General features: G+C 25.8%; 55 protein-coding genes (1 of these 55 running past the window's edge). 1 reads left to right on the forward strand and 54 read right to left on the reverse strand.

Annotation, left to right across the window (positions count from 1 at the left end):
- The 6 genes from Q0617_RS00045 to Q0617_RS00070 form a co-directional block, all read right to left on the reverse strand.
- A partial coding sequence (locus tag Q0617_RS00045; RefSeq protein ID WP_298749168.1) for a hypothetical protein occupies nt 1-710 on the reverse strand: 710 nt, incomplete at its 3' end.
- A 122-nt stretch (nt 711-832) separates the two neighbouring features.
- Entirely contained in the window at nt 833-1642 is an 810-nt protein-coding gene (locus tag Q0617_RS00050) for a HAMP domain-containing sensor histidine kinase (protein WP_298749170.1), read from the reverse strand.
- A 2-nt stretch (nt 1643-1644) separates the two neighbouring features.
- A complete protein-coding gene (locus Q0617_RS00055) occupies nt 1645-2406 on the reverse strand; it encodes a WG repeat-containing protein (RefSeq protein ID WP_298749171.1) in 762 nt (253 codons plus the stop codon).
- A 12-nt stretch (nt 2407-2418) separates the two neighbouring features.
- Nucleotides 2419-3855 (reverse strand): HlyD family type I secretion periplasmic adaptor subunit, encoded by a 1437-nt coding sequence (locus tag Q0617_RS00060; protein ID WP_298749172.1) that lies wholly within the window; start codon nt 3853-3855, stop codon nt 2419-2421.
- Entirely contained in the window at nt 3848-6010 is a 2163-nt protein-coding gene (locus Q0617_RS00065) for a type I secretion system permease/ATPase (RefSeq protein ID WP_298749173.1), read from the reverse strand. The genes Q0617_RS00060 and Q0617_RS00065 overlap by 8 nt, the downstream gene beginning before the upstream one ends.
- A 23-nt stretch (nt 6011-6033) precedes the next feature.
- On the reverse strand, nt 6034-8373 hold the full coding sequence (locus Q0617_RS00070; protein WP_298749174.1) for a TolC family protein: 2340 nt from the start codon (nt 8371-8373) through the stop codon (nt 6034-6036).
- A gap of 91 nt (nt 8374-8464) precedes the next feature.
- Here Q0617_RS00070 and Q0617_RS00075 point away from each other — a divergent pair, with 91 nt between their 5' ends.
- The gene (locus Q0617_RS00075; protein ID WP_298749175.1) at nt 8465-9196 is read left to right on the forward strand and encodes a response regulator transcription factor; all 732 of its coding nucleotides are present in this window, start codon (nt 8465-8467) and stop codon (nt 9194-9196) included.
- Nucleotides 9197-9208: 12 nt separating this feature from the next.
- On the opposite strand, the gene Q0617_RS00080 is transcribed toward Q0617_RS00075, so the two are convergent.
- The 48 genes from Q0617_RS00080 to Q0617_RS00315 form a co-directional block, all read right to left on the reverse strand.
- A complete protein-coding gene (locus tag Q0617_RS00080; protein WP_298749176.1) occupies nt 9209-10702 on the reverse strand; it encodes a TolC family protein in 1494 nt (497 codons plus the stop codon).
- 247 nt (nt 10703-10949) lie between these two features.
- Nucleotides 10950-13409, reverse strand: a complete 2460-nt coding sequence (locus tag Q0617_RS00085) for an MMPL family transporter (RefSeq protein ID WP_298749177.1) — start codon at nt 13407-13409, stop codon at nt 10950-10952.
- 3 nt (nt 13410-13412) lie between these two features.
- The gene (locus tag Q0617_RS00090; RefSeq protein WP_298749179.1) at nt 13413-14000 is read right to left on the reverse strand and encodes an ABC transporter substrate-binding protein; all 588 of its coding nucleotides are present in this window, start codon (nt 13998-14000) and stop codon (nt 13413-13415) included.
- A 4-nt stretch (nt 14001-14004) separates the two neighbouring features.
- Nucleotides 14005-14742, reverse strand: a complete 738-nt coding sequence (locus tag Q0617_RS00095) for a VacJ family lipoprotein (protein ID WP_298749181.1) — start codon at nt 14740-14742, stop codon at nt 14005-14007.
- Nucleotides 14743-14877: 135 nt separating this feature from the next.
- Nucleotides 14878-16608, reverse strand: coding sequence for a nucleoside-diphosphate sugar epimerase/dehydratase (locus tag Q0617_RS00100; protein ID WP_298749183.1), 1731 nt, complete (start codon nt 16606-16608; stop codon nt 14878-14880).
- Nucleotides 16608-17570, reverse strand: coding sequence for a glycosyltransferase family 4 protein (locus Q0617_RS00105; RefSeq protein ID WP_298749185.1), 963 nt, complete (start codon nt 17568-17570; stop codon nt 16608-16610). The genes Q0617_RS00100 and Q0617_RS00105 overlap by 1 nt, the downstream gene beginning before the upstream one ends.
- Entirely contained in the window at nt 17570-18700 is a 1131-nt protein-coding gene (locus Q0617_RS00110) for a glycosyltransferase family 4 protein (RefSeq protein ID WP_298749187.1), read from the reverse strand. The genes Q0617_RS00105 and Q0617_RS00110 overlap by 1 nt, the downstream gene beginning before the upstream one ends.
- Nucleotides 18682-20490: an asparagine synthase (glutamine-hydrolyzing) gene (gene asnB / locus Q0617_RS00115; RefSeq protein WP_298749189.1), complete on the reverse strand. Its 1809-nt coding sequence runs from the start codon at nt 20488-20490 to the stop codon at nt 18682-18684. Before asnB ends, Q0617_RS00110 begins: the two co-directional genes overlap by 19 nt.
- A 1-nt stretch (nt 20491) precedes the next feature.
- Complete coding sequence (locus Q0617_RS00120) at nt 20492-21652, reverse strand: glycosyltransferase (RefSeq protein WP_298749191.1); 1161 nt, start codon at nt 21650-21652, stop codon at nt 20492-20494.
- A complete protein-coding gene (locus Q0617_RS00125) occupies nt 21649-22497 on the reverse strand; it encodes an NAD-dependent epimerase/dehydratase family protein (protein WP_298749193.1) in 849 nt (282 codons plus the stop codon). The genes Q0617_RS00120 and Q0617_RS00125 overlap by 4 nt, the downstream gene beginning before the upstream one ends.
- Nucleotides 22487-23533 (reverse strand): hypothetical protein, encoded by a 1047-nt coding sequence (locus tag Q0617_RS00130; RefSeq protein WP_298749195.1) that lies wholly within the window; start codon nt 23531-23533, stop codon nt 22487-22489. Before Q0617_RS00130 ends, Q0617_RS00125 begins: the two co-directional genes overlap by 11 nt.
- Nucleotides 23534-23802: 269 nt before the next feature.
- Nucleotides 23803-24897: a glycosyltransferase gene (locus Q0617_RS00135; protein WP_298749197.1), complete on the reverse strand. Its 1095-nt coding sequence runs from the start codon at nt 24895-24897 to the stop codon at nt 23803-23805.
- Nucleotides 24897-26018 (reverse strand): N-acetyl sugar amidotransferase, encoded by a 1122-nt coding sequence (locus tag Q0617_RS00140; RefSeq protein WP_298749199.1) that lies wholly within the window; start codon nt 26016-26018, stop codon nt 24897-24899. Before Q0617_RS00140 ends, Q0617_RS00135 begins: the two co-directional genes overlap by 1 nt.
- A complete protein-coding gene (locus Q0617_RS00145; protein WP_298749201.1) occupies nt 26019-26783 on the reverse strand; it encodes an AglZ/HisF2 family acetamidino modification protein in 765 nt (254 codons plus the stop codon).
- Nucleotides 26783-27391, reverse strand: coding sequence for an imidazole glycerol phosphate synthase subunit HisH (gene hisH, locus Q0617_RS00150; protein WP_298749203.1), 609 nt, complete (start codon nt 27389-27391; stop codon nt 26783-26785). Before hisH ends, Q0617_RS00145 begins: the two co-directional genes overlap by 1 nt.
- Before the next feature lie 12 nt (nt 27392-27403).
- Entirely contained in the window at nt 27404-28024 is a 621-nt protein-coding gene (locus Q0617_RS00155; RefSeq protein WP_298749206.1) for an acyltransferase, read from the reverse strand.
- A gap of 38 nt (nt 28025-28062) precedes the next feature.
- The gene (locus tag Q0617_RS00160) at nt 28063-29607 is read right to left on the reverse strand and encodes an asparagine synthase-related protein (RefSeq protein WP_298749208.1); all 1545 of its coding nucleotides are present in this window, start codon (nt 29605-29607) and stop codon (nt 28063-28065) included.
- Nucleotides 29604-30950 (reverse strand): oligosaccharide flippase family protein, encoded by a 1347-nt coding sequence (locus Q0617_RS00165; protein ID WP_298749211.1) that lies wholly within the window; start codon nt 30948-30950, stop codon nt 29604-29606. The genes Q0617_RS00160 and Q0617_RS00165 overlap by 4 nt, the downstream gene beginning before the upstream one ends.
- Nucleotides 30940-31524, reverse strand: coding sequence for a hypothetical protein (locus Q0617_RS00170; protein ID WP_298749212.1), 585 nt, complete (start codon nt 31522-31524; stop codon nt 30940-30942). The genes Q0617_RS00165 and Q0617_RS00170 overlap by 11 nt, the downstream gene beginning before the upstream one ends.
- Before the next feature lie 28 nt (nt 31525-31552).
- Complete coding sequence (locus Q0617_RS00175; protein ID WP_298749214.1) at nt 31553-32125, reverse strand: acyltransferase; 573 nt, start codon at nt 32123-32125, stop codon at nt 31553-31555.
- A gap of 1 nt (nt 32126) precedes the next feature.
- The gene (locus tag Q0617_RS00180) at nt 32127-33089 is read right to left on the reverse strand and encodes a Gfo/Idh/MocA family oxidoreductase (protein WP_298749216.1); all 963 of its coding nucleotides are present in this window, start codon (nt 33087-33089) and stop codon (nt 32127-32129) included.
- 7 nt (nt 33090-33096) lie between these two features.
- Nucleotides 33097-33885, reverse strand: a complete 789-nt coding sequence (locus Q0617_RS00185) for a glycosyltransferase family 2 protein (protein WP_298749218.1) — start codon at nt 33883-33885, stop codon at nt 33097-33099.
- Nucleotides 33882-35408: a hypothetical protein gene (locus tag Q0617_RS00190; protein WP_298749221.1), complete on the reverse strand. Its 1527-nt coding sequence runs from the start codon at nt 35406-35408 to the stop codon at nt 33882-33884. The genes Q0617_RS00185 and Q0617_RS00190 overlap by 4 nt, the downstream gene beginning before the upstream one ends.
- Nucleotides 35401-36300, reverse strand: a complete 900-nt coding sequence (locus tag Q0617_RS00195) for a lysylphosphatidylglycerol synthase transmembrane domain-containing protein (RefSeq protein WP_298749223.1) — start codon at nt 36298-36300, stop codon at nt 35401-35403. Before Q0617_RS00195 ends, Q0617_RS00190 begins: the two co-directional genes overlap by 8 nt.
- On the reverse strand, nt 36293-37237 hold the full coding sequence (locus tag Q0617_RS00200) for a glycosyltransferase (RefSeq protein ID WP_298749225.1): 945 nt from the start codon (nt 37235-37237) through the stop codon (nt 36293-36295). Before Q0617_RS00200 ends, Q0617_RS00195 begins: the two co-directional genes overlap by 8 nt.
- 12 nt (nt 37238-37249) lie before the next feature.
- Nucleotides 37250-37741: an acyltransferase gene (locus Q0617_RS00205; protein ID WP_298749227.1), complete on the reverse strand. Its 492-nt coding sequence runs from the start codon at nt 37739-37741 to the stop codon at nt 37250-37252.
- On the reverse strand, nt 37731-38822 hold the full coding sequence (locus tag Q0617_RS00210; protein ID WP_298749229.1) for a DegT/DnrJ/EryC1/StrS family aminotransferase: 1092 nt from the start codon (nt 38820-38822) through the stop codon (nt 37731-37733). Before Q0617_RS00210 ends, Q0617_RS00205 begins: the two co-directional genes overlap by 11 nt.
- Nucleotides 38819-39781, reverse strand: coding sequence for an NAD-dependent epimerase/dehydratase family protein (locus Q0617_RS00215; protein WP_298749231.1), 963 nt, complete (start codon nt 39779-39781; stop codon nt 38819-38821). The genes Q0617_RS00210 and Q0617_RS00215 overlap by 4 nt, the downstream gene beginning before the upstream one ends.
- Nucleotides 39778-40731, reverse strand: coding sequence for a Gfo/Idh/MocA family oxidoreductase (locus tag Q0617_RS00220; protein ID WP_298749233.1), 954 nt, complete (start codon nt 40729-40731; stop codon nt 39778-39780). Before Q0617_RS00220 ends, Q0617_RS00215 begins: the two co-directional genes overlap by 4 nt.
- On the reverse strand, nt 40724-41230 hold the full coding sequence (locus Q0617_RS00225; RefSeq protein ID WP_298749235.1) for an acyltransferase: 507 nt from the start codon (nt 41228-41230) through the stop codon (nt 40724-40726). Before Q0617_RS00225 ends, Q0617_RS00220 begins: the two co-directional genes overlap by 8 nt.
- Entirely contained in the window at nt 41223-42308 is a 1086-nt protein-coding gene (locus tag Q0617_RS00230) for a DegT/DnrJ/EryC1/StrS family aminotransferase (RefSeq protein WP_298749238.1), read from the reverse strand. The genes Q0617_RS00225 and Q0617_RS00230 overlap by 8 nt, the downstream gene beginning before the upstream one ends.
- 11 nt (nt 42309-42319) lie before the next feature.
- The gene (locus Q0617_RS00235) at nt 42320-43066 is read right to left on the reverse strand and encodes a polysaccharide deacetylase family protein (protein WP_298749240.1); all 747 of its coding nucleotides are present in this window, start codon (nt 43064-43066) and stop codon (nt 42320-42322) included.
- Nucleotides 43067-43774 carry a methyltransferase domain-containing protein gene (locus Q0617_RS00240; RefSeq protein ID WP_298749242.1) on the reverse strand — a complete coding sequence of 236 codons (708 nt, stop codon included), beginning with the start codon at nt 43772-43774 and terminating at the stop codon, nt 43067-43069. It lies immediately after the preceding gene.
- A gap of 17 nt (nt 43775-43791) precedes the next feature.
- A complete protein-coding gene (locus tag Q0617_RS00245) occupies nt 43792-44766 on the reverse strand; it encodes a peptidoglycan bridge formation glycyltransferase FemA/FemB family protein (RefSeq protein ID WP_298749244.1) in 975 nt (324 codons plus the stop codon).
- Nucleotides 44760-45776, reverse strand: coding sequence for a DegT/DnrJ/EryC1/StrS family aminotransferase (locus Q0617_RS00250; RefSeq protein WP_298749246.1), 1017 nt, complete (start codon nt 45774-45776; stop codon nt 44760-44762). The genes Q0617_RS00245 and Q0617_RS00250 overlap by 7 nt, the downstream gene beginning before the upstream one ends.
- Nucleotides 45773-46693 (reverse strand): glycosyltransferase family 2 protein, encoded by a 921-nt coding sequence (locus Q0617_RS00255; RefSeq protein WP_298749248.1) that lies wholly within the window; start codon nt 46691-46693, stop codon nt 45773-45775. The genes Q0617_RS00250 and Q0617_RS00255 overlap by 4 nt, the downstream gene beginning before the upstream one ends.
- The gene (locus Q0617_RS00260) at nt 46690-47556 is read right to left on the reverse strand and encodes an NAD(P)-dependent oxidoreductase (protein ID WP_298749250.1); all 867 of its coding nucleotides are present in this window, start codon (nt 47554-47556) and stop codon (nt 46690-46692) included. The genes Q0617_RS00255 and Q0617_RS00260 overlap by 4 nt, the downstream gene beginning before the upstream one ends.
- Nucleotides 47546-47953 (reverse strand): dTDP-4-dehydrorhamnose 3,5-epimerase, encoded by a 408-nt coding sequence (locus tag Q0617_RS00265; RefSeq protein WP_298749252.1) that lies wholly within the window; start codon nt 47951-47953, stop codon nt 47546-47548. The genes Q0617_RS00260 and Q0617_RS00265 overlap by 11 nt, the downstream gene beginning before the upstream one ends.
- Nucleotides 47941-49041: a CDP-glucose 4,6-dehydratase gene (gene rfbG / locus Q0617_RS00270; protein ID WP_298749254.1), complete on the reverse strand. Its 1101-nt coding sequence runs from the start codon at nt 49039-49041 to the stop codon at nt 47941-47943. Before rfbG ends, Q0617_RS00265 begins: the two co-directional genes overlap by 13 nt.
- Complete coding sequence (gene rfbF / locus Q0617_RS00275) at nt 49041-49814, reverse strand: glucose-1-phosphate cytidylyltransferase (protein WP_298749256.1); 774 nt, start codon at nt 49812-49814, stop codon at nt 49041-49043. Before rfbF ends, rfbG begins: the two co-directional genes overlap by 1 nt.
- A gap of 3 nt (nt 49815-49817) precedes the next feature.
- Nucleotides 49818-50999 (reverse strand): glycosyltransferase family 4 protein, encoded by a 1182-nt coding sequence (locus tag Q0617_RS00280; protein WP_298749258.1) that lies wholly within the window; start codon nt 50997-50999, stop codon nt 49818-49820.
- Nucleotides 50992-51531, reverse strand: a complete 540-nt coding sequence (locus Q0617_RS00285; RefSeq protein ID WP_298749260.1) for an acyltransferase — start codon at nt 51529-51531, stop codon at nt 50992-50994. Before Q0617_RS00285 ends, Q0617_RS00280 begins: the two co-directional genes overlap by 8 nt.
- A complete protein-coding gene (locus tag Q0617_RS00290) occupies nt 51512-52339 on the reverse strand; it encodes a methyltransferase domain-containing protein (RefSeq protein WP_298749263.1) in 828 nt (275 codons plus the stop codon). Before Q0617_RS00290 ends, Q0617_RS00285 begins: the two co-directional genes overlap by 20 nt.
- A 2-nt stretch (nt 52340-52341) precedes the next feature.
- On the reverse strand, nt 52342-53118 hold the full coding sequence (locus Q0617_RS00295; RefSeq protein WP_298749264.1) for a class I SAM-dependent methyltransferase: 777 nt from the start codon (nt 53116-53118) through the stop codon (nt 52342-52344).
- Nucleotides 53119-53144: 26 nt separating this feature from the next.
- The gene (locus Q0617_RS00300; RefSeq protein ID WP_298749265.1) at nt 53145-54161 is read right to left on the reverse strand and encodes a sulfotransferase domain-containing protein; all 1017 of its coding nucleotides are present in this window, start codon (nt 54159-54161) and stop codon (nt 53145-53147) included.
- A gap of 10 nt (nt 54162-54171) precedes the next feature.
- Entirely contained in the window at nt 54172-55731 is a 1560-nt protein-coding gene (locus tag Q0617_RS00305; protein ID WP_298749267.1) for a hypothetical protein, read from the reverse strand.
- A 26-nt stretch (nt 55732-55757) separates the two neighbouring features.
- Nucleotides 55758-57545 (reverse strand): hypothetical protein, encoded by a 1788-nt coding sequence (locus Q0617_RS00310; protein ID WP_298749269.1) that lies wholly within the window; start codon nt 57543-57545, stop codon nt 55758-55760.
- Nucleotides 57542-57671, reverse strand: partial view of an acyltransferase gene (locus tag Q0617_RS00315; RefSeq protein WP_298749271.1) — the end only. The gene runs 956 nt beyond the window's last position; 130 of the gene's 1086 nt are visible here — the last part of the coding sequence; the start codon falls outside the window, past its right edge; its stop codon occupies nt 57542-57544. The genes Q0617_RS00310 and Q0617_RS00315 overlap by 4 nt, the downstream gene beginning before the upstream one ends.

Consider the following 57671-nt stretch of genomic DNA (forward strand, 5'->3'; position numbering starts at 1 on the left):
TATGTAACAGTTGCTCCATCTTCATTTCCTGTAATTGCTGATGTTAATGTTGCAACAACAACTCCAGTTGAAGCTGTAGGAGATGTAGGAGGTGTAGGATTTACAGGATCGGGTGTATTTTGGTCATCTGTACTATTAAATGAAGCTCTTGAACTTCTACTTCCCGTAGGTCTATCTGCTCTTCCTCCAAAAATTAAACCGCTATCTTCATTTCTAGCAAATGGAGTAGTAGATGAATCAGATACCACTTGTCCTGCAGCAGATGCACTTAATGCTTCAGTTAAAACACCAAAATCATCAATTAATACACCATTTGATTTATCTGCAGAAGCTAAATTTTGATCTAAAAGTTCACGTAAAGAAGCATAAACGTCATCACCTTTAAATTCAGGATTTAAAACAGTTTGTTGTAAATCATAAATCCCCTCAGCATCATTAATGATAGATAATACTGTTTTGGGTGCATCTGGATTTGAACTGTTTGCTTTAATTAGGTCAGCCATACCATTGAATACTAATTTAATAGGAGGTTCAGTTCCTAAAACAAGTTCTATTGAACTACCACCATTAATTAAATTTACTACATAATCAGAACCTGAAAAGTTATCAAAATAAAAGCCTTCCCCCTCTTTTGGGTCAAAAACCATATCTTTATCAACTTTTATTACCTCATAACTTCCATTTGGTTGTTTTAAAATAAGATTCATCATAACTAGATCCTTTTTTCGTGACTATTTTTCTTAATTATATGAAAAAAAAGTCTCTAAAAAGTCTCTATATTATAAAAAAGCAAGCTATTTTATAATTCTTTTTATTATTTTTATTTTGTGGATTATTTTTGATCTTTTTTGTAGGTAATTATTTTGAATTCTGCACCATTATTTGTATTGTTAACTAGAAGTTTTCCATGCATATTATTTTCTATAATCAGTTTTGACATAAAAAGTCCAATACCAGTACCGTTTTTCTTTCCATGGGTAAAAAAAGGTTTAAATATCTCTTCAAGTGGACTTACATCTATTCCACCAGCATTATCTTCAATATTTAATATAATCTCTTTTTCATACTCTTTTACTCTTATTATTATTTTTGGATTTTCTATTTTTCGTTGTATTAAGGCATCTTTTGCATTATTAAGTAGATTTATTAAAACCTGTGTATACTCATTTTTATAACCAAGTACTTTAGGGTTTTTACTTACAAATATTTCAAGTGAAATATTATTTGCTTTAAAGCTTCCACTCATTAGTTTATATGCTATGTTTATTTGTTCTAAGAGTTTAAATTCACTTATTTCTTTATTTGTAGCAAAGAAATTTCTAAAGTCATCTATTGTATTTGACATATATTTAGTTATGTCATTTAACTTTTCAATTGACTCTTTTATTTCATCTTGTTCGACTTTAACACCTAAATTTATTTTACCCTCAAGTGGGATGAATAAAGAAGACAATTCCATAAGTGGCTGCCTCCACTGATGAGAAATATTATTTAACATCTCTCCCAATGCAGCCATTTTATTTTGAGAAAACATTATTTTATCTTTTTCTCTATTTTTTTCTATCTCTTTGTTAATAATATTTTGTAACTCTTTATTCTTTTTTAAAAGTTCGTAGAACTTTGCTTCTTTTTCTTTATTCATAGTTACTCATTAAAATTTTGACCACTTGTAAAAGTTGGGTTTATAATCTCTTTTCCATCTTTACCTATATATCCAACTTTTTTGTCCAAAATAACTTTTGTAAAATCTGAATAAAAATTATTTACAAAATCATACTTTGGTTCAACTACAATTTCACATTTTTGATTTATAAAACCCCATTTATCGTCATTTATAACTCTTGCATATGAATTTATAAAAGGAAAAATTTCATCAAACTTCCCTTCAATCAGAACTTTCATTTTATTGGAAATACATCCCCATTTTTCATTTGAAAACTTTACAAAAGCAACATTATTTGAAAACTCTTTTGCATCTAAATATAATGGCTCTTGTATTATTTCAAACTTCTCATTTAAGTATCCATATTTATTATCTTTTTTGATAATAAAAAATCCATTATAAATAGTGGAAATAGATTCATAATCTGGATTTACCAAAAACTCATTTTTCTCATTTATAATTCCATACTTACCATCTTTTTTAACTATTGAAAAAAGTTTCCCATAGCTATTGTGAAGCCAATGAAAATTAAGAAGATGTAAATGTTCAGTATTGACATTTTTATCATCTGCACTATCTAAAACAGATATCTCTTCATAACTATTTTTTTGTATATCTGAATTTGAATTTTCATAAAACATATAATTGCCATCTTGGCTGACAACAATTGACTCATCTTTTGAGATACAACCATTAAATACAATAAGTAATAGAAGTAAGAAAATGGAAAAAAGTTTTTTCATAAAATCTCCTTTTTATCTTTCATGCATAGAGTTTTGTTTAGCTTTTAGAATTGGTTTTAATATAAAATCAAGTATTGTTTTCTTACCTGTAATAATATCAACAGAAGCCACCATACCTGGGATAATTGGAAGTTTCACACCATTTCTTTCTAAATAATTTTTTTCTGCTTTAACTAAAACTCTATAATAACTTTTACCCTCTTTTGATTCTTTATCAATAATACTATCTGCTGATATCTCTATGATTTGACCATCAAGCCCGCCATAAATAGAAAAGTCATATGCAGTTATTTTTATTATTGCTTTTTGACTTGGATTTATAAATGCAATATCTCTTGGATCAATTTTAGCTTCTACAACTAAAAGATTACTCTCTGGAACAATTTCTATTAAATCAACACCTGGTTGGACAACTCCCCCAATAGTATTATAATACAACTGTTTTACAATTCCATCAACAGGAGAGGTTATAGTTGTTTTTGCAACTTTATCTTTATCACCAACTAATCTTGCTTCAAACTTATTTATTTCACTTGCAGTTTTTTGAAGTGTATTAGAGGCTTCTGCTTTAAAAGAGTTTATTTTTTCTGCCATTCTGTTTTTTGCTTCAGAAATAGCAAGTTTTGACCTTTTTACAGATAATAAAGCAGCTTCTAAATCACCTGCAACTTTATTGAACTCTTTTTCAATATCAAGTAATTCATATTTTGACTTTACGCCTCTATTTACTAGTTGTTGTATAGTAACTCTTTGCTCTTTGATTAACTTATAACTCTTACTTAAGTTTTTGATAGTATTTTCTATCTCTTTTAACTCTTGTTCTTTTTGTCCAACTTGTGTCTCTAAAACTCTAACTGAAGACTTTAATTCATTGAATCTATTTATTAATAAAGTTTTTTCTAAAATATCATATCTTGATTTATCTTGGATAACTTCTTCGGGAAATGTTAGCTCTGGTAAATCTTTATTTAAATCAAGATTCGCTTCAATCATTAATCTCTCTTTAATAGCTAATAAACTTAAATACTCTTGCTTACTCTCTTCTAAAGTTGCTTGAAACCTTGTTGTATCAATTTTCATAATAGGGGCACCTTTTTTTACTATTTGCCCTTCTTTAACTAAGATTTCAGAGATTATCCCACCATCTAAGGATTGTACTTTTTGTATTTTATCAGTTGGTATTACTTTCCCATTACCTCTTGCTAACTCATCTAATTCTGCTACAGCTGCCCAAACTATTGCTATACTAACAAAAGATATAATAAATAAAAACAAAACATTTGATCTCTTACTTGGACTCTCATTTGCATTTGAATAACTTGTATAAATAAATTCTAAATCTTCGTTTTCATCACCTCTTAGACCATAAAGTTTTTTAAACCAGCCAAAAAAACCACTATTTTTCTCATTTGATTTTACTTCTTGTGGCGATTGCTTATTCTTATTCATTGTTGCCACCTTTATTTAATTTGTATAAATCTTCTTTGGGACCATCAAAAACTATTTTTCCATTATCTAATATAATTGCCCTATCAACAAGTTCTAATATTGATGTTTTGTGGGTAACTACAATAACAGTTTTATCTAAGATTATATTTTTTAACTTATCTATAAAAGCCTTTTCAGTTTGACTATCCATTGAGTTAGTAGGTTCATCAAGTATTAAATAATTTGGGTCAGAGATAAGTGCTCTTGCAAGTGTTACACTCTGTTTTTCACCACCACTTAATCCATCACCTCTTTCACCTACCATTAAATCAAAACCAGCTTCATGTTTTCCTAAAAACTCATCTAATCCAGCCACTTTTGATACTTGCAATAACTCTTCATCAGAGACATATTGTTCACCAATTGTGATATTGTCTTTTATTGTTCCCATAAACAGAAATGGCTCTTGAGGCACAACTCCAATGGAGCTTCTTAAATCAATAGGATCTATTTGTCGAACATCAACTCCATCAACTAAAACTGAACCATTTTTGGGCTCATATAAATTCATAATAAGTTTTAAAAGAGTAGATTTTCCAGTTCCTATTTTTCCTAAAATTGCAATTCTTTCTCCTCTTTTTATTGTCAGGTTTAGACTTTTTAAGATTTGATAATTACTCTCTTTATAAGAAAAATCTACATTTTTAAACTCTATATCTCCATTTAAATCTGGTCTACTAATATAATTTTTATTATCTTTTTCAACTGGCATTCTCATAATTTCATCTAAATTATTCAAGGAAAGCATAGTTTTATCATATCTAACTATTAAAGATACTAACTGAGAAACGGGAGCAATAGTTCTTCCATTTAACATCATGGCAGCAATAATCGCACCCATTGTAATATCACCTTTACTTGCCAAATAAACTCCACCTGCAACTATTGCTATGTTGGAAAACTGCGAAAGAAATGCAGTGAAAAAACTTATACTTTGAGATAAAAATTGTCCTTTATCTGCATAGTGTACTGTTTTTCCAACACTATGATCCCAGTTTGTTCTCATTCTGTTTTGTGCTTTTACACTCTTTATAATCTCTAATCCAGTAACTGTTTCTATTAGGGTTGTCTGTTTTATTTGCTCTTCTTTTACAGACCTTTCAATAATTGTTTTTAAAGGTCTTTGCATATACCAAGATAAAACTATTGATATAATAACTGTAGCAAGTGTAATTAAGACTAATGGTCCAGCAATATAAAATATAACAATTAAAAATAGTATTGCAAAAGGAAAATCAACTAAAGCTGCAATTGTTGCACTTGTAAAAAACTCTCTAACACTTTCAAAAGATTGTAATCTACTAACAAATTGTCCTGTTGAGGCTGGTTTTGAGTCAATTTTTATATTTAAGACATGGTTAAAAATTCTATTTGAAATAATGGTATCTGTTCTTTTACTTGCGATTCCTAAAAAATATGACCGTAAAATTTTCATAAGAAAATCAAATAACATCACAACACTAATACCAATAAAAAGTACCCACATTGTCTCAATTGCATTATTTGGAAGAACTCTATCATAAACATTCATTGTAAATAATGGAGTTGCTAGTATAAAAATATTTATAAATAGGGATACTATTATTACTTGATTGTAAATAGCTTTATTTCTAAATAAAGTTCCCCAAAACCACTCTTTAGGTGTCTCTACAAGAATCTCTTTATCTAACCTATTATTAAAGTTAAACTCTGGTTTTATGATTATTACTTCACCTGTAAATTCAGAGTTTAATTTATCCAAAGGAAGCTCAGTCTCACCAGAACTAACACCTGGAAGTATAACTTTTGCACTTGAATTTTCTACATCATAATCTAAAAGGACACAAGATCTATCTTTATCCAATAATAGAACAACTGGTAAGGCTAATTTTGTAAGTTTTTCAATACTTTCTCTTTCTACTATTTTTGTAGTAAGTCCTATTCTTTTAGAGGCCTTTATAAACATGGGTACATCAAAAGATCTATTGTGAATAGGTAGATTAAACTTTAATGAATCTGCAGAAGTTTCTCTTTTATGATATTTGGCTAAAAATAGCAAACACTCCAATAAAGTGTCAACTTCCCGTCTATCTTGCAAAGTATGTAAATCACGATTGTTGTTTTCTGTATTACTCAAGTTAGCCCTTTTTTGTAAATTTATTAATTATATTTTTTATATAACTCTTGGTGTTTTTTAACTCTATTTATAATTGGTTTATTTTTTAGAATCTCTTTACTGAACTTATTAATATCCTTTTTTGCGGCTTTAGAAGTTTTATAAATGCCATATATAACTTTTGCATATTTTTTATCTGCGCCAAATTCATAAACAAATGCATGGTCTATCAATTTATTATTTAAGACAAATTTTTGTGCTTTTTGCAGTGTATTAAAGGTAGCTAAATTAATAGTAAACTCATCTTTTGATGCAGCCAATAAAAAGTTTGTAGTTTTTGGTTTTTCAAAATCTTCTTTTGCAAGCTCATTTTTTAAAGCTTCTATATCTTTGTTTTCTAAGGGGTCATTATTTAAAAGTTGTTGTGCTTCAGCTACTAGTTGTTCCAAATCTTTTTTTTTAGACTCTTCTTCAATTGCTTCTTTTGTATTACTACTTACTAATTTATTTTTAGTCTCTTTTTTATTTGTCTGGCTAAGATTAGGTTCTATCTTTTCATTAGTTTTTTTTACTACTGTGTTTTCTTGGTCTTTTTTTATTTTACTTATAAATGGTCTATTTTTTAATATTTTTTCATTAAAGTTTTTCATATCTGATTTTGCATCGGAAAAACTTTTATAAACTCCATAAGCAACTCTAAAATTTATTTTATCTGTGCCATGTTTATATACAAAAGCCTTATTTGATAAATCATTTTTTGATAAAAAGTTTTGGGCTCTTTTCATTGAGGAAAAACTTGCTATGTTGATAGTATAGTTATTTTTTGATTCATCTATATCATCTTGTTTTAATTCTTCTGTTTTATTTTTATTGGCTAATTTATCTATTTTTTTTACTTCTTGTTTTTCTACTTTTGGCTTATTTTTTATAGGTTCAGTCTCTTTGTACTCTTCTTGGCTTAAATTAAAAGATTCTATCAATGAACTATCCATATCACTGATTAAATCGCTAAGTTCAGATTGAGTCTCTTTATTCTGTTTTTTTGCTGAAAACTCTATTATTCTAGGTTCTATCTCTTCACAGTTTTGATTTTTAGAAGAGAGTATACTCTCTGTCAAAGAAGAGAAGTTATATAACAATTCATAGTAATTATTTACTGCTATATATTCTAAATCTATCAAAGTTTTAATTGATTCAAAAAGTTCACTTTGAGCATTTAATATATCAATAAAAGTTCTTGTACCTGCTAAAAATTGATCTTTATATACATCTACAATATTTACATTTGCTTTTACATATTTTTCAATTTCAATCATTCTTGCTTGATATTTTTGATGTTTTCCATACAATGATTTTATCTGTGCAACTATTTCATTTGTAATATCATCTAAGATCTTTTTTTGTTCATTTAAAAAGATTCTTTCTTGTTCTGTAATAGTTTTATCTTTATTACCATTAAATAGATTCCAATTTAAATTTAATCTTGCATAAATGTTTTTAGTTGTTCCATCCTCTGTCAAATCTAAGTCTTCATCAATAGAAGCCTTAAGTTCAAGATTCAATTTTGGTAAAAACTCTCCTTTTACTTGAGCTATTTTTTCTCTTTGTGTTTTTATTTTTTCTATTTGTTCTTGGATTTTGTAGTTTTTTAGTATTGCAAGTTTTATCGCTTCTTCAACTGTTTTGGGAATTTTTGCGTCATCTATAACTGGTCTGCATGTTCTGCCTGTTGGTTTACTTCCTACATATCTTATATATGAAGCTATTGCAGTATCTTTTTTATCCTCTTCTTCTACATATCTATCAGCTACGAAATGCAGTTTTGATGCCACTTGATAAGTCTCTAATACTTCACCACTTATTTGTTCATTCTCTTTTGCGGTGTTCATATTCTCTTCATTTGTATCAACCATATTTTTAGTAAGTTTTAATTTTTCATCACTTTTTACTAATTCTGTATATATTTTTACAGCTTCAAATACTGTTGTTTCAATTGCATTAAAGCTTCTATATCTATTGGCTAACTCTTCATGTCTAGCTTGATTAACTTGCGCAGGAGTTATTCCTCCATCATAAAGGTATTGTCTAAAAGTAATTGCAGCGTTGTAACCATCTTTTCTACTCCATTCTCCATCTGTAGTTGAACTTTTTCTATCAAGACTCTCTTTGCCACTTTCTAAATATGTATCAAGATCTACTGTAGGAAGATAATTCCCCTCTGCATCATCAACATATTTTTTATACCCTTTTTGGTTTTGTAGTTCTGATAATACATATGGATTGTTAGTTATTACTTTTGAGATTGTATCTTTTAGGCTTACTGCATTTAGGTTTATTATTAAAGTAAAATAGATTATTATGGTTAAATAAAAATTTTTTCTCAATTTCTTTCCTAAAATATTCAAATATAAATTATTTTATTATATACTTATGTTCGTAAATATAGTTAATAGTATACCTAAAAAAGGTTAATAAATGATAAACGACCTGTCAGAAAAAAATAATAAATTGCTAAAAAATAAGATTTTAAAAGAGTTAAATTTATTATATATTGAAGATGAAGAGAATATTAGAATAAACATAATAAAAACTTTAAAGTTACTGGTAAATGATATTATCGACCTTCCAAGTACAGAAGGTGCCTTGGAGATTTTAAAAAATAAAAACATTAATTTAATTATTTGTGATATTAATCTTCCAAAACAAAATGGCATAAACTTTATAAAAGAGATTCGCCAGTTTGATCAAAAAATACCTGTAATTTTACTAAGTGCATCCACAGATAAAGAGTATTTACTTGAAGCTACTAGATTAAAACTTGTTGATTATTTAGTTAAGCCTATTGATTTTAATGTTTTACAAAATGCTTTACATAAAGTTGCAGATGAAATAATTGATGATGGGAAGTACCTTTTAAATTTTGAAAATGATATTTTTTATAATTTTATTGAAAAAAACCTATACAGAATAAATAAAGATAATAAGATTGCATTAACATCAAAAGAGATTGAATTATTGGAGTATCTAATAATTCATGACCAAAGAGTTGTCTCACATGAAGAGATAAAAGAATATATGTGGGAAGATGATGAGAATGCAACAGATTCTGCTTTAAAAAATCTTTTAAATAAATTACGAAAAAAAATAGGTAAAAATAGTATTAAAAACATATCAGGGTTTGGATATAAAATTCAATACTTTACCTAATAAAAACTACAATTAATTCTTTGAATCCATTGCTGTAATTGCAGTTTCAATCTCTGTCATACTAGTATCTTCCTTATGCGTTAAATTATAAGATTCAATTATTGGACTCTCTGTATTGTTAATTAAATCATTAAGTTCCAAATCCATATCTTTATGCTGTTTTTTTGCTTTAAACTCTATTGCTCTAGGTTCTATCTCTTCACAGTTTTGATTTTTTGAAGAGAGTATATTATCACTTAATGAAGAAAAATTATACAATAATTGATAATAATTATCTAATAAAATATATTCTAAATCAATCAATGTTTTTATTGATTCATATAGTTCACTTTGAGCATTTAATATATCTATAAATGTTCTAGTACCAGCCATAAATTGGTCTTTGTAAACATCTACTATATTTACATTTGCTTGTACATAGTTCTGAACTTCTATAACTCTTGCTGTGTATTTTAGATGTTTTCCATATAACGATTTAACCTGTGAGATTATTTCTCCTGTAATATCATCTAGATTCTTTTTTTGTTCATTTAAAAAAATTCTTTCTTGCTGTGTTGCATTATTATCTTTATTTCCATTGAATAAATTCCAATTAAAATTTAATCTTCCATAATAACTTTTTGTTTTCCCATTCTCTTCTAAATCTAAATCTTTATCTATAGAAGCTTTAAATTCAAGATTTAATTTAGGTAAAAACTCGCCTTTTGCTTGAGCAATTTTCTCCCTTTGAGCTTTTATTTTTTCAATTTGTTCTAAAATTTTATTATTATTCAAAACTGCAATTCTTATGGCCTCTTGTAATGTTTTTGGAATATTTGTTTCATCTATAACAGGTCTACAAGTTTTTCCTTCAGGCTCTATACCAACATATCTTATATAATTGGCTATTGCAGTATCTTTATTATCTTCTTCAACTAAATACCTATCAGCTACAAAATGAAGTTTAGATGATACTTGATATGTCTCTAAAACTTCTCCACTTATTTGCTCATTTTGTTTTGCAATATCCATGTTTTCTTCATTTGTCTCAACCATATTTCTTGTTAATCTAAGTTTTTCATCACTTTTTACCAAATTATTATATATTTGTATTGATTCTAATACTGTCTTTTGAATAGAATCAAAACTTCTATATCTATTGGACAAATCTTCATGTTTAGCTTGACGTACCTTTGAAGGAGTAATTCCCCCATCATAAATATATTGTCTTAATATTATTTCTGAATTGTATCCATCTACTCTTTCCCATTTACCATCAGTAGTACTAGTTTTACTATCTTGATTCTCTTTACCACTTTGAAGATATGCATTTAACTCAATTGTTGGCAAATAATTGCTTTTTGCATCGTCAACATATTTTCCATAACCTTTTTGGTGTAATAGTTCTGATTGAATAGTTGGATTATTAATCATTACTCTTGAAACTGTCTCTTTGAGGCTTACAGCATTTAAACTTAGTGTAGTAATCAAAAATAAACTAAAAGAAATAAAAGATTTATTTTTCAAAGTTTTTCCTTTGGATAATTGTCTCTTTAATAATAAAGTTTGTTATTATAATGATAAAACTTTTAAAAAGTAATTAATTGTATTTATAAAGTAACTTATAAGTTACGTAATTACTTACAAAAGTCCATTTATTGCTCTTTTTATATTTTAAATAACTTAGAAATTAATTTAATTATTTTAATGAATAAATAGAGATTTGTATTATAAAGAATAGAAGTATCAAATTTGTATCAGTTAAAATTAAAAACTATTTATTATAAGGTTTGAAGATTATTAATAGTCTTGGTAGTAATAATAAAGCAGAACTAAGTATTGTAATCATAACAATCACAGTTAAAATTCCAAAATATATTGTAGGTATCAAGTTGGATAAAACTAAGATTGAGAATCCAAGCACAACTGCTAGTGTAGTGTAATACATGGCATATCCAATACTAGAATGAGACCTTTTCATAGCCTGAACATAATCATGGTCTTTCCTATACTCTTCTTTAAAACGATGAATATAATGTATTGTATCATCCACTCCTATTCCTATGCTAATTGCAGCAATGGTAATAGTCATAATATCTAATGGGATTTCTAGCCATCCCATAATCCCAAATACTATTCCTATTGGTACAATGTTTGTAATAATCGCTATAAAAGCGATTTTCAATGACCTAAAAAGAATAATAAACATCAAAAGTAAAATGCCAACAACAAAACCTAAAGTTTTAATTTGTGAATCAAAAAGTGATTGGAGCATATTATTATACAGAACCATAAGATTTGTTAGTTTGTAACTTGCAACACTTGAAGGAACTATTTGAGCTAAATCGTTTTTGATTTTTAATAAGAAGTCATTTCTTCGTAAGTTTGGATTGGAATCTATAATTCTCACATTAAATCTTGCTTGATTATTCTCAATATTTATGTAAGGAGAGAGTATTAGATCTTTATATTTTGGAGGTAGTTTATTATATAAAAGTGCTAATTTAAAGCCATCTAAATTAACATCGTTATTTAATGTTTTACCTATTTTTAAAAGTGTTGCTAAAGATTGAACATTACCAACTGAATCTAAGCTTTCTAGATAATTATGAACCTTCATAATCAAATCCATTTTATCTTGAGTAAACCAGTATTGAGCATCGTTTGATGTTGCTTGAAACTCATCCTCAAAGGAAAACTCATCAGATGAAGATTCTTCTTTTTTATCTTTTTCTACTTTAAAATCTATAATTATATCTAAAGGTGTAGTCCCACCTAGTTTTTTATCAATTACTTCCATACCTTTATATATTTGTGTATCTTTTTTGAAATAATTTATAAATGAATTTTCTACTTTTAATTTCATAGTTCCTGATATACTAAACAGAATAATTATTCCTGTTGCGATAAAAATATACTTTGGTTTTTTTTCTACTATATATGAAGTTAAACTTGTCAATGAAGAGTTGTTTTGAAGCTGTTTATGTGGTCTTTTAATTTCACTCATTATCATAACAGCAGGGAATATAATAAAAGAAATAAGTAATGACATTGCAATACCTGCACTCATCATCCAACCTAAATTTATAACAGGATGAATTCCAGAAAAGACAAGTGATCCAAAACCTGCAATTGTAGTAATAATAGCAAAAAAAGATGGGTTTATTTTTGATAAAACTGTATTAATGACTAATTTATATTGAGAAGCATGTTTAAATTTTCCACTAAGTTCTCTATATCTTACAATCAAGTGTAAAACTATAGATATAGTAATGATAAGTTGAAGTGCTATAAAGTTTGATGATATAACAGTAATTTCCCAGGCAAACAATCCAAGTAATCCAGAAGTAGCAACTACAGAAAGTGTACAAATTAAGATGGGTAAAGTTATCCATACAACTTGTCTAAAGATTAGCCATAAAACTATGATTAAAATCAATACTAAGCTGGAACCATAAATTAGTAAATCATTTTTCACAAAAGTTATAATATCATCAGCAATCATTGTAACACCACCTAAAAACAGTGTTGCTTCATTTTCATACTTCTTAATAATAGCTCTTACTTTTAGTATATTTTGATGTTCTAATTCTCTTAATCTATCCCTATAAGTTTTGAACTCAGTTTTTAATGTTTCAAGTTGTTCTTCTTCAACTTTTGAAATAGAGCCATCTCTTTGCTTTTGTATTAAGCTATTTCTTTTTTCTATAAACTCAAAATATTTATTATCTCTTGCTAAGTTAATCACTAAAGAAGTTGTCTTAAAATCAGCACTAACAAGTGCATTTTTATATAAAGGACTAGTCAAGAACTCTTTTTTTGCAAGTTTTTTATCTACCTCTTTATCTTCTAAAAGATATACTTTATCAACTAAATCTTTTATCTGCCTAACAGGAGATTGCAGCATTGGTACAGTTAAAATTGAAGTTACTGATTCCACGCGAGAAAGGTTTTCCAAATCACTTGAAATAGCTTTGATTAAGTCAATAGTTTTTTGAGATAATAAGTCATCTTTTGGGGTAAGTGTTAAAACTAAGATGTCGCTATTATTGTATCTTTTATTTATTTGTCTTGTTAATTTTAAATCTTTGTCATTTTCTAACATGAGAGTTTGAGAAGAGGCATCAATTTCTAGCTTAGTAGAAAAATAACCTAAAACTGCAATAATTATAAACAATCCTAAAAGAACTCTTTTAGGACTGTTTATAATAAATCTATCAAAAAATGATTTCATAAACTACTTATTCGAACCGCTTAAACTAACCAATAAATCTTTAAAACTGTTGTTTTTCAAATATCCTGAAAATTGTTGTCTGTATGTTTGCATAATACTAACACCGATTATATTAACATCATATATAAGCCAATTTGTCTCTGTAGCTTTAAAAAACTTATACTCTATCTCATATTTATCATCTTTTCCTATTAGGTAAGTCAATAATTTAATTCTTTTAGGGTTTAGTTTTTGTAAATCATCTATCTCAATCTTTTGATTTGTATAAAGGTCTAGCTTATCAATATATGAATTTTTTAATTTCAGCTCAAAAAGTTTTGTGAACTCTTCTTTTTGTTTATTTGATAAATTTTTCCAATCACTTCCTAATGCAATCTGAGACATAACTTTATAATCAAAAACTTCATCCATAATAAAAAAAATCTTTTTTGTTTTTTCTAGTTTTGTTTGAGTTTTTTCTTGTAGTATTCCAATTACTGTATCAATTTTTGCTTGCATTATCTCTTTTATTTTAGACTCTTCAAGTGCAAACATATTATTTGAAAAAACAAATAATGAAATTAGTAAAAATAAAACCTTCTTCATATACATAAAATTATTCCTTAATCTCATTTTTTCTTTTTTGTTCATATATATTTCTTAAAAATGGATATAAATCTAAAGCATCTTTTTTAAGGTCTTGATATCTTCCTAAGTGAAATGAATTTTTATTTATATTTTTTGAAGTTGATATATAAATAGTTTCTTCACCATTATTTGGAATCTTATATTTTAAATCACTATCTCCAAAATTATTTAAAGGAGAAACATAACCATCCGCAACCAATCCTAAACTATCTCTTAAGTTTGAAGGTCCTAAAATAGGTAAAACAATATGAAACCCAGAACCTACTCCATAAAAGCCTAATGTTTGCCCAAAGTCTTCATCATGAGCTTCCCAACCAAGATGTTCACTTGCTGGATCCATAAACCCTAGTAAACCAAAGGTACTATTTATTAAAAATCTACCTAACTCTTCAGCACTATTTTCAAACTTAAATTGTAGTAAATTATTTACAAATCTAATTGGAAATAAAAGATTATCAAGGAAATTTGAAACACCTGTTCTTGCAACTTCTGGCATAACAGCAGTATATCCTCTTGTTACAGGATCAAATACATATATATATACTTTGTCATTAAATGAAGTCATAACTCTGTTATATCCACTTAATGGATCAAAAACTTCTAACTTTTCATCATTAAACTCATCTGAGAAATCGTTTGATGCTATGTTATCAGCTGCCATAGCAATATTAAATAACAAAAATACACTAAAAATAATATTTTTCAATCACAATCCTAAGTTTCTTTTATAATTTTAGGATTATAATATAAATTTAATTATTAGCTCATAAAATCACCTGTATAAAAGTTCTCATTAAAAAATTAAAAAACTATGTATAGTTTATACACACTTATTAGAAGATTAATTTAATTTGTGATTAAATTCAGGAACTATCTCTTTTAAAACTTTTATTTTATCATCACTTACTAAGAGCTCTTCTATTTTTTTATTTAATAAATTTATATCAAATCTTGTTGAACTTGCAACTGTGATAGAATCATAATCTGTTTTTTTATCACTATCATCGATAAGAAGCTCTTCATATAATTTTTCACCAGGTCTTAATCCGCAATACTCGATTTGGATTTCTTCTCTTCCACTTAATTCAATCATTTTTTTAGCTAAATCCACTATTTTAATAGGTTCACCCATATCTAAAATAAATATCTCACCACCTTTTCCAATTGAAGCTGCTTGTAAAACTAATTCACAGGCTTCTGGTATAAGCATAAAATATCTTGTAATATCAGGATGGGTTACAGTAATTGGACCACCAGATTCTATTTGGGCTTTAAATTTAGGAATAACACTTCCACTACTTCCTAATACATTCCCAAATCGTACAGCAACAATCTCAGTTGACTTTGAAATTACATTCTGTGCGTATAATTCGCATACCCGTTTTGTTGTTCCCATTACATTTGTAGGTCGAACAGCTTTATCTGTAGAAATTAAAACAAATTTTTCAACATTGTATTTTATTGATAAGTCAATACAATTTTTAGTTCCAATTATATTATTTGAAATACCTTCTAAAATATTATCTTCAACTAATGGCACATGTTTATAAGCAGCTGCATGTATAACAATTTGTGGTTTATACTTTTTAAATGTATTTTCTATAAAACCAATATTTCTTACTGTTTGCATAACTGGGATTGTATTTTTACATGATAACTCTTCAATAATTTGATAAAGGTTATATTCACTATGATCTAATAAAATTAATTGTTTAGCTCCAAATTTTTTACATTGTCTACTTATTTCACTCCCAATACTTCCACCTGCACCTGTAATTAGAACAACTTTATCTTTTATAAATTTTTCAATTTTATCCTTATCTAAATCTTTAGGATGACGTGCAAGTAAATCTTCGACAGAGATATCTTTTAACTGTGCAGAATAATCCTTTTCTTGTAATATTTCATCAAGAGAAGGAAGTATTTTAATAGTTTTAAAATGAGGGTTTAATTTATCATATATAAATTTAACCCTACTTTTATTAGCACTTGGCATTGCTATAACTAAAAGATCAAATTTTGTATTTTTAACTATAGTTTTTAGCTTGGACTTAGAAATTATTTGAATACCATCAACACTTCTTTTTTGAAGTATTTTAGAGTCATCCACGAAATATTTTATCGTATATTTACTATTTCTAAATTCATCACTTAATTTAACTCCAGCTTTTCCTGCTCCATATATTATGACCGTTTTATCTTTTATAGTATTACACTTATTTGTAAAATAATTATATGAATACATTAAGAAATTTATGGAAAACAGATACAAAAAAAGTTCACTTGCTAGTAATGCAAATCTAACATCACCATAAAAAATAGGTAAATAAACTATGAAAGCACTTATATATACAATACTTTTAATTAAAAAAGTTCTTTGAGTTGATTTACTCCAAGATATTGAATAATCTTTATAAATTAAAAAAGAGGATATTATTCTAGTAATAATAACTCCGATTATTACACTTATTTGAGGAGATTGATGAAATATAAAAAAAGTCCAGTAAAATGTAATAAAAGTTAAAATTGCAATTACTAAGATATTTAAAATTCTTTTATCAAATTTAAACATTATTTAAAACCTTTTTGTCTATCAACATATAAAATAATACCATACAAAAGAATTAAAGAAGAAATAAAAGCAATAAATATATTAGAAAAGAAATAGACTATAAAAAATAATATCATATTTATTACAATAGAATAAATCGTAACTTTACTATGACTCCATCCACTTTGAGTAAGTCTTTGATAAGCGTGTTTTTTATGAGCTTGACTTAATTTTTCACCATTTATTTTTCTTCGATAGAGGGTTAATGTAGCATCAAACCAAAAGATTCCAAATAAAATAATCCATATCCATAAATTTTTATTATCATTATTTGCATAGTAAATAGTAAATATTGCAACATTATATCCAAGTAAAGTACTACCAACATCTCCCATAAATATTTTTGCTTTGTGCCAATTCCAAATTAAAAATCCAAATACCGCTACAATTAGAATTAAAAAATGACTTCCTCCATATAATATAAATCCAGCGAGTGATAAAAAGATAGCTTCACTCCCTGCATAACCATCAATCCCATCTAAAAAGTTGTAAAGATTAATAAACCAGATAATCATAAAAAAAGCAAAAATATTAGTAAAAATAAAATTATCTATATCAAGTAAACCAAAACTTATACTATCTAATCCACCTAGCAATATAAGTCCTAGTAATGCAACTAAAGATTGAGTAATTAATCTAACCTTTGCACTAAGTTCAAATAAATCATCTAGATAACTAACAACTGAAATAATTACTCCTATCATCAAAGCATAAAAAAGATTTATTTCTATCTCATTGTTTACATATAAATAAATAATTCCTAAAAACCATGTAATAGCGATTGCAATTCCTCCTCCATGAGGAATAGGAACAGTATGAGAACTTCTTTCATTTACATGAGCTACTAAAGATTTTTTAATAGCATAATTTTTTATAAAAAAAGTAAGAACAAAAGAGATAATTACTAATAATAAATAAATCATTATCTTAAAATTTCTTTTATAGAATCTAAGTATTCTTTGATAACAATACTTTCACTAAACTCATTTAGCATTTTTTTTCTTCCTTCTTTTCCCATATCTAATTTTTTTTCACAAGGTAAATTTATAAACATTTCTATTTTCCTAGCTAAATCTTCTGAACTTCTAACTTCACACAAATAACCATTAACTCCATCTTCTACAACTTCTTTACAACCTACAACATTTGTTGTAATAATAGGTTTTTCCATTGAGGCAGCTTCTAATAAACTTCGTGGAGTTCCTTCTCTATAAGATGGTAAAATTACACAATTAACATTTTTTAATATATTTTGAACCTTATCACTTGTACCTAAATAATCAACTAATCCTTGATTTACCCATTCATTTAATTCTTCTTCTGAAATAGCTGTTTTATTTTGAACCCCAACTTCTCCTAGAAGTTGGAAATCAATATTTTCATATTTTGATTTTATAATTTTTATTGCATCAATATATTCATATATCCCTTTATCTCTTAATACACGAGCTACAACTAGAAATTTCAAATTAGTATTTTCAATTTTATTTAAAATTGGAGTAAATTTTTTCGTATCTACTCCACTGCCTGGAATTAAACCACACTTTTTTTCACTTACTAATTTATTTTTTAAAAATAAACTTTTATCATCATTATTTTGGAAAAAAACTTTCGAGCAACAACTTAATGAAATTTTATATAAAAGTTTTACAATAGTTGTAACAATAGATTTTTTAATAAATACAGTACCAAGACCAGTTATATTATTAATTGACTTTATTCCTAAAATTTTTGAAATAATTGAACTATAAATATTAGGTTTAATTGTAAAATTTAAGACCATATCTAGTTTAATTTTTTTATATAATTTATAAAATGATATTAATGTTTTAAAATCACCAATTGGATTTATACCTTTTGGATCAATATAAATATGAAAGAACTCAAACTCTTTTTTTAAAAATTCACTATATTTATTATCATAAGGTGCAATAAAAATAACTTTATAGCCAGAATTTTTTATCTCTCTTGCTAAATTAAGGCGAAAATTATAAGCTTGCCAAGATGAGTTTAGTACGATTGCTACTATTTTCATTATTGATTCTTCTTCCATATCTCTAAGCTATATAAAGTCCACAACATTTTTGCTCTTTTCTCGTTTGAAACATTTATTTTATAATTTAAAAGCTTATTAATAAATTCTTTTTCAATAAACTTTTGACTATAACAATTATTATTTAATATATCAAAAATATTCTCTTTTAAATCATTTTCAACCCATTTTTTTAAGGGAACTTCAAATCCTCTTTTAGGCTGATTTATAAGTTCTTTTGGCAAATACTGTTTAGCTAATTCTCGAAGAATGTATTTGGTTGTTGTACCTTTTATCTTAAAACTATCATTTAATGTTGGAGCAAACTCAAGCATATATTTACTCAAAAATGGACTTCTTCCTTCTAAAGAATGAGCCATTGTTGCAATATCCATTTTTTTTAATAAATCACTTTGTAGAATAAGATTAAAATCCATTAAAAGTATCTTTGATAATTCTGTTATATCTTGATTAGATATATCATTTATAAAAGTATTCATACTATCAAACATGCCATTATTATGAAACTTATATACATCTTCAAATATATCATTTGTTGCACTTAGGTAAAAATCAAGTCCACTCTTGCTTGACATAGTTAACAATCTATAAAAATAATTATACATAGATTTTTTAGTATGTGTATTTGGTAATAATTTAATAACTGATGAAAAATATGAGGCAAGTTTAATCCAATTATTTGCTATTGGAACATATCTTCTATATCCAGCAAAAAGTTCATCTGCACCATCTCCGTTTAAAATAACAGTAACATACTTTTTTGCTTCTTGGGAAACGTAATAACTTGGTATTGCACTACTATCCATAAATGGTTCACCATAGTTATAAAGAATTTTTTCAATATCATTTTTTAAATTCATAGAAATGTTAATCTCTTTATGTTCAGTTCCATACTTTTGTGCAGTGAGTTTTGCTAAATGAGACTCATCAAATGCACCATCAAACTTCACTGTAAATGTTTTAAGCTTTTCACTGTATTGACTTGCAATTGCTACAATTAAAGAGCTATCAATTCCACCACTTAAAAATGCTCCTACTTCTAAATCAGAAGAGAGTAATCTGTCTTTGACACTTTTATGCAACGATTTATCAAGTTGAATCATTGATTCATCAAAATTCACAGTAGTCGTTTTTTTATAATAATCCAATAAGTTAAAATAAGATTTCTTTACAATATTTACATGCGTAATATCAATAATGCAATATTCACTTGCATTTACTTCAAAAACATTCATATATGGTGTATCTTCTTTATAGAAAAAACCTGTTCGTAAATATTTATTAATATTATCTTCATTTATTTCTAGTGATATCGTCTCTTTAAGGGCATTAAGTTCACTTGAGAATAATAACTTTTTATCATTTTTATAAACATATAATGGCTTTTTACCTGAACGGTCTCTAGCTAAAATTATATAGTTTAATTTTGTATCTAAAATAGCAAAAGCAAACATTCCATCAAGATATTCAAACATTTTTTCTCTATACTTTGAATATAAAATCAATAGTGTTTCAGTATCAGAAACAGTTTTAAAAGAAAACTCTTTTAAATACTTTTCTCTTATTTCTAAATGATTATATATTTCACCATTAAACACAATAGATAAATTTTCAAAATGGAAAGGTTGATGTCCATGTGATATGTCTTGAATTGATAATCGCGTGTGCATAAGATTAATATTCTTAAATTCATAAAATCCATTCTCATCTGGCCCTCTATGATTTAAACTAGAAAATATTTTCTCTTTTATTGTATCATCAAAATTTATTGAACCTGCTATTCCACACATATTAAACCCTTATATCTTCAAGAATTTTATTTAATCTCTGAATAGATTGTTCTTTGGAAAATTGTCTAGCTCTTTTCAATGCTGCAGTTTTATACTTGTCGTACAATGTTTTATCTGAAATTAGGGTATCAATTGCTTTTTGAAATAAAGATATATTATTAATTGGCGTTAAAATACCATATTCTGCAATATCAATTTTATTTGAAATTTGAATACATTCTTTTTTTTCAGTTAGAATTTCTCTGGGACCACTATTACAATCTGAACTTACGATAGGTAACTCACAAGAAAGTGCTTCAATTAATACTGTAGGAAATCCTTCATAATTTGATGAAAATAAAAAAATATCACATTGTTTTAAATATTTAAATGGGTTATAGTCAAAGCCTAAAAAAACAACTCTATTTTGAAGATTTAATAATGAAACTAAATCTTTTAGTTTACTCTTTAATACACCTTCACCAAGTATATATAAAGTACTTTTTTTATTTTTTATTTGTGAAAAAGCTTTTATCATCATTTCATGATTTTTTCCTTCATCTAATCTTCCAACAGTGATAAACTTTAAATTCTCATTTTTTTGTAAAAAACTAATTTCTTCTTGAGATGATTGAACAATATAGTCAATATCAATTGGACTATAAATTGTTTGAACTGGCAATTGATTTAAGAAATTCACACTTAAATCATTAGCAACACCATATGAATTTGCAAGTACTAAATCTGATTTTGGATAAATATGCATAATCATCTTTTTAACAATAAAAGAAGAAAAACAATTTTCTTGATACTGAACAGAAGGGGTTGCAACTTCATAAATAATACTTTTACTTTTTTTAAAAAATAATTTTGATAAAATATTTATAAGATTTGGGCGAGTAGTCAATGAAAATGTTATATCTGAATGAATTTCATTTGAAACTTTTGCAAACTTGTATGCAAATAGCAATAAATTTATAAATTTACTTATACCTGTCAAAGAGTGTTTTTTATCAGATAAATATATAATTTTAATATCATCTGGTATTTTATATTCAATAACTTTTTCCATTAAAACAAGTGTTATATCAAAATTTGTATGTAAATCATTAATGATTGTACATAAAATACGCTCTGCACCACCACCGGCTAATGAATTAATAAAAAAAGTCACTTTTTTCATAATATATTACTTTCCTTTAATTTAGTTTCAATAAAAGAGAGTACACGTTGAAATTTTTCCACATTAATTAAGTCATTAAGTTTGCTTACATTTGCAGTAGATACTTTAATTTCCTTTTTCTCAATATTCTTATATTCAATACTGTAACCGTGGAGTTCTAAATAATCTAAAATCATTTTTACGGAAACCCCTTTCCCTGTTGCAATATTTAAACAAGTGACTTTTTTTCTTTTTAAAATCCTTACATATGATAAAACAACATCATCCACATGAATAAAATCTCTAATCGAAGTGCCATTATTAATCAATGTTATCTTTTTTTTATCCTTTGCAGCTTTTATTATTTTTGATATAACAGAGAAATTATCATCTCCCCCATACATATTAAATATTCGTGCTATAGTGTAATCAATCTCTAAATTTTCACAGAATTGTTCTAAATGTTTTTCAGATGATATTTTAAGTGAAGCAGGTAGATTCATAGGTATTAAACTATTATCTTCATAACAATAATTATTATTTCCATAAACAGATGCACTGCTTGAGTAAATGATTTTATTAATTTTTTTACTAAAATTTTCTTTTAAAATTTGATTCAATATTAAGGAAAGTACATAGATACTATTTTCTATATATTCTTTTGGTTTATTAAACTCATCGAACTTTAAAGTTGGATGAAAAGTATTAATTATAATATTAATACCATCATAATTAACATATTTTCCAAAAGAAAATTCTTCAGCAAGAATTGATTTACTTGCAATTAACTCAGAATCTTTTATTGCATAATTTAATTTATTTGATAAATTACTTCTCTTACCAATTATTAATGTTTTAATTTTCATCTATATTTTTATATCCATTTTTTAAAATTCCATTTTTAAAATTCCTTGCATATAAAGCAAGTAACAAAATAACTGGTATTATCTGCACTTTATATCGCATAGCTGTACCTAAATTACCTGGAGATACAATTACATATAACAATAACCAAGAAATAATAAAAAATAATAAAAATCGTGCATACTTATCAAAAATAATCAGTTTAATATTCCAAGCTATATATCTCAAAAAAACATACAATAAAAGTAAATTTTCTAAAGAAAAAAACCATAGGAATATATTAGAGGTTCCCAGAAATGGCAATGGTAAAAAAAGTGTAATAAATGCATTTGGTATAAAATAATAAATGTAATCCCACAGGGTTTTTATTATAGGCAAATTAACTGCACTATTTCCTCGTGAAAAACTTTGTTGTAATTGTCCTACCCTGTTCATTAGGCTGTCAAATGATTCAATATTAAGAGTAACCATTAACTTCATTGAAATAAAATAAAGAACAGGAATGGATACAACTATTAATATTAAAGATATTTTATTAAATTTAATATTATAAACGACTATGGAACTTAGCATAATTAGTGGAATCCAAGGTCTAATATAAAATGCTAAAATGAAACTAATCAAAAATAATATAATATTAAAAAGTGTAATTTTATTAATGAGTTTTAAAGAAGAGTAAGTAAATAATGATATTGGAAATAAAATTAGAGCATCCTTTCCTAATAGCGATGTCCAGAGCAATACTGTAGGTACAAAAAACAATATATAAGATAGTAAATTATCGTTTTTGTTATTCTTATACTCTTTTCCAATAAGTAAATAAGACTTATGAAAAAGAATTAATGCACAAAAAGAGATAAAAGAGTTTACTAGTTTTAATGAATATAAACTTTCTCCAAAGACTTTTACAAAAAATGCATTCAAACCTATTATAGTTCCAATACTTGTCTTGAAAAAAGGATGACTTTCAGGAGCATAAATTGCAGTAACATAATATGAAAATTGATCTAATCCATAATATAAATATTCTAAACCCATTGCTATAAAAATAGTAACAAAAGCTTTTATTAACCATGCAATAATATATAATTTATTAGAAACAAATGTCATCATACATATAGTTATTGCTATAAATGCTAATAGACCTAAAGAGAATTGATAATAAGGATTAGGAAAAAGATTATAATAATTATAAAGCTCAAAAATATTTATTGTTAATATATTCAATTTATACATTAAAATTAATATAAAAAGTGAAACAATAATACTCAAGGGATATATTGAAAATTTATTTTTTAATATTTTATTCATTTCTTTCCTTTAATTAATCTCATAAACTCAACTCTCTTCAATTCTTTATTTTCATAATCTAGTAAAGATTTCATATCAATTCTAATTTTATCAAAGTTAATTTTTTTAATTTCTTTTATAAAATTCTCAATCTTTTCAAAATTATCACTGACATTACTTTCATAGTTTCCTATACTAAGAATATATTCTAAATTTTCATTAATATCTGTATCTTTATAACCTATTATTATTGGCAATCCACATGCCAAATATTGCCTACTTTTTAAAGGGCAGGCTTCTGTCATATTTTTTCTATGTAATGCCAAAGTTGAAATCCCAATATCACAACTTGCAATAATCTCTTCAGATTTTTCTTGGGTTAAATATCCATAAGTAGTTATGTTGGATGCAGTTGTTTGTAACTCTTGATTTGTCATACCAATGATATGAAACTCATAGTTTTTAAAATACTTTGCCATTGTAATAACTTTATCAATGCCATGCCAACTTTGTTGAGGAGTCCCAATGAATACGAATCTAACTATCTTATTATTTTCTTTGTGAATATATTGTGCCGAATTAAAATCATACCCATTTCCAACAACAATGAAAGGTTTTTTATATTTACTAAAAATTGGACTATGTATAAGTTCATGTGAAACCGAGACAAATCCTGCTGCATGTTTTAAAAGTATTGATCTTGTTAATTTATTATATAAATGCACTAATATATTATTTCTTTTACTTTCTGCTAAATCATTTGAGTTTAATTCTATAACATAATTACACACGCTATTAAAAGCACTAACAATTCCAATATAATATTTCATATGACGTAAATATATAATGTCAGGTTTGAAGTGAATTAACTCTTTTCTTAATGTCTTAATATTTTTATATTGAGCAAAAAACTTCCTAAAAATACTTTTATTAATAGACAATGTAGAAATTATTACACCGTTATAAATACACGAAATATCTTTTTTTGATCGAAGAGAAAATACTTGAACCTGATTTCCATACTTTTCCCACTGCCGAATCTTAGAATCAATTTTATTTACTACACCTGTTCGTGTAGAGATATCATCATCAAGTATATATGCAATTCTCATTATTTAACTCTTAAAACTTTAAGTATTTTTTTAATCAAAACTACACGTTTTCTTTCAGATTTATAATCTGTAAAATTTTTATTTGGTAATGCTATTAAGGTTTCTAGTTCAGCTGTTGATATACCTAATTTTTTTGAAATAAATTCTTTATCATTTTTTAATTCATTCACTTCATACAAAGGTTTTTCTAAAATACTCAAGGCCTCATTTCTTGATAATTGCCCAGATGCAATCAAACTCGATAAATGTGCTTTTCTTTTATCATAGCCGAATTTTTTAGGTAAATAATAAGATTGGAAAAATTTTGTAAAAATACTCTCATGGTGTTTTCCACCATAGTCACGCCAATCTAACTCTTTGGAAATAATCTTTTTAGCTTCATTTTTATCATATTGTAAATAATTTAATGGCGCTATAGTTTTAAATTTTTTAATATAAGGATAATAAATATGTTTTTGAAAAAAGCTCAAAAATGTATAATTCTTCAATTTCTTTTTTCCAAAAGTATTATGAATATCTTTAATTTGAATAGAATCCATTGCATTATATCCCCAAGAAGAAGGGAGAATTGACTCTGTTGCTAGGTTATATCCAGTTAAAAAGTATTTTATATTATATTTTAATGCTTGTTCATAAAGTGTAGCAAAAAATGCGTGGTCTTGGGGAACATCTTGATTTGCAAGTGAAGATTTTAAATAAGCTACTTGTAAATCTTTCATTTCTTCCCAATCAATAACGCGTGTATATAAATCAATATCTAATTTTTTAACAATATTTTCAATGTTACTTACTGCTAATTCAGAATTCCACCCCCCATCAACATGAATAGCAAGAATTCTAAGTTCTGGATACTCTTTTTTTAAGATATATGCTAAGTAACTACTATCTACTCCTCCACTTAATCCTATAACACAATCATAATTATTTGACTTACTAGAGTTTTTTATTTTTTGAATAATTGTATCCAGTTTCTTTTTTCCTTCTTTGTTAGGAAAATACAACTTTTTTTGTGTATTTTCATAAAGCTGACAATGGCTACATACACCTTTATCATCAAACTCTATTTCTATATCTGTTGTATCCATAACACAATTAGTACAAATTTGATAGTAATTTTTCAATCAACTTTCCTCAAATAATATTTTTAATTTTTTATACGCTGGATATGTAATTAATACAGCTTTATGTTTACCATGAAAAACAAACATACTTCCAGCAGCAACACCAGAAACTTTTAATTCTTTTGCCACTTTAAAATCACTTAAATCTTTAGCACCACCACAGTAAATCATAGGTACATTTAAATCATTTATAACATACTTAATTAACTCTACATCATATCCTAATTGAGTACCATCCAAATCAACATTATTAAGTAGAATTTCACCTGCCCCCATCTCTTCAATCTTTTTAAGATATTCATTTAAATTTACTTTCTCAATCTTTTTTCGTACATGATTGTAAAGACAATATTTTCCAAATAAATTTTTTTTAACATCTACAGAGACTACTATACTTTGCGAACCAAAAGCTTCAACAGCATGTTTTAATAAATCTGTTTTATTTAAAATAGAACTGTTTAAAGAAACTTTTTCAATACCTAATTGAAAAATCTTTTTTATCTGTTCAACAGTTGTAATACCACCACCATAGCATACTGGCATAAAACATTCACTAGCAATTGACTTTATAATTTCATAGTTTGGCTCTTTATTATGTTTTGTTGCTTCAATATCTAAAAAAATTAATTCGTCAACTTCTTTCTCATTAAAAATTTTAATGGCATTAATGGGATCACCAATATATTGATTTTTTTTAAATTTAATTGTTTTTACTAATCCATTATTTTTAAGTAATAAAACTGGTATAACCCTCGTTCTTAACACTAAAAATTCTCCAAAAAGTTTTTAAAAAAATGTATTCCAAATGTATGACTTTTTTCAGGGTGGAATTGAACACCAATTATATTATCTTTTTGAAAAGAAGAAACAAACTCTTTACCATAGCAGGTTGTCGTTAAAATATCTTGATTATCTTTACAAGAAACAACAAAAGAGTGAACAAAATAAAATCTTTGTTCATCTATATCATTATCGTATAAGTTGTTAATTTTTTTTATATCAATAAGATTCCATCCCATATGAGGAACTAATAAACCATTTGCAGTATCAAGCTTATTAGAATATCCATTAATATAAGAAAATCCTTCTAATATTCCTTCTTCACTTCCTTTTGTCAGTAATTGCATTCCTAAGCATATTCCTAAAATAGGAATCTTATTTTCAATAACTTGTTTATTTATTGGGTCAATAAGATTTAGTTCTTGAAGGTTTTTCATTGCATTATCAAATGAACCCACACCAGGTAGAATAAGTTTTGAAGCATTTAAAATGTCATCTACAGAAGAAGAAACAATACATTCATATCCAACTCTCTTTATCATGTTAACAATAGAACCAACATTCCCCATACCGTAATCAATAACAACAATCAAATATTTACCTTACTAGACATTTAAAAATTCTGCTTTGTACTCATTAAACTTATTATGTTCAATATATCCATTATATTCGTTTTTATTTTTAAAAGTTTTACACTCTTCTTTTTTAAGTTTTTTTATGATTTTTGCAGGATTACCAGCAATCACACAATAACCTTCATCAAAACTTTTAGATACAACCGAACCAGCACCGACAACAGTAAAGTCACCAAGAACAACATTTGGAAGAATAACTGCATTCATTCCAATCCAACAATATTTTCCTATATTTACTTCACTTATATTATGTTCTTTTGTATTTGTTAAACTATGATTTGAACTTATAATACCTACATTAGCCGCAATTTGTGTATAATCTCCAATATAGATTTTACCCAAACCTTGGATATAACATCCAGGTGAATAACCAGGTGAAGTATCAATTCCAGCATAAATATTTTTGTAATTTGCAATTACGCTAGTAAAATGTACCGGCCAATATACAAATCGATTAAAGCCAAGGATTCTCTGTAAAAACCATATTGAGAACTTAATAGGGTTTTGACTATCTTTTGTCTCTTTTATCAATCTAAAAATAGTACCAATTTCTATTAATGATAAATAAATTAACTTTATTCTTCTGTACATATAAACCTCTAAATGTATAAATTATAGCAAAACTCAACTTAACTACTTTTATTCAATAGCCATTTCACAATAATTTTATCTATATGAATTGAATTTTCTATTTTATTATTACAGTCTTTGATTAAAGGCGCAGATATAAAATCTACATTATTAATATTCTCAAACAATAACTTTTCTCTAAAATCAACTATAAATTTAGGTGTAAATTTTTTTAATTTTCTTTTTATCTTAGCTTTAAATGTATTTCTTCCAATTTTATCTGGGGGTACAATATCAATATCATACACCTTAAAAAGTGTCTTTAATAATACCTCTTCATAAAAATAAGGTTCACTTTTATACTTGTAAGGAAGTATTCTAAAAAATTCTGTCAATTCATCATCCCATAGCGGTAACCTATGCTCAAATCCAAAAAATTCATAAATTCTATGAGAATTAATAATAAATCTTGCAATTTTTCTATTTACAAAAAAGTTTTCTACTATTGAATAAGCATAATTTTCTGTTAAATTATCATAGATACGGTACTTAAGTAAAGTGTAATTTTTGGGTTTACTTAATGCGTAAGTTTGACTCATAACTTTATTAACTATTTTACTATTAGTGCTTTTATATTTAATTTCTAAAGGCAATTGGCTTCCTGCTAATAAGTCTCCACTATGTCCAGTAATTACTATTGCATCCTTATTTACAAGATTATTATCTTTAAGATATTGTATCGCAAAATAATCTTGTAATAGAAAACATGCCGTATTATTATATGCATATTTATAATATTGATTAAATGTATCAGTATTTACATAATAACCAATTAATTCTTGAGTATATTCAACATAAAACCATTTAAAACCAAGTTTTTGTGCGACTTCTTTTGATATTTTCACTTCAAAACTATTTTTATTTCCATAAGTAAAACAAATAACATTGCTATAATTATGCTTTTTTAGTAAAGTAGCAACTAATCTAGAGTCATAGCCACCACTTAAAGGAATTAAAGCCATTCTACCATTTAAACTTTTAATAAGTCTTTTCGAAACATTATCTAATATATTTAAAAAGTCTTTTTCTAGCTCTTCAGGGGAAGAGGAAGATACTTTATTCGTTGCATATGATCTGTAAAACTCTTTATTTAATACTAAATCATTGTTATTAAAAATAATTAACTCTGATGCTTGCAATTGAAAAAGGTCATTATACATTGTATACTTATCTGTTATATATCCACTTGATAATAATTCATCCTGAGATATCTTATTTATAGATAAATTAAACTCACTTTGAATAATACTAGTATCATCTGTAATTATATATTCGTCTTTTGTTTCATAATAAAATAGAGGAAATGTTCTTAACTTATCAACTGCTACAAAATAGTTATTACCATTTTTAATAATTACCGAAAAAAGTCCATTTGCATTTTTAATCTTTCTCTTAAATTCATGATATTTGTCAATATTATTAAAATATTCTAATAAATCCTCAGATTCGCAATATTTGCCATCTTGATCTGTTAAAAAACCTTTAACAAATACATCTTTATTTTTCCACCATTTAAAACCAAAATTATAATTTAATTTTATCACAATATAATTCCTCTCATAAAACTTAAAATAATAATTGTAGGTACAAAAGTTTTTACAATTTCTAATAATGCCCATAACAAACTTATTTTGACTAATCTTAGGATATACCCACATAAAAAAATCCAAAAAATTGTACCAACAATACCAAAAAGTGCTACAGTTAAATAGGCATCTTCTAGAAAAATAAAACCGAATATAATACTAGAGATTCTTGAAATAAAAATTAATATATTAAAGAATAGTGACTCTTTTTGTTTTTCCAATACAATTAATAAATTAGATAGTGGGGATGTTATAAATACAAAAAATAACCATAAGGCAAGAACTTGCGAAAACTCTCCAGAGATTTTCCATTCATTACCAAAAATAAATGCAAATATCACATCTCCAAAAATCATAATAATTCCAATAGGGAGTACTCCAATATATACTAGTTTTGAAAAAATTGATTGTGTAATAAGTTTTAGTTGCACTATATCTTTACGTGTTTCTGAAGCTTTTTGTAGAAAAACTTGTCCTATAGACGAACCTAATAAAGATAAAGGCAAAAGCAATATTCTATTTGCTAAAGCATAAAAACCTGCTGTTTTAATACTAAACAAACTAGTGATTAAAATAACAGGAACTTCTGTTGATGAACTATTTAGTAAATTTGACCATGTTTCATATAGAGGAAAACGTTTATATCTCTTTGCTAAAGCATAGATTTTATTTTGTTGAAATCTTCTAATTAAAATTTTCTTTTTCTTAAAAAAGATTCTCAATATCACCCATGTTGAAAATACTTGCCCTATTATTCTTCCTGTAATAAGACCACTTATTGTGATGGTTAAAACCCCCATTAACAATTGAAAAAAAGCAGTTGTTCCACTTTGAATAACTCTTGTTGTTGCAATCTGTTTATAATACTTATGTCTGTTTAACCAGAAACTTATTGTTTGATATATCCCCATCAAAAAAATTGATAATGGAAGAAAATAGAGCCAAATTCCAATTTCTTTGTTATTTAACAATATCATAATTTCATTATTAAATAAAGTAACAATTACTAAAACAATTATACTTATTATACTTGTTATTAGAAAAGATAGTTGAAGTAAAGGTATAACATCTTTATCATGTTTAGGTAAAACAATGGCAAAATCATATGCTCCCGCAATAACAGTAGCTAAAATAGTTACAATACTTATATAAATTGCCAATAATCCAAAATCTTCTGGTGAATAAATACGTGTTAATATTGGACTTATAGCAACAGGAATAGCTTGTGAAATAGTAGTCCCAGTAAGTAATGTCAGAACGTGTTTTCTAAATTCAGTTTTTTTTAAAAAATTATTTGTCATTTAAATATTTTTCTCTATATATTCCCAAACATATAGATGAAATAAAAGATAATAAAAATACAGATACAACAAAATAATAATTTAAATAGTAGGGTTTAGGGGAGAACTCAACATCTTTTAACACATTACTATAAACAATTTCTTTTACTATCTTTTCTTTACTAATTTTTAAAACAATGGATTTCTCAATATCATTTAATTTCTTTATAGCTTGTTTTAAATGATTCTCTATTAAATCTTTATCTTTACCAACACTATATAGATAAATTTTTGCTTGACTCACCTTTTTTTCTCGATGGTCAGTCTTTAATTCAACAAATTGATCTTTAAATTGAGAGATATGCGTTAATGGTTCTTTTATAAATGATTTTTCATTCTCTTTTATAATATCATTATACACTGTTAAGAATCCCATTTGTAACTCTAGTTTTCCAATCAAAAAGTCATTCTTCTTATAATTATTTTGTAAAATAATTTTCAATCCAATAGCCAATAAGGTAGTAATTATAATAAAAGTTAATATTAATTTTTTTTGCTTAAAAACAATTTCTTTTATATATTTTAAATGTTCCATTTTAAATTCTCATTTCATGTAGTGTTTTTTATAAAATATAAACTTGATTATTTTGAAGTTTATATACTGTATTATCATATGTATCAATAGCTATATTCTCATTATTAAATACTAAGGTATTACCAGATATTGATACCCAGCCAATTTGTTTTGCAGGAACACCAACCATTAAAGCAAAATCTTTTACATCTTTATTTACTACACTTCCTGCACCTATTAATGCATACCTACCGATTGTATTTCCACATATAATGGTTGCATTTGCACCAATTGAGCTTCCTTTTTTTAAGAGTGTTTTTTTAAATTCAGACTTTCTAATTACGAATGCCCTAGGATTAATTATATTTGTAAATACCATAGAAGGGCCTAAGAAAACATCATCTTCTATTTCAACACCTTTATAAATTGATATATTATTTTGTACTTTTACACTATTTCCAATAGTAACGTTAGGACCAACTACACAGTTTTGTCCAAAAGAGCAGTTTTTTCCAATTTTTGAATCTTCAAGAATATGTGAAAAGTGCCATATTTTAGTATTGTCTCCTATTTCAACATTACTATCTACAAAACTTGATTCATGCACAAAATATTTTGACATACTAAATCACCTTTTTTATAAATGAATGATAATCACCTTTTAAACCAGCGATTTCAGATTTTCGTATATCAGAAATTATTTGAATAGAGTTATATGATTCATCTAAACCAAATCCATTTCCAGATAAAATCTCCTCATATGATTTTGTATGAAGATCTTTAAAACCTGCAGAAAACTCTATTTCCTTTCCATCTATTTTTATTGATCGAAAAGTAGTTTGCCCTTGTTCTTTAATCTTTAAAGGGATATAATTATAGTTAACCGATAAAAACCATTTTACCCTTGCATTCTTTAATATTAAGTAGCCCGCATTAGCATCTACTGTTTTAAGATGCAAAATATTTTCTTTTACTTCTCCAAAAATCCAACAAAGCATATCAAAAAAGTGTACCCCAATATTTGATGCAATACCTCCAGATTTAGATTCATCACCTTTCCAAGAAATAAAGTACCACTTTCCTCTTGATGTTAAATATGTTAAATCAATATCATATACTTTGTTAGGGTTGTTTTTTAATTCTTTTAATACTTTTTGCTTTAGTGCAATTATTGAAGGATGAAGTCTTAATTGTAAAATATTATTTACTTTTTTCCCTGTCTCTTTTTCAATAACTTTTAATTGTTCAAGATTATGTGGATTTAAAACTAAAGGTTTTTCACAAATTACATCTGCCCCACTTTTTAAAGCAAATCTTATATGTGCATCATGTAAATAGTTAGGTGTGGTAATTGAAATATATTCAATTCTTTTTTCATTTTCCCGATGATATTTATCTATAAAACGATCAAATCTTTCAAATTCAGTAAAAAAGGATGCTTTAGGGAAATAACTATCCATTATTCCAATTCCATCATAAGGATCTAGTGCAGCAACTAATTCATTATTAGTATCTTTTATTGCCTGCATATGTCGTGGAGCGATATATCCTGATGCTCCTATTAAACCAAAATTCTTTTTTTTCATAATAACCTTACTTTAATTTTAAAAATTTGTTTATTATACTGTGCACAACTCTAAAAATAAATTTTGATAAAGAGTACATTATTATAAAAAAATATTTAACAATACCTATATATTTTGAGTCATAACAAAATTTATAATTAGATAGTTCGCCTTTTTCCATCGCCCATAAATGAGAAGATAAGCCACTCTCCCCATAAGCATATTTGTATAAACGTACTAAAATAGGCTCAACAATTATATATAAAGGCTCATAATATGATGCTTTAAGCCATAAATGATAATCTTCTGAATACCGCTGCTCGAAATTGAATCCATTTACTTTATCAAATAAATTTCTTGTTATAACTGTACAAGGAGTAGATGTTCTATTAGAAAGTAAAAAATCATCAAATTTATACTTTCTTATCTTTACATCTTTTGAATTATTAAAATCTTTAAATGTATATTTTGTAGATATAAACTCAGCATTTAACTTTTGTATATAAAAATATTGTATTTTTAACTTATCCTCATGCCATTCATCATCTGAATCTAAAAAAGCTAAATATGTGCCTATAGAATTTTTAACTGCATTATTTCTAGCAGCTGCAGCCCCCGCATTCTTTTGATAAATATACTTAAATGATACTGTTTCCTTTGATAAAGTTTGATAAATAATCTCTTTTGAATTATCACTACTACCATCATCTACAATAATTATCTCGAAATCTTTAAATGATTGTTTTAAAACAGACTCCAGTGCTCTTTGAATTGTACTTGATGAATTAAAAGTAGGTATAATAACAGAAAAAATCACAATGCATATTCCAATCTAGGCATAAGTTTAAGAACTATTTTCATAATAAAATTATCTTTATTTAACAATTGAACCCAATGGCGATTATCCATAGGTAAAGTATCAATATATTCTTGAATATCTTCTTTCTTTATTTCAACTAATTCATTAAGTTTTGAATCATATACATAAACTGTATCATCAATGTCAATCTTTGTACCATATTTCTTATCTAACAAATAACTATTTCTATATACAAATCTTCTATTTAAAGTTGATACTTTATAATCTTCTTTCGTTGCAAATTTAAAAATATGAGTTGCCATACCTTGTGCAAAAAATTCTATATGTGATAAATCCCCTAATTTACTATATTGATTATAGGTTACAAATAACTGTTTTGTTCTATCAAACTTTTGTATATCTTTATTAGTTTTAATATTGTTAATAACTTGTAATTGAGTTTTATTCCACATTTTCCAATGATTAGAAATTCCAAGTGAAGAAAATATGAAAATAGAAAAGACTACTGTTGCACTTTTTTTATTATTCATTAATAGCATTACAACCAAAAATGATATAAGCAAAGAACCATATATGGTAACTCTATTTCCTAGATTAAAAGCAATTTGAGGATACATACCTGTTAAAGCAAACATTCCGAATGCGAATAGTACAACCAATGCCAATACAATCAAGAGCTGTTTATTAGTTTTTTCTTTTTCTATTTTATAGTATTTATAAAATAAAATCACCAAGACTACACCAATTATCATTGAAAAAAGAGTTAATTGCATTATTGAATAATAAATTTTCAGCCAAAAAGATGGACCAATAGAAGCATCAATAAATGTTCCAACTTGTAAAATAAATTGTTTTATTAATGATACTATACTAAAATCTGAGCTTCCCTTTATAGTTTGTGTATTAAATACTTTTGAAATTACAAGATAATAAATAATATATATAATTTGTGGTAACAAAAAAGTTATAAACTTTTTATATTGTTTATTTAGTAAAAATATTATTGATAAGCCAAAGACAAATGGAGGAGATGCATATCCTGAAAAAGATCCCAATAAGCCAATTAAAAAACCTTTAATATTTTTATCTTTATGTATTAATCTATGTGATAACATAACAAATGCTAATGTAATAATTAAATATTGTCCTACTGTCCAATAGTTTGTTGCATCATGTATTGGAAATAATATAAATATTAAAGAGAATAAAAAAGCTTTTGAACTTTTCATATAATCATTCATAAATATATATATTATGTAAAATGCACTAAATGATGTTAATATTTTAATAAAGTCAAAATAAATTGAACCAAAGTCAAAATAATAAAATTGCAAAAAATCATATACTATTATTGGTATACCTTTAAGATATAGAGGTGTTGTAAATATATTTATAAAAAGTTCATAAAGGTTATCTTTGAGATTTACAATATGTATAATGTCATCAGAGTGAGTACCTGTAAAAATATACAAATAACAAAATAATAAAAATACTATTCCTAAACATATTTTTTTAAACATATTTTTTCTCCAATACAAAAAATAACCACAAACACATTATAGTTATAATCTGTACTACATGATATACAATAGCAAAAGATAATGCCTCGCTACTATTAATATTAAAATACCCTAAAATATATACAATTGTTGCTTCATAAACACCAATTCCTGCAGGTGATGATGGCAATGACATTCCTAACGCTGAAATCACAAAAACAATCATAATTTCAAAAATTGTCAAATTGAACTCAGTAAATAAATATATAAATCCATATAAAGATACTATATAAAATATATATAATACGATTGTTGCATAAATACTATTAAATAATATATAAGATTTTGTTTTATAAAGATTTATAATAATTTTTAAAATTGTAACTCTTACTTTTTTATTAGAAATTCGTTTTGTAATATATATAATTTCTTTTGCATATTTGACAAAAATAAATAAAGCTATAAATAAAAAAATTGTAATTGGTATTAAAAAATAAAAATTATCAAAAAATGTAGTGCCTAATAAAACTATTAATCCTAAAATAAAAAGAATCATCAAATCTAAACTTCTTTCTAAAATCAAAGAGCTAATAGAATTATGTAGATTAACACCGTAGTTTTTTTTAATATAAACTGGCTTATAAAAATCACCAGCCCTTGCCGGCAGTATTTGATTTATAGCCATAGATATTAAATTTGTTTTATAAGAGTTATAAAAACTAATACTTGAACTTGTTAATGTTTGCCATCTAATTGCAAAAAATAAAAATGATAAAATAGTAATAACAACTACATAAGATATTGCATAAAAAGAATAGCTAGATAAACTAGCTACTAACTCATTTATATTGGTATTATAAACTAAATATATTAGTGCAAGTATAACCACCAATAAATTTATTAATTTATTCATCAAAACCAATTTTTTCTTTTATTATATACGATTTATTAGGATTTATTTGATCGTATATTCTCCAAATATATTCAGATATAATACCTAACATTAAAAATAGAAGTCCAAAACCAAAGGTATTTAAAGCAACAAGAGTTGACCAACCTTCTACAACTATATTACCAAATAAACTCATTAAAATAATATATAAACCATATCCAAATCCAATTGTAGAAAAAATGACTCCCAAAATAGTAATTAATCGTAAAGGAACAACTGAAAAAGATACAAAAGTATCAATAAACATTTTAACTTTTTTCTGAAATGTCCATTTACTTTGCCCTGAGTTTCTTGATAATTGGAAATAAGGAACATACTCTTTTGTATATCCCATATTAAAGATATTTCCATAAATTGATGTATTTTTTATATTCATATTTTGTAAACTTTTTAAAACATTCACATTTAACATAAATATATCTACTCCTTTTGTTGGAAAATTAGATATTGCATATTTTTGTACAAGAGAATTATATATTTTAGAAAATAAAATACTAAGTTTATCAGTATTTCTATTTTGTCTATCTGCTAATACAATATCAATATTTGAATCTGAATTAAATTTAGTTAACATATCTTGATATAAATGAATTGGCTCTTGCATATCAGCAGACATAAATGAAAAATAGTCACATTCTTTTAAGTTATCAATAGCTGCAAATATTGCATAGTGAGATCCATAATTTTTTGACAGTTTTATAACTTTCACATTATTCATCTCTAATGATAAATTTTTAACTATTTCAAAAGAATTATCAGTTGAACCATCATCTACAAATAAAAATTCAATATTTATATTATTAATTGTTCTTTCAGTTTCTTCAATTCTATTTTTATACAAACTTAAGTTATCTTCTTCATTTAAAAATGGGATTACAATAATTAATTTCTTTTTCACACTAATTTCCTATCAATAAATTTTTACTGGTGTACCATATGCCTTAACATTTGATGGAATATTCTTATTCACAAAACTATTTGCACCAACAATTACATTATCCCCAATACTAACACCTTTAGAGATAACAACATTGGGTCCAATATAACAATTATTACCAATATTTACAGATGCTTTTGATATCTCATTTTGATATACTATTCTATCAACTGTGTCATGTGTATAAATTTGAACACCTGCTGAAATATCACAATTATTACCAATTATTAAACTTCCACCGGAACCATCTAATATTGTAAATGGACCAATCCAGCAATTTTCTCCAACTTTAACATTTCCTAAAACAAGTGAAGAATCATATACACTACTGCCTTCACCAAATTTTAAATATTTTGCTTTTTCCCATCTATCATTTACATAATCACCGAATGGTAGAACTCTATTATATTTTGTATTAACTAAATCTCTTTTTTTATGAAAAAAATTAATTAATTTATTTAACATTACTTATATAACCAGATATTATTTTATATATTTTATTAATTTCCAAATTTTCATAACAAGGAAGTGTGATAGTGTTCTTTTCTAAATTTGATGAATTTTTCTGAATATTGTTATATTTATTTTTGTAATAAGTCGTCGCACTTAAACTGTAAGTTCCAATTGTAGTTTCAATTTTATTGTTTTTCAAATAGCTTACTAAATCATCTCTATTTATTTCAGATGGGACTTGAAATACTAAAGACTGAACATTATAAACCACATCCTTGGTTACTTTTTGTTCTTTAAATCCAAGTTGTTCAAGTTGTACTATGAACATATCTCTTATTGTGTTTCTTGATTTAACAATTGAATCTAACTTTTCTAATTGTTTTATTCCCATAACGGCTTGTAATTCTGACATTCTATAATTATAGCCATAATCAATAAAGTCAAACTTTCCATCATTAACAACTGAACCATGATTTAATTTAATTTCTAATAGTTTTGCATACTCTTCATTATTAGTAGTAATAGCGCCACCCTCACCTGTTGTTAGTAATTTTCTTGGATGAAAGCTAAAACAAGTTAAATCGGCTATATTTCCACATTTTATAGTATTTTCACTACTTCCAATTGCACATGCTCCATCTTCAATTAAAGGTAAATTGTATTTCTCACAAATTGCTTTTATTTTAAGTATTCCACTTGGATTTCCCAAAGCATCAACAAAAATAACTGCTTTAGTTTTTGTTGTAATCTTATTTTCAAGCTCATCTGGCAACATATTAAAAGTTTCTAGAGAAACATCAGCAAATATTGGTATTGCACCTAAATCTTCAACTACATTTGCAGTTGCTGGAAATGAAAAATCTGAAATAATCACCTCATCCCCTGCTTTGATATCTAATATTTTTAATGACATTGTCAAAGCTGTAGTAGCTGATGTTGTTAAAAAAGCATTTTTTGAACCTGTATATGACTTTAATAAATTCCTAAATTCATCTACAAATTTACCTTTTGTAAACCAACCACTTTCAAATACTTCTTCAAATTCATTTCGAACTTCTTCAAAGTTAACATAAGGCTTAATTAATCTAATCATTTAATATTTTCCATATACCATTTTATTGTTTTTTCTAAACCAATTTCAAAGGGTGTTAATTGATAATCAATTAATGCTTTAATCTTTTTATTACTAGCATTATGACATTTTACATCTGCTCCACGAGCCTCTTTTTTTAAAATTTCACCTTTATATTCCATAATATTTACGATTCTTAATACAACATCATTCATTGATATTTGTCCATCTGTTGAAATATTAATACTTTCAGCTTTTTTCATCTTTGGATATAACTTTAAAATTGCATCTACTGTATCTAACACATATATAAAGTCTCTACTTTGAAGTCCAGTACCATGGATTTCAGGATTTATATCATTTAATATTCTTGATACAGTTATTGGTATAATACCAGCCATATATCCTTTATGATTTTGTCTAGGACCATAATTATTAAATGGTCTAACTATAAAAGCATCTAAATCAAACATATTGACATAACTATTTATGGCTACATCAGCAGCTGCTTTACCAGCCGCATAAGTTGTTGTTGGATTTATTGGATGCTTTTCATCCATAGGCTCATAAACTGCAGTACCATAGACTTCAGATGTTGAAAAATGAACAAGAGTTTTAAATCTACCAGCTCTTTGATGTTCTAAAATATTTAAAATACCATTAACATTAGTGTCAAATGCATTTTTGGGATTTACAAAAGAATAATTTAATGCTTTTGTGGCACAATTAAAAACAATGTCAATATTATGTATTTGGAAAATATAATCTAATGATGAAGTTATTTCAATATCATCTTTATAGAGAATAGCCCCTTTTAATATTGCATCTTTAAGATTATTTTCATTTCCTAAAAACATGTTATCAATAATAATTACCTCTTTTGCACCTTGTAATATTAACTGATCAACTAAATGACTACCAATAAAGCCAGCTCCACCAGTAACTAATATTGAACTACCTTTTATATGAGGTCTCATCATTTTGACTCCATAATTTGCTGCTGAATTTTACTTGCTATTTCCATTGCAAATAAGCCATCAGTCTCATTTGGTACATCTACTACTTTATCTTGACAAAGACTTATAAAATCTATAAGCTCCAATAATAAACCTTCTTGAGGTCTTATTGTAATTGTTTCCTCTTTTGATAAAATAGAGACATCATCCAAATACTGCTCAATTGATTGTTTATTTACTAATACTTCTTTTCTTAATAAATCGCAATCAATATACATATCATCACAAGTTGCACTTATATGTCTTATTCTTTTCTCAGTAATTCGACTAGCTACAATATTGGAAAAACTTCCATTTTCATGTGTAATGATCGCTCTCGCATACTCAATCATACCGTTATTTATATATCCGTGAGCATCTACTTTTTTGGCATTTCCATTTATATATAAAGCTAAGTCAATATCATGAATCATAAGATCAATTACAACATCAACATCTGTAATCCTACTACTAACTTTATTTGTTCTCGAAAAATCAATATTTATAATATGATTACTATTTCTTATAACTTTTTTTAAACCAACAACAGCAGAATTATATCTCTCAATAAATCCTACTTGTATATTAAGATTATTTTCTTCCGCTAATTTAACTATCTCTTTCGTTGATTCTAAAGTATCAGTTAAAGGTTTTTCAACAAAAATATTTTTAACGTACTTACTAATTTGCTTAATGTAATCATAATGAGTAAATGTAGGTGTAACAATAATAACCCCATCAACATATTGTAAATCATCTTCTAAGTCCTCTGAAGCTTTTACATTATATTCTTTTGCTAGCTTATTGCAAATTTCTTTGTCAAAATCATATATAAAAGATATTTCAACTTGTTTTATCATTGATAAATTCCGAAGATGGTTTTGTCCCATCTTTCCAACACCTAAAAGTCCTATTTTGACAACATTATTATTCATTTATTTTATTCTCAACTTTATTTCCCATTTTGTCAACATAGCTATAATGAACGGCAGGGTTTCCCATAACCAAACTATATGGTTCTACATCTTTAGTTACAACACTTCCAGCAGCAATCATTGCATATTCACCTATTGTTATTCCACATACCAAAGTAGAATTAGCACCTATACTTGCACCCTTTTTAACTAAAGTAGGTGTTATTTCCCACTCTTCATCAAATGCTCTAGGAACTTTATCATTTGTAAAACATGCATTTGGACCAACAAAAACATCATCTTCAATAGTTACTCCATGATAAACTGAAACACTATTTTGTATTTTACAATTATTTCCTATTTTGACTTGAGTATCAATATATGTATCTTTAGAAATAATACAGTTACTTCCTATTTCACTTTTTTCTCTAACTTGTGAATTAATCCAAATTTTAGTACCTCTACCTATAACAGCTTCAGGTGACACTGATGCAGTTTCATGTATAAAAATATTATTCATTTACAACCTCAATGATATAATTTTGTTCTTCTTCTGTTAAAAAAGCTGACATAGGAAGTGCCATGATATTTTTTGATATTTTTTCTGTTATGGGGAAATCACCTTCTTTATATCCTAAATATTCAAATACCTCTTGTAAATGAAGAGGTATCGGGTAATACACACCAGTAGGAATGTTATTATTGGAACATTTGCTTAACACCGCATCTCTATCTTCAACAAGTATACAATATTGAGCCCAAACAGATAAGCTATTGGGAAAAATATAAGGAGTTGTTATATTTTTTAGTTCGTTATTATATTTTTGAGCAATCTGTTCTCGCTTGATAATTTCTTCAGTATAATACTTCAACTTAACATTTAATATTCCTGCTTGAATAGAATCTAATCTTCCATTAATTCCTATGTGACTATGAACATATCTTTTAGTTTGTCCGTGATTTAAAATAATTCTTAATTTATTTGCTAAGTCATCATCATTAGTAAAAACTGCTCCCCCATCACCATAACAACCTAGAGGTTTTGCTGGGAAGAAAGAGGTACATGCCAAATTTGATAAACTACATGATTTTTTACCTTTATACTCTGCTCCAAAACTTTGAGCAGCATCTTCAATAACTTTTAAATCATGTACTTTTGCTATTTCATTAATTTTATCCATATCTGAAATTTGACCAAATAAAGAAACCGGCATAATTGCTTTTGTTTTTGAAGTAATCTTTTCTTCAATTAAAGAAGGGGCAATATTAAATGTTTTTGCATCAATATCAACAAAAACAGGTTTAGCACCTAAGAATGCAATAGTTTCTGCTGTTGCAATAAATGTAAAAGGTGTAGTAATAATTTCATCTCCTGGCTGTATGTCAATTGCCATTAATGCCAAAATTAAAGCATCTGTGCCACTACTACATGCTATTGCATGTTTTATACCTACAAATTTTGCTAAATTCTCTTCTAAAGTAGAAACTTTATTACCCATAATATATACTGAGGTATCAAGTACTTCATGAATCTCTTTATCAATTTCACTTTTATATTTCTGATATTGACTTTGTAAATCTATAAAATTAATTTTCAATGCTACTATCCTTACTTTTCTTTTAATGCCAAATAGTCATAATAACCTAATATCTTTTTTTCTAAAGAAAAAATATCATCACTGGCTATGATTTCTATTCTTTTTAATCTCTTTAAGTCTAAATTTTGTTTTGTATTTAAACCAATATGGCTTGAAGTTACAATATTGTATCCTAACTTTTCTATAATTTTTATTGTATCCTGATTGTATGAACCATGAGGATAACTCATCTCTTTAATTTCATGACCAACAATATTTTCAAGTCTTTTTTTACTATCAGATAATTCTATATACTGCACATCATAGGTTAATCTATCCAAATGAGGATGTGTTATGCTATGAGTACCCAACTTACATAAAGAACTCTTTGAAAATAATTTAATTTCCTCTTCATTCAAATACTGTTTTTTGCCAATAAAACCCGTAGATATATAAAGAGTGAAAGGTACATTATATTTTTCACACAATTCCAGTGCATATAAGTTATCTTTATACCCATCATCAAATGTTAGGGAAACCGTATTTGAATTTAATTTATATTTATATTTATCATCAATAGGAATAATATCATGGTGTTCCTTAATATATTTTATATGTTCAGAAAACCTCTCTTTTGAAATTGAAATTCCATAATTATCATGAGATAATTTTGAGCCAATAGAATGATAAAGGATAATTCTATTTCCTACACTTTTCTTATATTTAAAATATACATTATAATAAATTGATGATAGTGTTGCTTTAATTAATTTTTTCATTTATTTTTTTTCAAATACTATTATATATTGGCTTGCCCACATTTGATATCTTTTCTTGTACCAAATTAAAGGTAAAAATAGCAATTCACATATTTTATATGATATTTTTCCAAAAATATATTGATGGAATTTTGTTATTAATATTTCATAATACTTATCACTAACAAATTTAATTCTATGATCTTTTCGGAAATTCTTTATAATTAAGTCATAATCCATACATTGAGGATAGTTAACATCACTTCCAACTAACATGAAAATACCCCCTGACTTTAAACTATCAATTATGTTAGAAACTATCTTATGTTGTTCTAAGTATGAATTTACTCTTGTAATTAAATATACTTCTCTTGAAAATATAAAATTATAACTATTGTCTTCCTTAAATTTAGTCATATCACCTTGCACTAAATTTAATTGTGGATTATTTCTTTTTAACATATTCATTGCGTCGTCTGAATATTCTAATCCTTTTATATTAAAACCTTTTTTTAAAAATTCATTTGTAATATTGGCAGCTCCACAGCCTAGATCAATGCAATTATTAGTCTTTTCTAAATTAAAACAAATTATATTTTTCAAAAAAAATAAATAACCTTTTACTATTTTTTTTGATACAAAAGCATCTGCCGTATGAGAAAAAATATCCTTATCTTCTAGATAGGCTAAATGAGTCTTCTTTTTTGCTATATCATTAAATCCTAACATACAACAATCTCCTATTTTTAGATAATATATTTTATTAATTTATTAAAAGTAACATTAACCAACTTATTATTAAATAATTCAAATTCTCCCAAGTAATTGACTATTTTTCCTCCAAATCCCACCTTGAATTTATTAACACCATTAGCACTTTGTTCATAAGGTGTTATTCCAGCAAAATCAAACCTTTTTATCCCATTGATAGTAAGGTAATCTAGTAACTCTTTAATCATGAAATATGAAGCAAACAATTTTCTACCATCTTCATTACTTGCTGCCAAATAATAAAATGCACAATCTTCAAAAATTAGGATAAGACAGCTTGCAACCACCTTCTCTTCAAAGTAGATTGTTTCAATTAAAAAATTCTTATTAAACGCATTTGATAAATTAATAATATCTTGGTGATTGATTCTTAACTTTTGAAGGTCTTTAGCCCTAGTCATATTATTATGAATATCAACAAAATCTGTTATACTCTCTGTTGAAGAGAAGGTGGCTTTTAAATTATTTTTTAAAGCTTTTTTATAATAATAACGATGGTTTGAATTCATATTTTTAATATAATCAATATCTTTTTCAAGATAATGCACTATACTGAAACCACTGTTAATTTTAGAAGAAACTATTGTAAGTAAAGGGAGTATATTAAATAAATTTTCACCATTTTTATTGTCATAAAAATTAAACCTAAAATTAAAAATATAATCTTTATAATATTCTCTTATAGAGTCAATAATTGGTGATAAATATTTTGCATTAACATAATTAATTCCACCACTATTCCATGCTAAGGCTAATCCAAATTTATATTTAATTAAAAATTGACATTGCCCCAAATAGTTTCCACTTTTATAAAATGCCAATCGTTCAACTTTCCAATTTGCTGACTTATAATTTCCCCATTCGTATGTTGAAAAAATATTATAATTAACGGTGTTTTTTAACTGGCTATTCCAATCTTCTTTATTCTCTATAACTCTAACTTCTACCATAAAAAAGGAACCATCCATACATTTTTATAAAACTTATAATTACCTGATAAAATCTCTTTTGGTAAATCAGGCCAAGGTAATACAAAATAATTCTTATTTAATAAAAACTTTTCAAATTTATTTTTTTCATATTCATTTGCAATAAATGCAAAAGCATAGGGAACAGTATTTTTATTTAAACTACCATATATTGGCTGAATATTAAAATTTTTAGCATAAAACATAATCATATTATACATACATTTCCTTCTATTTATCTCATTTTGAATATCTAGTTGTAAAACTCTAGTATCCAATCGAGGTGTGATTTTATCATTTGAAGGAAGCTCAATATCACTTGATTCATCAAAAGTAGGAAGTGAATGACCAGTTTTAATAAAGCGTAATAGTCTTCTAAATTTTAATATAATTAAACCTAATATGGGATGTGTATAGTTAATTATTTTCTTAATCATTAATTTATTGTCATAATAATTATCTTCTGTTGTATATTGACTTTGACTATTTTGGAAGTTTATATTTTTTCCTAAACTACTATTAACAAGCAGTCCTGCCCCATTTGGAAGAAAAACAGTTTTCCTAAAACTAAATATACCAAAATCACCTCTTGTTCCCAAAAATCTACCTTCATTATCTTTGCTTAAAAATCCATGTGCATTGTCTTCTATTAATAAAGATTGATATTCTTGACAATAATTTAAAAAAGGTTCTATGTTTTGTGCAAATCCAAAATAATTTACCATTATAATTGCATCCATTTTCATATTTTCTAATATTGGTTGTAACTTTTCATTTACATGATAAAATTTATATTCTATACCTAAAGTATTGATTGGTGATAAAATATCTTTACATATAAAAGCAGGTAGATAAATAGTATTTATTTTTTTTTTCTTTAATAAGTCAAGTAAAGCATATCTGCCATATGAGTATAAAAATAAACTTGAATCATCAAATAATGTTGACAATTTCAATTGATTTATTGATTTATTTAAATCAAATGGCGTCATAGTTTTTTAAACTTTCTACGTAAATTTACATAGTTTGTATATGACATAAAAAAAGAAAGAATGTATGGTATTAAATACTTTTTTTCTTTTTTAATTGCATTACTTAAATATTGTCGCGATTTTGATTTATTATTTCTACTCCATTCACACATGCCATACATATTGTTAATTTTTGTTTGTAACTTTTGTATAGAAGTTTTATACTCTATTTCAAAATTTTCAATCATGTTTGATAGATCTTTTAATAGAACTTCATATTCTCTTGGAAATAGACATAAACTTCTATCCGATTCACTTCCATGTCCGTATCTCCACTTTGCTAAAGGTTTATCTAAATAATAACTTTGAGTGTAATATGATAATTTAATAAATAGCTCTGCATCGCTACTTACATTATACTTTGAATTAAAATAAATTTTATACTTATCCATTAAAGATTTTCTGACCATAACCGTTTCAAAAGAAAAAAAATAATTTGATAGTAGCTCTTCAAAAATCTTCCCACTAGGCATTTTTTTGTCATAAGCAAGTCTTTCAACACCCAAATCATTAAAATAAATAGTATTTGAGTACACGATTCCAATATCATCATTTTTCAACATAACTTTTATTTGTTTTTCTAACTTATCAGGCATCCACAAATCATCAGTATCTAAAACACAAAAAAACTCACCATAAATAAATTCTTTGGCAAATACTCTTGCATTGCATAAATTCATATTATATGGTGTTTTATAATATTTTATTTTAGAATCAAATTTATCCACTATAGTTTTACTTTTATCTGTTGAACAATTATCTATAAATATAATTTCCCAATTAGTATATGATTGTGAATATACACTTTGAATAGCTTCTTCTAAATATTTTTGACAATTATAGCAATTCATCAAAATTGATACTAGTGGCTTTTTCATTCTAGTCCTTTTTTTAATAAATTAATATATATCTTTAATGAAACTTCCCACTTTTTCATTATATTTAAATTTAATAATTCCAATTTATAATTATATGCTGACTCATTGTGAGAAACAGGAGCAATTCTTTTAAACATACCTTGAGGTGCAACTTTTACCTCACAATCTATATCAAAAAATTCAATGATTTTTTTTACATAATCATATCTTGATATATTACTCGCACTATTAACACAGTTGAATATACCAAATTGTTGATTTTCAATTAAAACTTCTATTTGTTCAACAAAGTCACTAATATACGTAGGATTTCCTATTTGAGTATTATCTGAATAAAGTGTGCCATTCTGTATTGCTTCTAAATATCTTTTATAAACAAAATTTTTCCTATGATTTTTATCTCCACCATATAGCCAACCTGTTCTTAAAATTAAATATTTATTTAAATGATTTCGTACTATTTTTTCACCTTCAAACTTAGATTTGTGATGAACTGTTGTTGGATTAACTTCATCAAACTCATTATATCTATCATCTTTACTTCTGCCATATATTCCAGTGCTTGAAATATAAACAAATAATATGTCTTGATTTATACAATAATTGACCAAATTTTGTGTCATAAGAGTATTAACAAGATACGATTTGTCTTGGTTAGTTTCACAGGACTCAACATCAGTATAAGCTGCTGTATGAATAATAATATCTGGCTTTACTTCTTTTATCTTCTTACAAACTTGTTGATTATTTGTAAGATCTATTGTACTATCAATTCCTACAATATTGTTATATTTTAAATTTGAGATTAGACTAGAACCTAACATTCCATTTTTGCCAGTAATTAAAATCTTTTTACCATGCATAATTAATTTTTTCTAACTCCATACTTTGGGACTCATTTGGATCATGTTCTATACTTGCTAAATTTAAAAGTATATTATGTTCTCCTATTCCTCTAAATGCAACCCATGCCTTTGGTTTTACAGTCAAACGATTATAATTATTTTGTGATAATTTAATCGAGAAAAATTCTTCAATATCTTCATCAAATACAACAAATTCTACTTCACCTACTGGAACAATAAGATTTAGAATCATTTTAGTATGTTTTTTCCATCCCTTTATTTCATTTTTATTTATACATGAAAAATAAGCTTCTCCAAAACCTTCATATCCTTTATCGCTCTTTTTCATAGCATGATATATATCACCTTTAGCATGACTAATTTGTTTTAAGGGTGTAACAATTACTTTGTCCAAACTAAACCTTTTTCTTTAGCTAAAGTTTCATACTCTTGAATCTGGCTCATTGTTATATCATAAATGTCTTTATCCGTTTTATAAAAATCATAGTACCATTCACTTGTAAATCTAATAGTATCTTTATATTCAAGATTAGCCTGCCATTTAAAATAAAATAAAGCTTTATCACAATTAAGTTTTAAAAGGCCTGCTTCATGAAATGGAATATTCCCTGTAACTTTATAAGCATCATTTACATCATTAAAATCCCAGTATCCACTTAAATCTATTAATAACTCTTCAACTGTATGATTTTGCTCTGCTCTTGGACCAAAATTAAATGCTTCTCCATGTAAAGAATTATCTTCATATAAAACCTGCCCAAGATTAAGATACCCACTTAATGGTTCCAAAACATGCTGCCAAGGTCTAGTAGCTTTAGGAGCTCTAATTTCTACTATTTCACCTTCACTCCAAGCCTCCATACAATCAACAACAATTCTATCTGTTGCCCAATCTCCACCACCAATAACATTTCCAGCCCGACCAATTGCTAATTTTATATTTGAATCTTTACTTTTGAAAAAAGAGTGAAAATATGATTTTATAATAAGTTCAGCAGCACCCTTACTTCCACTATAAATATCTTTTCCACCCATTTTATCATCTTCTTTATATCCCCATATCTGTTCAATATTATCATAAGCTTTATCACTAGTGATAATAATAGCTGTACATTTATGATTTGATATTTTTAAAGCTTCCAATATATTTGTTGTGCCCATAACATTTGATGAAATAGTTTCAATAGGTTCAATATAAGAAGTCGATACTATTGGCTGTGCCGCTAAGTGAAATAAAAAATCAGGTTCTTCAGTTGATATAATTTCTATCATTTTAGACAAATCTCTTATATCTTCTTTATAATGCACAATTTTATTTTCTAAATGCAATTCTTCGAACATTGAAGGTTTTGTAGGAATATCTTTTGATATTCCTACAACTTCTGCTTTTAATTGTAGTAACCAAGCGGTAAGCCAAGTTCCCTTAAACCCAGTATGCCCAGTAACTAAAACTTTTTTACCTTGATAAATATTATTATACATTACCAAACTTTCCAAGGAGCTTTCTTATTTTCCCACATCTCATTTAATTTCATTTTATCTCTCAATGTATCCATTGGCATCCAAAAACTGTCATGCTTAAATGTATATATTTCATCTTCCTTTGCCAATGTTTTAAGGGGTTCTTGTTCAAAAACTGTTTGGTCACCATTTATAATGTAATCAAATACTTTAGGTTCACATACAAAATATCCAGCATTTATCCAACTCCCATCACCTTTTGGTTTTTCCTGAAATTCAATAACTTTATTATTTTTATCAATGTGTAATGCTCCAAATCTTCCATCAGGCTGAGCTGACGTCATTGTCATTGCTTTTCCATGAGACTTATGAAATTTAATTAATTCTTCAATATTTATATCTGCAACACCGTCTCCATATGTTAACAAAAAGGGTTCATCCCCTATAAAATTTTGTGCCCTTTTAATTCTTCCACCTGTCATACTATTAAGACCTGTATCTAATAGTGTTACTTTCCAAGGTTCACTTGAATTATTATGTACTTTCATTGAGCCATCTGACATATCAATTGTTACATCGCTTTGATGTAAAAAATAATTAGCAAAATACTCTTTGATATAATATCCTTTATATCCAAGTAAAATAACAAAATCATTGAAGCCATAAGTTGAATAAGTTTTCATAATATGCCATAAAATAGGTTTTCCTCCTATTTCAACCATCGGCTTTGGCCTTATATCTGTTTCTTCACTTAGTCTTGTTCCTAGTCCACCAGCTAATAATACTACTTTCAATTTTTATCCTAATATTAATGATTTATATCTATTTATCATTTGTTTAATAGTAAAGTTTTTATTAAACAAATTGTACCCATTTTCTCCAAAAAATTTAATTTGGTCCTTATTGTCTAAAAAAAAGATTATTTTTTCTACAAAGCAATCAATATCTCCTTGTTCTACTAAAAAGCCATTAAACCCATCTATTATTTGTTCTATACTTCCACCTGCTTTTGTTGATATTATGGGCATGCCTATACTCATAGCTTCAAGTGTAACGATGGGAAAACCTTCAATTTTTGAACTCAATAAAAAAATATCACAATCATTGTAATATTGAGATGGATTAGTAAAGCCATGTAAAATAATATAATTTTCTAAATTATATTGTTGTAACAAATTTTTTAATCTTAATAAATACTGTTCATCTATTGATTTTCCCACTAAATGTAGTTCGAGATTTGTATATCCTAAGTGTACAAGTTTATTAAAAACTTCAACCAAAAATATTTGATTTTTTAAAGAATACAAAGAAGCAACATTTAATAATTTAACCTTCTCACTAAAGTTATACTTTTTTTGTTCATTTAATTTTATTCCATTGTAAATAACAGTTATTTCTTGCTTGAAATTTCTGTTATCTTTTAAAATATTTGCATTATGTTTTGAAACGCATATGACAGTTGCTATTTTGTCAATCATCATATCAATAAAATACTCTAACATTATAAATAATTTAAACCTAGGTAAGGATGCGGCACTATGTATGATATGGAAGCATTTAAGACTTGCAAAATAAGCTGATATTGTTGCACTTCTACAATACTCACCACCAGGGTACCCTCCATTGTTAGAAATAAAGTATTTTGCATCTAATCTTTTAAACTTAAAATAAAAATACACTATAGAAAATATTATTAGAGGATACCGAAATAATAAATTAAATACTTTTAATAAAATATATATAGGAAAAATATGTTTTTTACTATTTGAAAAAGAACCTAATTCTGCAGTAGTAATAAGTCCATAATATATAATCTCAATATTAGAAGGAAGTTCATCTTTTAATAAATTAGATGTATCATTGGATTTATTTACAAAAAGGTATATCTTTTTAGCATTAATGTTAGCTATTATATCATGGGCAACCATATCACTGCCTCCTGCAATATAATTTTCTATAAAAAATATTATATTATTCATTTATAAAATCTATCTTTTTAATAATACGCGCTGGATTTCCAGCTACAATATGATAGTCTGGTATACTTTTTGTTACAACGGAGCCTGCGCCAATCACACAATGCTTTCCTATCTTAACATTTGGCAGAATTGAAACACCAATACCAATCCAGCTTCCTTCTCCTATTGATACATCACCTGCTGAATAGATCTCTTGTTCTATTATTGGTCTATCTTTTATCTGAAAACCATGTACAGCATCACCTATATAACATCTATCTGAAATCATTACACTATCTGAAATAGTAACTTGATTAACACAGGCTAGGGTAAGATACCGACCAATATAAACATCACTTCCAATACTTACAATTGGATTACCATTAGGAGATATACTAATCCATGCATCTTTATTTATATAAGTTTTACTTCCAATATCTATGTATTCAGGATAATCTATATCAAATCCGGAAGCAATATAACTATTCTTACCAATTTTCTTAAATTTCTTTTTAAAAACTTTAAAATATAGCCTATGAAATATTCTTAACATTCTTTTTACCTATATACACTAAATATGGACTAAATACTTTACTTTCTATTCCTTTTTTCTTAAAAAATAGTTTAAAAAAAGTATTGAAAATCTTATAAGTTCTGGAAAAACATGACAAAAATAAGTTAGCAATAAAACTTTTTTCATTGGTTAATAGGCCATAATGAAATATGCCAAAGTAATTACAATATAACTCTTCTAAATCATCTCTTTGAAATAATTTTTTAAAACTATCTATTTCCATTATTTTAAGATTATGATGAGTCAATACAATAGGATTAAATTGTTTTGTCCAATGGTAATAAAAACCTCTTAAGTTTGGAATAATAACTACCAAATAACCATCATTTTTAAGAAGTTTCATATGACGATCAATAACATTATCTACATCATCAAAATGTTCTATAAAACCATTTGAATTTACAATATCAAAAAAATTGTAAAATTGCTCTATATCCTCTGAAAAAAAATCTGCCCTAATTACATTTGATTCATCAATATTATTTTTTTTAAACAAAATCTTATTTATTTCAGAACCACTCTTTGTATACTCTATACCAAAAGGTTGATAACCAAATTGTTTCTTAAATTGTAAAAGATTGATTCCAGGAGCGCTTCCAATTTCAACAACTTTTTTATTTTCTCCAAATGGTAAAAATTTATTTAGTAATACATCCCATAAAAAATAATTCCCATAATCATTTTTATCTAAACCATCTGTAGAAGAACTAGTAAATAAATTTTCTATATTTAAAATCTTTTTATCATAGTCTTCATTCCATAAGTCATAATCTGTTAATTTATTCATAATTAAATCTTTTCCCTACTTTTTTTATTTAAAACAAATAACGAACCTTGAATTAAAAAAGGAGATAAAAAATTTACATATTTATATATTTTTTTTGATATTTTCAATTCTAAAGCTCTTAAACTATTTGCCTTTTGCTGTCTATACTCTATACTGTCAGTATTTAAAATATGACTACTTTGATCAGGGAAAAACCATTTAACAGGTTGATAATATTTTTTCATCAAATTAAGTGCAGAAAGATAAGAGAAAAAATGTATATGTCCGATTGTTCGTTCTTGTTCTTTATAATATTGACCTTTAAAATAAATATTTCTCAACTTATCAAATAAATTTACTTCTAGTGGTATATTATATATTGAATATTTAGAAATCTTACTAATCTTTTTTGCCACATCTTGATAATTAGGAATATGTTCTATAACATCAATCATAAAAATAATATCAAAGTCTTTCTCTGATATATCTAGTATATTTTGATTTATAATCTTTTTTATATAAGGATTATTTTTTTCTTGAACTAAAAGCATCTCTTTAGATAAGTCTAAAGCATAAAACTCAACAGAAATTCCTTTTTCAATAAAGTACTCACAAACAAATTTACCAATAATTCCGGCACCTCCACCTACATCTAGAAGTTTTACAGTAGTATTTTCCTTGAATTTAACTGATTCTAAAAGTAACTTTATAGATGAAAATTTATATTCACTATCTTCAATATGTAAAGTCTTATTATTATCTATATATGTGCCATCATTATAAATATCTTCTTTTATCACTATTTATTTCCTCATATAATATTTTTTTAAATAAAATAACCATAATCTTTAAGATCTAACTCGTATCGTAAAGACAATTTATTATTATCCATATAATGTTTCTCCAGTATTTCTTTTTTAAGATTTTTACTAAATGGTTTGTATTTAATATAAAATATTTTATCCAAAATATTTTGTAAAAAATATGTTAAAGAAATTCTATAGGATATAGAACGTAATATACGATAGGCTATAAAATTATTCTCAGTATATTTTTTATTAAAAAAATCAAGAAAAGGTTGTTCTGGTATCAATGGTAAACTATTTAATCCATTTGCTCTAAATCTATTTAATAAAAATGCGATTTTAGCGGACAACAAAGAAAAACTTTTATTACTATACTTTTTTGTACTTGGATATACAACTTTTACACCAATAAAATTACAAATTTTTTCTATAAATATTCTTTGATTACTTTTCATTAGTTCATATGGAAGTAAACAAATAGACTCCTTACTAAATAATACTTCATATACATATACCATTTTCAAATAATTTAATGAATGAATATCTACATTGACACCATATTCTCTTAAAAGTTTAAAAGATTCAAACGTTCCTTTCTTATAATTTAGAAATTGACTAACTGTTTTATAATGCCCCTCATACAAAGAATATAAATAGGCAGATTCAAGTAAATCATCTTGCTTTCTAATCGTAAATATAATTTTAGATTTTGGGAAAACATGTTTTAAAGCTTCTGCAATATTTTTTAGTGGATAATAATTATTAAAAGAATCTCCAATTAAACCCTCAACACTAATTAATACTTTTTTTTCTTTTATTGTACATAAATAATTATCTATACTTCTTTTTCTTTCATCTAATATATCTATTAAATATGTATTTGTATATATGAGTTCATGAATAAAATTCATTATAGGATTGTCAGTATGATGTAAAAAATATTTTACATCAGTCAGCTCTTCAAAAACCTCTTGCTGTAAAAATGTTGTCCCAGTTTTTGGCATTCCTATGTGTATATATATCTCTTTTTCATCCATATCTATCTTCCTATAAATTTTTTAAAAAATTTGTAACTTCAATATTACTGTGATTGTAAATAGTTTTTTTCTTAAACGTCTCTATATCTTGAAATTTCTGATATTTTAATACATCTTTCAAATCTTCAACATTGTATATTGTTTTTACAAAATTTTCATTAAAAATAGTATCCTTTGCCACCTGACTTTGCCAATTTATACATAAATAGTTTACATTAGAAAATGAACTTTCATATATAACAGTACTAGCCTCTCCAATTACTAAGTCAACCATATCAATAGCTTTGTAAATACTTACATCTTTTAAAATATTTTGATGCGAAATTTTACCACTTAAAATTTCTTGAAAAAATAATTGATTCATATTTCCAGGGTGTATCTTTATTAGGATATCATCATTCTTTACTCCACATTGATTTAATATTCCTACAATATCTAACAATATTTTTACTTGTTTATTTTGACTAACTGTAACAAATGAGCTAAAACCAGTAGGTGACAATACAAGCACTTTTGATTTACCCAAATTAAATAATCTTTTACTACCCTTAATAGAGTTTTCTAAAAATTGAGGATACCCTACTTTATGGACTTTTAATTTTAAATCATTCGCCAAATATTTAGAATAATCATATTCTCCCCAAGCAAATACTTCATCAACTTTTTCACATAATTCATTATCATATCTAGAAAAATCTCTAAATCCATGTTCCCATATGTATATTTTTCCAAATCTCTTGCTTTTATAATATTCAAAAAAGATAGTTGCTAATTTTGAAACTTCTCTTACAAATATCGCCTTAGTTATGAGATTTTTTTCTATACTATTTACAACTTTATCAATCAAGGCTATTGTCTTTAATTTATTTTCATCATATGATTTCTCATATATAACTTCAATAATACTATTAAAGTCATAATTAACTATATTTTTTAACTTTGTCTTATCTGTAAGAATAGTTTCATATGTATCTTCATATGAGACATATAACGGTTTATATAAGGACAATAAATTTTTTCCAAAAAACCTATTAGAAATAAACTTATTTGATAAATTTGAAACAACTTCATATGTTGAATGATATGTTTCAATAAATACTTTTTCTTTTCTGTTATATTTTAAAATATTGTTTATATTTTTCAAAGTTTTTTTAATAATATTTTTAATCTTACCTTCTTCAAAGGCAGATGATTTTTGATAAGTTACAAAATTAAATTGATTTATCTCTTTTTGTGACTGTATTATTTTATGCCTTATATTTAATACTTCAACTAGATTAAGTATTGTTGAATCAAGAACATAACTTTTACTAATATAAATATTTAATATATTTGAACTATTTATCAAATTATTTGAAATAAGAAAAAGTATAAACTTAATATTCTCTACATTCATTTTATATATATCAAACGCAAGTATATTTCCTATAGACATGCCATTATAAAGTGTATAGTCTATGCCATTTTTTTTATACCAATTTTTAGCTATTTTATACGAATCTTCTTCAACATTGGGAAATCGTTTAAAGTCAATAAAATTTTCAAAAAGCTCTATATTATCTGACTGCATTAAATATTCAAAGCATATATTTATAGTCATTTTAATTCAAACCCTTTTTCATAATCAATTGTAGAATCCAATCTCGGTAAAAGCGCAAAACCAACCGTTTTAACTTGTTTTTCCCATATTTTTCTTCTAAACTTTTCATCCTTTTGTATTTTAAGAATAAGTAGTTTTAAATTAATTTTATTATTAACAGTAAAATTATCTATATTATCTATATTTTTAACTTGAAAATCTTTTATGTCATAATAAATAGAATTTATACCCCGAAATAATACTTCAAATCCTGAAGATGTATATCCTATAGTAATAGCAAGATTTTTATTGGATAAAATATCATGTTCCAATAATAATCCACCATCTAATACTTTTATATTTTCTTGATTCGTAACGTGATTTATAACTATTTCTTCAAAGAATTTTTTTTCAGATTCATATTTTGGTTTAATATTAACTTCACCATTTAGCTCAGTTATTGTATCAATGATATCAATTACAAATCTTTTCATATCTTTTTTCCCAATATAACTATTATCACCTATTTCAACAGGAAAAACTATTACTTTTAACTTCGATAAATTATCATTTTTGTATAACATTGTTTTATTTAAATTAATACTATCATTAAAATATGATATCTTACCAATGTTAGAATATTCTGATGTTGTAATAGAATTTTTCCAGTATTTACTCCAATAAATCATATGATCACAATACATGTAATCATATTCACAACAATCAACATAATATGCCCTTGTTTGATATGCAGTTAATTTTGTATTCTTATTTAACACTTTAATAGCAGTATAAATAATACTATCATGAATAAAAGGTGATCCTATTCCATTTGTGTGTGTTGAAAATAAAATATTATCAACTTCGTAATTACTCAATAAGGTAATGTACGATAATTTCAAATTTGATATTTCAAAAATAATTCTACTTAACATAAATGAAGGAGAAAATAATAAAGACTTTAAATTTAATTTAAAATAAGAAAAAAAAGAGTAATGTATTTTCAGCTCTTTTTCATAAATCACTTTAAAGTCAAGTTTTGTTACAGCTTCAATTTCTTTTTCTAAAATATATCCATTTTGATGGAATAAATTAAAATCACTCATTTTACAATAAAAAGTGATCTCATTTACATTACTTTTTTTCAATGGAAAGGTAATTCCATTTTCTAAATAATTAACACTTTTAGCAATATTTATATCTCGTATTATTTTTATTTTTTCTAATTTCTTTGTTTTAAATCTTATATTTTTAATTAGATTTATAAAAAAACTAAAAAATAGAAATATATTTAGTACCTGAAAATCACTAGATATACATTGTATTTTTTGATATTGTTCTTTTTTTACTAATTTACATATTAATTCAAATGCAACTTTTTTTGGTAATGATGACATGAATATAACTTTTTCAAAATAATTTTTATCTTCTTCATTATATTTAATAACAGATTTTAAACAAAAATAATAATAAAAAATATAGTTAATCATCATGTTCTTAAGAAGAAAACTCTTTTCTTCTTTTGTCAATTCTTTATATGCCAATTCTAAATAGTCAATAAGAATTGTTTCCATTATTTTACTTTCGGAATAACTTTTAAAAAATATCTTTGAATAAGAAGAAAAATTAATATTATTTGGAATTGTATAGATATTTGTGAAAAACTTTATTAATACTATTCGAATAATTTTTTGTTCACTTGGATCAATTTCATATATTCGTAACTTATTTTTTGGAAAATAAAAAAAAAATCGTAAAAAAAATCCAATATAATTTAATAATCCTGGAGCAATTATTACTATCATTTATTTATCCCCTTGTACAAAGTTGGTCTAAATTTTATTTCAATATATTTGAAAGTTACAGCAGATATAAGTATGGTAAGTGTTAATGTTGAAATAATTTGCATTAAGTGAAATATGATGCTATCT

The organism is uncultured Arcobacter sp., from assembly GCF_937982575.1.
In the GTDB taxonomy this organism is placed as follows: domain Bacteria; phylum Campylobacterota; class Campylobacteria; order Campylobacterales; family Arcobacteraceae; genus Arcobacter.

Excerpts from the sequence above, each read along its gene's own strand:
- Q0617_RS00205 (WP_298749227.1), bottom strand. The coding sequence starts at position 37,741 with ATGTTAAATAAATTAATTAATTTTTTTCATAAAAAAAGAGATTTAGTT.
- Q0617_RS00050 (WP_298749170.1), bottom strand. The coding sequence starts at position 1,642 with ATGAATAAAGAAAAAGAAGCAAAGTTCTACGAACTTTTAAAAAAGAAT.
- Q0617_RS00255 (WP_298749248.1), bottom strand. The coding sequence starts at position 46,693 with ATGAAAAAGCCACTAGTATCAATTTTGATGAATTGCTATAATTGTCAA.
- Q0617_RS00170 (WP_298749212.1), bottom strand. The coding sequence starts at position 31,524 with ATGGAACATTTAAAATATATAAAAGAAATTGTTTTTAAGCAAAAAAAA.
- Q0617_RS00090 (WP_298749179.1), bottom strand. The coding sequence starts at position 14,000 with ATGTATATGAAGAAGGTTTTATTTTTACTAATTTCATTATTTGTTTTT.
- Q0617_RS00215 (WP_298749231.1), bottom strand. The coding sequence starts at position 39,781 with ATGATGAGACCTCATATAAAAGGTAGTTCAATATTAGTTACTGGTGGA.
- Q0617_RS00155 (WP_298749206.1), bottom strand. The coding sequence starts at position 28,024 with ATGTACAGAAGAATAAAGTTAATTTATTTATCATTAATAGAAATTGGT.
- Q0617_RS00180 (WP_298749216.1), bottom strand. The coding sequence starts at position 33,089 with ATGAAAAAAAAGAATTTTGGTTTAATAGGAGCATCAGGATATATCGCT.
- Q0617_RS00225 (WP_298749235.1), bottom strand. The coding sequence starts at position 41,230 with ATGAATAATATTTTTATACATGAAACTGCATCAGTGTCACCTGAAGCT.
- Q0617_RS00305 (WP_298749267.1), bottom strand. The coding sequence starts at position 55,731 with ATGCAGTCAGATAATATAGAGCTTTTTGAAAATTTTATTGACTTTAAA.
- Q0617_RS00235 (WP_298749240.1), bottom strand. The coding sequence starts at position 43,066 with ATGAAAAAATTAATTAAAGCAACACTATCATCAATTTATTATAATGTA.
- Q0617_RS00120 (WP_298749191.1), bottom strand. The coding sequence starts at position 21,652 with ATGAAAAAAGTGACTTTTTTTATTAATTCATTAGCCGGTGGTGGTGCA.
- Q0617_RS00260 (WP_298749250.1), bottom strand. The coding sequence starts at position 47,556 with ATGCATGGTAAAAAGATTTTAATTACTGGCAAAAATGGAATGTTAGGT.
- asnB (WP_298749189.1), bottom strand. The coding sequence starts at position 20,490 with ATGTGTGGAATAGCAGGTTCAATAAATTTTGATGATACAATAAAAGAG.
- Q0617_RS00210 (WP_298749229.1), bottom strand. The coding sequence starts at position 38,822 with ATGATTAGATTAATTAAGCCTTATGTTAACTTTGAAGAAGTTCGAAAT.
- Q0617_RS00110 (WP_298749187.1), bottom strand. The coding sequence starts at position 18,700 with ATGGAAGAAGAATCAATAATGAAAATAGTAGCAATCGTACTAAACTCA.
- Q0617_RS00085 (WP_298749177.1), bottom strand. The coding sequence starts at position 13,409 with ATGAAATCATTTTTTGATAGATTTATTATAAACAGTCCTAAAAGAGTT.
- Q0617_RS00280 (WP_298749258.1), bottom strand. The coding sequence starts at position 50,999 with ATGAATAATATAATATTTTTTATAGAAAATTATATTGCAGGAGGCAGT.
- Q0617_RS00075 (WP_298749175.1), top strand. The coding sequence starts at position 8,465 with ATGATAAACGACCTGTCAGAAAAAAATAATAAATTGCTAAAAAATAAG.
- Q0617_RS00100 (WP_298749183.1), bottom strand. The coding sequence starts at position 16,608 with ATGTTTAAATTTGATAAAAGAATTTTAAATATCTTAGTAATTGCAATT.
- Q0617_RS00245 (WP_298749244.1), bottom strand. The coding sequence starts at position 44,766 with ATGGTAGAAGTTAGAGTTATAGAGAATAAAGAAGATTGGAATAGCCAG.
- Q0617_RS00310 (WP_298749269.1), bottom strand. The coding sequence starts at position 57,545 with ATGATAGTAATAATTGCTCCAGGATTATTAAATTATATTGGATTTTTT.
- Q0617_RS00165 (WP_298749211.1), bottom strand. The coding sequence starts at position 30,950 with ATGACAAATAATTTTTTAAAAAAAACTGAATTTAGAAAACACGTTCTG.
- Q0617_RS00220 (WP_298749233.1), bottom strand. The coding sequence starts at position 40,731 with ATGAATAATAATGTTGTCAAAATAGGACTTTTAGGTGTTGGAAAGATG.
- Q0617_RS00285 (WP_298749260.1), bottom strand. The coding sequence starts at position 51,531 with ATGTTAAGAATATTTCATAGGCTATATTTTAAAGTTTTTAAAAAGAAA.
- Q0617_RS00130 (WP_298749195.1), bottom strand. The coding sequence starts at position 23,533 with ATGGGTTTAGAATATTTATATTATGGATTAGATCAATTTTCATATTAT.
- Q0617_RS00190 (WP_298749221.1), bottom strand. The coding sequence starts at position 35,408 with ATGTTTAAAAAAATATGTTTAGGAATAGTATTTTTATTATTTTGTTAT.
- Q0617_RS00300 (WP_298749265.1), bottom strand. The coding sequence starts at position 54,161 with ATGGATGAAAAAGAGATATATATACACATAGGAATGCCAAAAACTGGG.
- Q0617_RS00060 (WP_298749172.1), bottom strand. The coding sequence starts at position 3,855 with ATGAATAAGAATAAGCAATCGCCACAAGAAGTAAAATCAAATGAGAAA.
- Q0617_RS00055 (WP_298749171.1), bottom strand. The coding sequence starts at position 2,406 with ATGAAAAAACTTTTTTCCATTTTCTTACTTCTATTACTTATTGTATTT.
- Q0617_RS00240 (WP_298749242.1), bottom strand. The coding sequence starts at position 43,774 with ATGTTAGGATTTAATGATATAGCAAAAAAGAAGACTCATTTAGCCTAT.
- Q0617_RS00195 (WP_298749223.1), bottom strand. The coding sequence starts at position 36,300 with ATGAATAAATTAATAAATTTATTGGTGGTTATACTTGCACTAATATAT.
- Q0617_RS00125 (WP_298749193.1), bottom strand. The coding sequence starts at position 22,497 with ATGAAAATTAAAACATTAATAATTGGTAAGAGAAGTAATTTATCAAAT.
- Q0617_RS00250 (WP_298749246.1), bottom strand. The coding sequence starts at position 45,776 with ATGACGCCATTTGATTTAAATAAATCAATAAATCAATTGAAATTGTCA.
- Q0617_RS00135 (WP_298749197.1), bottom strand. The coding sequence starts at position 24,897 with ATGAGAATTGCATATATACTTGATGATGATATCTCTACACGAACAGGT.
- Q0617_RS00175 (WP_298749214.1), bottom strand. The coding sequence starts at position 32,125 with ATGTCAAAATATTTTGTGCATGAATCAAGTTTTGTAGATAGTAATGTT.
- rfbG (WP_298749254.1), bottom strand. The coding sequence starts at position 49,041 with ATGTATAATAATATTTATCAAGGTAAAAAAGTTTTAGTTACTGGGCAT.
- Q0617_RS00290 (WP_298749263.1), bottom strand. The coding sequence starts at position 52,339 with ATGAATAAATTAACAGATTATGACTTATGGAATGAAGACTATGATAAA.
- Q0617_RS00105 (WP_298749185.1), bottom strand. The coding sequence starts at position 17,570 with ATGATTTATTTATTATTAGTAATTATCTCTTTTGTTCTTACTTTTTTT.